Source organism: Mesobacillus thioparans (assembly GCF_965138835.1).
Lineage (GTDB): Bacteria > Bacillota > Bacilli > Bacillales > Cytobacillaceae > Mesobacillus > Mesobacillus thioparans.
In genome coordinates this window covers 1-43,789 of record NZ_CBCSFH010000023.1, presented here as the reverse complement: position 1 = coordinate 43,789, position 43,789 = coordinate 1, and the positions used below count along the sequence as shown (strand labels likewise).

The 43,789-nt window shown below is 39.0% G+C and carries 67 protein-coding genes; 55 read left to right on the top strand and 12 right to left on the bottom strand.

What is annotated here, in order from left to right:
• Window positions 1–151 precede the first annotated feature (151 nt).
• On the top strand, window positions 152–346 hold the full coding sequence (locus ACNAZ4_RS23100) for a hypothetical protein (protein WP_415818527.1): 195 nt from the start codon (window positions 152–154) through the stop codon (window positions 344–346).
• A 48-nt stretch (window positions 347–394) separates the two neighbouring features.
• Here ACNAZ4_RS23100 and ACNAZ4_RS23095 read toward each other — a convergent pair whose 3' ends face one another.
• Window positions 395–754: a helix-turn-helix domain-containing protein gene (locus ACNAZ4_RS23095; RefSeq protein WP_415818525.1), complete on the bottom strand. Its 360-nt coding sequence runs from the start codon at window positions 752–754 to the stop codon at window positions 395–397.
• A gap of 187 nt (window positions 755–941) precedes the next feature.
• Here ACNAZ4_RS23095 and ACNAZ4_RS23090 point away from each other — a divergent pair, with 187 nt between their 5' ends.
• The 50 genes from ACNAZ4_RS23090 (at window position 942) to ACNAZ4_RS22845 (ending at window position 33,159) form a co-directional block, all read left to right on the top strand.
• On the top strand, window positions 942–1,142 hold the full coding sequence (locus ACNAZ4_RS23090; protein ID WP_415818523.1) for a helix-turn-helix transcriptional regulator: 201 nt from the start codon (window positions 942–944) through the stop codon (window positions 1,140–1,142).
• A 55-nt stretch (window positions 1,143–1,197) separates the two neighbouring features.
• A complete protein-coding gene (locus ACNAZ4_RS23085) occupies window positions 1,198–1,497 on the top strand; it encodes a hypothetical protein (RefSeq protein WP_415818521.1) in 300 nt (99 codons plus the stop codon).
• A 5-nt stretch (window positions 1,498–1,502) separates the two neighbouring features.
• Window positions 1,503–1,745: a helix-turn-helix domain-containing protein gene (locus ACNAZ4_RS23080; protein WP_415818519.1), complete on the top strand. Its 243-nt coding sequence runs from the start codon at window positions 1,503–1,505 to the stop codon at window positions 1,743–1,745.
• A complete protein-coding gene (locus tag ACNAZ4_RS23075; RefSeq protein ID WP_415818516.1) occupies window positions 1,745–2,014 on the top strand; it encodes a hypothetical protein in 270 nt (89 codons plus the stop codon). Before ACNAZ4_RS23080 ends, ACNAZ4_RS23075 begins: the two co-directional genes overlap by 1 nt.
• A 16-nt stretch (window positions 2,015–2,030) precedes the next feature.
• A complete protein-coding gene (locus ACNAZ4_RS23070) occupies window positions 2,031–2,141 on the top strand; it encodes a DUF6906 family protein (protein WP_415818531.1) in 111 nt (36 codons plus the stop codon).
• 113 nt (window positions 2,142–2,254) lie between these two features.
• Window positions 2,255–2,776, top strand: a complete 522-nt coding sequence (locus tag ACNAZ4_RS23065) for a dUTP diphosphatase (protein ID WP_415818514.1) — start codon at window positions 2,255–2,257, stop codon at window positions 2,774–2,776.
• 167 nt (window positions 2,777–2,943) lie between these two features.
• Complete coding sequence (locus tag ACNAZ4_RS23060; protein WP_415818512.1) at window positions 2,944–3,561, top strand: hypothetical protein; 618 nt, start codon at window positions 2,944–2,946, stop codon at window positions 3,559–3,561.
• A 17-nt stretch (window positions 3,562–3,578) separates the two neighbouring features.
• On the top strand, window positions 3,579–3,752 hold the full coding sequence (locus tag ACNAZ4_RS23055; protein WP_415818510.1) for a DUF3954 domain-containing protein: 174 nt from the start codon (window positions 3,579–3,581) through the stop codon (window positions 3,750–3,752).
• 10 nt (window positions 3,753–3,762) lie between these two features.
• Complete coding sequence (locus ACNAZ4_RS23050; protein WP_415818508.1) at window positions 3,763–3,945, top strand: hypothetical protein; 183 nt, start codon at window positions 3,763–3,765, stop codon at window positions 3,943–3,945.
• Window positions 3,946–3,957: 12 nt separating this feature from the next.
• Window positions 3,958–4,170, top strand: a complete 213-nt coding sequence (locus tag ACNAZ4_RS23045) for a hypothetical protein (protein ID WP_415818506.1) — start codon at window positions 3,958–3,960, stop codon at window positions 4,168–4,170.
• 24 nt (window positions 4,171–4,194) lie between these two features.
• On the top strand, window positions 4,195–4,563 hold the full coding sequence (locus ACNAZ4_RS23040) for a replication terminator protein (protein ID WP_415818504.1): 369 nt from the start codon (window positions 4,195–4,197) through the stop codon (window positions 4,561–4,563).
• A gap of 36 nt (window positions 4,564–4,599) precedes the next feature.
• Window positions 4,600–5,313, top strand: coding sequence for a hypothetical protein (locus ACNAZ4_RS23035; protein WP_415818502.1), 714 nt, complete (start codon window positions 4,600–4,602; stop codon window positions 5,311–5,313).
• Window positions 5,314–5,364: 51 nt separating this feature from the next.
• Entirely contained in the window at window positions 5,365–6,627 is a 1,263-nt protein-coding gene (locus tag ACNAZ4_RS23030) for a DNA cytosine methyltransferase (RefSeq protein ID WP_415818500.1), read from the top strand.
• Between the two features lie 249 nt (window positions 6,628–6,876).
• A complete protein-coding gene (locus ACNAZ4_RS23025) occupies window positions 6,877–7,005 on the top strand; it encodes a hypothetical protein (RefSeq protein WP_415818498.1) in 129 nt (42 codons plus the stop codon).
• On the top strand, window positions 7,005–7,514 hold the full coding sequence (locus ACNAZ4_RS23020; protein WP_415818496.1) for a DUF5651 domain-containing protein: 510 nt from the start codon (window positions 7,005–7,007) through the stop codon (window positions 7,512–7,514). Before ACNAZ4_RS23025 ends, ACNAZ4_RS23020 begins: the two co-directional genes overlap by 1 nt.
• A gap of 44 nt (window positions 7,515–7,558) precedes the next feature.
• Complete coding sequence (locus ACNAZ4_RS23015) at window positions 7,559–8,014, top strand: SAM-dependent methyltransferase (RefSeq protein WP_415818494.1); 456 nt, start codon at window positions 7,559–7,561, stop codon at window positions 8,012–8,014.
• A gap of 36 nt (window positions 8,015–8,050) precedes the next feature.
• Complete coding sequence (locus tag ACNAZ4_RS23010; protein WP_415818492.1) at window positions 8,051–8,704, top strand: hypothetical protein; 654 nt, start codon at window positions 8,051–8,053, stop codon at window positions 8,702–8,704.
• 24 nt (window positions 8,705–8,728) lie between these two features.
• Window positions 8,729–8,959, top strand: a complete 231-nt coding sequence (locus ACNAZ4_RS23005) for a hypothetical protein (protein WP_415818490.1) — start codon at window positions 8,729–8,731, stop codon at window positions 8,957–8,959.
• Window positions 8,960–9,092: 133 nt separating this feature from the next.
• Complete coding sequence (locus tag ACNAZ4_RS23000; protein ID WP_415818488.1) at window positions 9,093–9,281, top strand: hypothetical protein; 189 nt, start codon at window positions 9,093–9,095, stop codon at window positions 9,279–9,281.
• A gap of 261 nt (window positions 9,282–9,542) precedes the next feature.
• Complete coding sequence (locus tag ACNAZ4_RS22995) at window positions 9,543–10,121, top strand: sigma factor-like helix-turn-helix DNA-binding protein (RefSeq protein WP_415818487.1); 579 nt, start codon at window positions 9,543–9,545, stop codon at window positions 10,119–10,121.
• Between the two features lies 1 nt (window position 10,122).
• Complete coding sequence (locus ACNAZ4_RS22990; RefSeq protein ID WP_415818485.1) at window positions 10,123–10,677, top strand: site-specific integrase; 555 nt, start codon at window positions 10,123–10,125, stop codon at window positions 10,675–10,677.
• 641 nt (window positions 10,678–11,318) lie between these two features.
• Window positions 11,319–11,912, top strand: a complete 594-nt coding sequence (locus ACNAZ4_RS22985; protein ID WP_415818484.1) for a hypothetical protein — start codon at window positions 11,319–11,321, stop codon at window positions 11,910–11,912.
• Window positions 11,887–13,713, top strand: a complete 1,827-nt coding sequence (locus ACNAZ4_RS22980; protein ID WP_415818483.1) for a phage terminase large subunit family protein — start codon at window positions 11,887–11,889, stop codon at window positions 13,711–13,713. Before ACNAZ4_RS22985 ends, ACNAZ4_RS22980 begins: the two co-directional genes overlap by 26 nt.
• 43 nt (window positions 13,714–13,756) lie before the next feature.
• The gene (locus ACNAZ4_RS22975; RefSeq protein WP_415818482.1) at window positions 13,757–13,969 is read left to right on the top strand and encodes a DUF6148 family protein; all 213 of its coding nucleotides are present in this window, start codon (window positions 13,757–13,759) and stop codon (window positions 13,967–13,969) included.
• Window positions 13,970–13,986: 17 nt separating this feature from the next.
• Window positions 13,987–15,555, top strand: a complete 1,569-nt coding sequence (locus tag ACNAZ4_RS22970; protein ID WP_415818480.1) for a phage portal protein — start codon at window positions 13,987–13,989, stop codon at window positions 15,553–15,555.
• 2 nt (window positions 15,556–15,557) lie between these two features.
• On the top strand, window positions 15,558–16,616 hold the full coding sequence (locus tag ACNAZ4_RS22965) for a head maturation protease, ClpP-related (protein WP_415818478.1): 1,059 nt from the start codon (window positions 15,558–15,560) through the stop codon (window positions 16,614–16,616).
• Window positions 16,616–16,993, top strand: coding sequence for a head decoration protein (locus ACNAZ4_RS22960; protein WP_415818476.1), 378 nt, complete (start codon window positions 16,616–16,618; stop codon window positions 16,991–16,993). The genes ACNAZ4_RS22965 and ACNAZ4_RS22960 overlap by 1 nt, the downstream gene beginning before the upstream one ends.
• 19 nt (window positions 16,994–17,012) lie before the next feature.
• A complete protein-coding gene (locus ACNAZ4_RS22955) occupies window positions 17,013–18,038 on the top strand; it encodes a major capsid protein (RefSeq protein WP_415818474.1) in 1,026 nt (341 codons plus the stop codon).
• Window positions 18,039–18,056: 18 nt separating this feature from the next.
• A complete protein-coding gene (locus ACNAZ4_RS22950) occupies window positions 18,057–18,428 on the top strand; it encodes a hypothetical protein (protein ID WP_415818472.1) in 372 nt (123 codons plus the stop codon).
• Window positions 18,429–18,430: 2 nt separating this feature from the next.
• On the top strand, window positions 18,431–18,751 hold the full coding sequence (locus ACNAZ4_RS22945) for a hypothetical protein (RefSeq protein ID WP_415818470.1): 321 nt from the start codon (window positions 18,431–18,433) through the stop codon (window positions 18,749–18,751).
• Window positions 18,748–19,320 (top strand): phage tail protein, encoded by a 573-nt coding sequence (locus ACNAZ4_RS22940; protein WP_415818468.1) that lies wholly within the window; start codon window positions 18,748–18,750, stop codon window positions 19,318–19,320. The genes ACNAZ4_RS22945 and ACNAZ4_RS22940 overlap by 4 nt, the downstream gene beginning before the upstream one ends.
• The gene (locus ACNAZ4_RS22935; RefSeq protein WP_415818466.1) at window positions 19,317–19,784 is read left to right on the top strand and encodes a hypothetical protein; all 468 of its coding nucleotides are present in this window, start codon (window positions 19,317–19,319) and stop codon (window positions 19,782–19,784) included. The genes ACNAZ4_RS22940 and ACNAZ4_RS22935 overlap by 4 nt, the downstream gene beginning before the upstream one ends.
• Window positions 19,781–20,050, top strand: coding sequence for a hypothetical protein (locus ACNAZ4_RS22930; protein WP_415818464.1), 270 nt, complete (start codon window positions 19,781–19,783; stop codon window positions 20,048–20,050). Before ACNAZ4_RS22935 ends, ACNAZ4_RS22930 begins: the two co-directional genes overlap by 4 nt.
• Window positions 20,050–21,510, top strand: coding sequence for a phage tail sheath family protein (locus ACNAZ4_RS22925; protein WP_415818462.1), 1,461 nt, complete (start codon window positions 20,050–20,052; stop codon window positions 21,508–21,510). Before ACNAZ4_RS22930 ends, ACNAZ4_RS22925 begins: the two co-directional genes overlap by 1 nt.
• Window positions 21,510–22,025 (top strand): phage major tail tube protein, encoded by a 516-nt coding sequence (locus ACNAZ4_RS22920; protein ID WP_415818460.1) that lies wholly within the window; start codon window positions 21,510–21,512, stop codon window positions 22,023–22,025. The genes ACNAZ4_RS22925 and ACNAZ4_RS22920 overlap by 1 nt, the downstream gene beginning before the upstream one ends.
• A 15-nt stretch (window positions 22,026–22,040) precedes the next feature.
• Window positions 22,041–22,346 (top strand): phage tail assembly protein, encoded by a 306-nt coding sequence (locus ACNAZ4_RS22915; protein WP_415818458.1) that lies wholly within the window; start codon window positions 22,041–22,043, stop codon window positions 22,344–22,346.
• A gap of 138 nt (window positions 22,347–22,484) precedes the next feature.
• Entirely contained in the window at window positions 22,485–24,518 is a 2,034-nt protein-coding gene (locus ACNAZ4_RS22910) for a phage tail family protein (protein ID WP_415818456.1), read from the top strand.
• An 86-nt stretch (window positions 24,519–24,604) separates the two neighbouring features.
• A complete protein-coding gene (locus ACNAZ4_RS22905) occupies window positions 24,605–24,808 on the top strand; it encodes a tail protein X (protein WP_415818454.1) in 204 nt (67 codons plus the stop codon).
• Entirely contained in the window at window positions 24,781–25,797 is a 1,017-nt protein-coding gene (locus ACNAZ4_RS22900) for a phage late control D family protein (RefSeq protein ID WP_415818452.1), read from the top strand. Before ACNAZ4_RS22905 ends, ACNAZ4_RS22900 begins: the two co-directional genes overlap by 28 nt.
• Window positions 25,797–26,024 (top strand): hypothetical protein, encoded by a 228-nt coding sequence (locus ACNAZ4_RS22895; protein WP_415818450.1) that lies wholly within the window; start codon window positions 25,797–25,799, stop codon window positions 26,022–26,024. Before ACNAZ4_RS22900 ends, ACNAZ4_RS22895 begins: the two co-directional genes overlap by 1 nt.
• Window positions 26,025–26,042: 18 nt before the next feature.
• Entirely contained in the window at window positions 26,043–26,717 is a 675-nt protein-coding gene (locus ACNAZ4_RS22890) for a phage tail protein (RefSeq protein WP_415818448.1), read from the top strand.
• A 5-nt stretch (window positions 26,718–26,722) separates the two neighbouring features.
• On the top strand, window positions 26,723–27,037 hold the full coding sequence (locus tag ACNAZ4_RS22885; protein WP_415818446.1) for a GPW/gp25 family protein: 315 nt from the start codon (window positions 26,723–26,725) through the stop codon (window positions 27,035–27,037).
• Between the two features lies 1 nt (window position 27,038).
• On the top strand, window positions 27,039–28,136 hold the full coding sequence (locus ACNAZ4_RS22880) for a baseplate assembly protein (protein WP_415818444.1): 1,098 nt from the start codon (window positions 27,039–27,041) through the stop codon (window positions 28,134–28,136).
• Window positions 28,136–28,708, top strand: a complete 573-nt coding sequence (locus tag ACNAZ4_RS22875; protein ID WP_415818442.1) for a phage tail protein I — start codon at window positions 28,136–28,138, stop codon at window positions 28,706–28,708. Before ACNAZ4_RS22880 ends, ACNAZ4_RS22875 begins: the two co-directional genes overlap by 1 nt.
• Complete coding sequence (locus ACNAZ4_RS22870) at window positions 28,705–30,348, top strand: phage tail-collar fiber domain-containing protein (RefSeq protein WP_415818440.1); 1,644 nt, start codon at window positions 28,705–28,707, stop codon at window positions 30,346–30,348. The genes ACNAZ4_RS22875 and ACNAZ4_RS22870 overlap by 4 nt, the downstream gene beginning before the upstream one ends.
• Window positions 30,349–30,364: 16 nt before the next feature.
• The gene (locus tag ACNAZ4_RS22865; RefSeq protein WP_415818438.1) at window positions 30,365–30,691 is read left to right on the top strand and encodes a hypothetical protein; all 327 of its coding nucleotides are present in this window, start codon (window positions 30,365–30,367) and stop codon (window positions 30,689–30,691) included.
• A 22-nt stretch (window positions 30,692–30,713) separates the two neighbouring features.
• Window positions 30,714–30,977, top strand: coding sequence for a hypothetical protein (locus ACNAZ4_RS22860; protein ID WP_415818436.1), 264 nt, complete (start codon window positions 30,714–30,716; stop codon window positions 30,975–30,977).
• A gap of 173 nt (window positions 30,978–31,150) precedes the next feature.
• The gene (locus tag ACNAZ4_RS22855; RefSeq protein WP_415818434.1) at window positions 31,151–31,603 is read left to right on the top strand and encodes a phage holin family protein; all 453 of its coding nucleotides are present in this window, start codon (window positions 31,151–31,153) and stop codon (window positions 31,601–31,603) included.
• Window positions 31,596–32,588, top strand: coding sequence for a LysM peptidoglycan-binding domain-containing protein (locus tag ACNAZ4_RS22850; RefSeq protein ID WP_415818432.1), 993 nt, complete (start codon window positions 31,596–31,598; stop codon window positions 32,586–32,588). Before ACNAZ4_RS22855 ends, ACNAZ4_RS22850 begins: the two co-directional genes overlap by 8 nt.
• A 106-nt stretch (window positions 32,589–32,694) precedes the next feature.
• Complete coding sequence (locus tag ACNAZ4_RS22845) at window positions 32,695–33,159, top strand: hypothetical protein (protein ID WP_415818430.1); 465 nt, start codon at window positions 32,695–32,697, stop codon at window positions 33,157–33,159.
• Window positions 33,160–33,180: 21 nt separating this feature from the next.
• On the opposite strand, the gene ACNAZ4_RS22840 is transcribed toward ACNAZ4_RS22845, so the two are convergent.
• Complete coding sequence (locus tag ACNAZ4_RS22840) at window positions 33,181–33,345, bottom strand: hypothetical protein (protein WP_415818428.1); 165 nt, start codon at window positions 33,343–33,345, stop codon at window positions 33,181–33,183.
• A gap of 383 nt (window positions 33,346–33,728) precedes the next feature.
• On the opposite strand from ACNAZ4_RS22840, the gene ACNAZ4_RS22835 reads away from it, so the two are divergent.
• Window positions 33,729–33,989, top strand: a complete 261-nt coding sequence (locus ACNAZ4_RS22835) for a LexA family protein (RefSeq protein WP_415818426.1) — start codon at window positions 33,729–33,731, stop codon at window positions 33,987–33,989.
• Window positions 33,990–33,998: 9 nt separating this feature from the next.
• Here the strand turns inward: ACNAZ4_RS22835 and ACNAZ4_RS22830 are convergent, their stop codons facing one another.
• From ACNAZ4_RS22830 to ACNAZ4_RS22820, 3 genes are read right to left on the bottom strand one after another with little or no spacing between them, the layout of a single operon-like run.
• The gene (locus ACNAZ4_RS22830) at window positions 33,999–34,667 is read right to left on the bottom strand and encodes a replication-relaxation family protein (protein ID WP_415818424.1); all 669 of its coding nucleotides are present in this window, start codon (window positions 34,665–34,667) and stop codon (window positions 33,999–34,001) included.
• Window positions 34,664–35,812 (bottom strand): FtsK/SpoIIIE domain-containing protein, encoded by a 1,149-nt coding sequence (locus tag ACNAZ4_RS22825; RefSeq protein ID WP_415818422.1) that lies wholly within the window; start codon window positions 35,810–35,812, stop codon window positions 34,664–34,666. The genes ACNAZ4_RS22830 and ACNAZ4_RS22825 overlap by 4 nt, the downstream gene beginning before the upstream one ends.
• Entirely contained in the window at window positions 35,809–36,000 is a 192-nt protein-coding gene (locus ACNAZ4_RS22820) for a hypothetical protein (protein ID WP_415818420.1), read from the bottom strand. The genes ACNAZ4_RS22825 and ACNAZ4_RS22820 overlap by 4 nt, the downstream gene beginning before the upstream one ends.
• A gap of 378 nt (window positions 36,001–36,378) precedes the next feature.
• Here ACNAZ4_RS22820 and ACNAZ4_RS22815 point away from each other — a divergent pair, with 378 nt between their 5' ends.
• Window positions 36,379–36,600 carry a helix-turn-helix transcriptional regulator gene (locus ACNAZ4_RS22815; protein ID WP_415818529.1) on the top strand — a complete coding sequence of 74 codons (222 nt, stop codon included), beginning with the start codon at window positions 36,379–36,381 and terminating at the stop codon, window positions 36,598–36,600.
• 203 nt (window positions 36,601–36,803) lie between these two features.
• On the opposite strand, the gene ACNAZ4_RS22810 is transcribed toward ACNAZ4_RS22815, so the two are convergent.
• The 7 genes from ACNAZ4_RS22810 to ACNAZ4_RS22780 all read right to left on the bottom strand — a co-directional run bounded on the left by ACNAZ4_RS22810 (window position 36,804) and on the right by ACNAZ4_RS22780 (window position 42,043).
• Window positions 36,804–36,977 carry a hypothetical protein gene (locus ACNAZ4_RS22810; RefSeq protein WP_415818418.1) on the bottom strand — a complete coding sequence of 58 codons (174 nt, stop codon included), beginning with the start codon at window positions 36,975–36,977 and terminating at the stop codon, window positions 36,804–36,806.
• A 45-nt stretch (window positions 36,978–37,022) separates the two neighbouring features.
• Window positions 37,023–37,388 carry a hypothetical protein gene (locus ACNAZ4_RS22805; protein ID WP_415818416.1) on the bottom strand — a complete coding sequence of 122 codons (366 nt, stop codon included), beginning with the start codon at window positions 37,386–37,388 and terminating at the stop codon, window positions 37,023–37,025.
• 87 nt (window positions 37,389–37,475) lie between these two features.
• Window positions 37,476–37,757: a ribbon-helix-helix protein, CopG family gene (locus ACNAZ4_RS22800; protein ID WP_415818414.1), complete on the bottom strand. Its 282-nt coding sequence runs from the start codon at window positions 37,755–37,757 to the stop codon at window positions 37,476–37,478.
• Window positions 37,757–38,566, bottom strand: coding sequence for a ParA family protein (locus tag ACNAZ4_RS22795; RefSeq protein WP_415818412.1), 810 nt, complete (start codon window positions 38,564–38,566; stop codon window positions 37,757–37,759). Before ACNAZ4_RS22795 ends, ACNAZ4_RS22800 begins: the two co-directional genes overlap by 1 nt.
• A gap of 129 nt (window positions 38,567–38,695) precedes the next feature.
• Window positions 38,696–39,634, bottom strand: a complete 939-nt coding sequence (locus ACNAZ4_RS22790; protein WP_415818410.1) for a tyrosine-type recombinase/integrase — start codon at window positions 39,632–39,634, stop codon at window positions 38,696–38,698.
• Window positions 39,635–40,340: 706 nt separating this feature from the next.
• On the bottom strand, window positions 40,341–41,561 hold the full coding sequence (locus ACNAZ4_RS22785; protein ID WP_415818408.1) for a hypothetical protein: 1,221 nt from the start codon (window positions 41,559–41,561) through the stop codon (window positions 40,341–40,343).
• A gap of 242 nt (window positions 41,562–41,803) precedes the next feature.
• Window positions 41,804–42,043: a helix-turn-helix domain-containing protein gene (locus ACNAZ4_RS22780; RefSeq protein ID WP_415818406.1), complete on the bottom strand. Its 240-nt coding sequence runs from the start codon at window positions 42,041–42,043 to the stop codon at window positions 41,804–41,806.
• A 152-nt stretch (window positions 42,044–42,195) separates the two neighbouring features.
• Here ACNAZ4_RS22780 and ACNAZ4_RS22775 point away from each other — a divergent pair, with 152 nt between their 5' ends.
• Together ACNAZ4_RS22775 and ACNAZ4_RS22770 are read left to right on the top strand one after the other, a co-directional pair.
• The gene (locus ACNAZ4_RS22775) at window positions 42,196–43,311 is read left to right on the top strand and encodes an AimR family lysis-lysogeny pheromone receptor (RefSeq protein WP_415818404.1); all 1,116 of its coding nucleotides are present in this window, start codon (window positions 42,196–42,198) and stop codon (window positions 43,309–43,311) included.
• A gap of 171 nt (window positions 43,312–43,482) precedes the next feature.
• Window positions 43,483–43,692, top strand: coding sequence for a hypothetical protein (locus ACNAZ4_RS22770; RefSeq protein WP_415818402.1), 210 nt, complete (start codon window positions 43,483–43,485; stop codon window positions 43,690–43,692).
• The last annotated feature ends 97 nt before the right edge of the window (window positions 43,693–43,789 follow it).

Genomic DNA, 43,789 nt, shown 5'->3' with positions numbered 1-43,789 from the left:
ATCCAGGCGGAGTCGGTCATTAAGTTTATAAATAAAAGACATCATTCCAAAGTAAGAGGGATGATGTCTTTATTCATTTATAGGAGAATTTAGTGTTTGAGAAAAAAAGAAAAACACTAAATTTTTTAAAAAGTTCATAGGGGGAAATTGAATGAAGGGCCAAACATCCAACCAAAAAGAAAAGCTAACTGCCATGATTGTTGAGTTAGCTGAAAGAAAAAACATTGAATTAGATCAATTTATAAATAATAATGGATTGGATATTAAGTTGCTTTTGGAATCAATGGTTGCAGCTGGACAAGTATCAGAGCAATTACTCTTAGAAATTAACGCCAACATGAACTGAAACAAAAGAAAAAGAACGAGTCTTATTAGAAAAGGACTGGTTCTTTTTTTAATTATTTAAGTATCCCTGGATCAGTCGAGCAATGGTTTCGGCCTGCTCCTCAGTAATATCCTTATTTCCCCACTTTAATGATTTATTTGCTAAAAGTTCATCAAGTTTGTTGTCAGAAGGAGCTTCATCGTCTGTTTTTCCAGTTATGTAGTCAACAGTTGTGTCAAAAAGAGCAGCAAGCGCAACTAACTTCTCTCCATTTGGAGCTCTTCTTCCTAATTCCCATCCAGTGTAAGTTGATCTGGCGATATCTAATTTAGTTGTGATGTACTCAACAGGCATCGGTTTGCCTGATAATGTTTTCTTTTTTCTTAGGTATTTAAGTCTTTCACCTATTGTCTTTTTATAATCCTCCATGGGTAGTACACTCCTTCAATCGTCCTAGTCTTATTATCTTTAAATTCAATACGTTATGCAAGTAAAGAATGTTTCGTAGCGCAACAATTTTTTAGCCATTATTGTAAAATATATGTTGAAATGTACGCGAAATGACAGTAAAATGAAAATATAGGAAATGTTTCATTAAGCAACAAGGAGGAAAATCATGAGCTCCTCGAAAAAAAGAACCTTTTTAGTAGAGAAAAGAAAAAAGAGGAGGTTGTCACAAGGATCCATTGCAAGCTATTTAGGAATTAGTCGTACTTACTACACGAATATTGAAAATGGTGATCGTAACCCAAGCCTGGAAGTTGCATTAAAGATTGCAGATTTTTTCGGGATAGATGTAAAGCAGCTAAGGGGTTAGTTTATTTTTTTATCCAAAATGTACGCGTAACGCGTACGAAAAGGGAGGGAGATTCATGTTAGGAATTAACCTGTCGCTCAGTCAAGAGGATTTCAAGTTAATTAATGGATCCATCGAGGATTATATGAACAGCTTGTCTCCAGGTAAGAAAATGATTTTCGACTTAGTGAAGAAACGGCTAAAACAAGAAAACCCAATTTTTGATGGGATGTACATGAGGTGCATGGAGGAAGCATTAACTCACAAAATGAGCCAGGGCGAATCAAATGGAATTAGCCGACTGGTTCAATTTATACAGAGGAAACGCCTTGAGTTTCAATATTCTAATGTCCCGTCATTAAGCAGAGAGGAGTGAATAGCGTGGATCTGGATTATTACCGAGCTAAGATATCTCAGGCAGAGGAAGAGGAAAGAGCAAAATTCGCTGACGAGTTCAAAGGCATTAGGTTAGCTAATAACCTCTCGGTTGAAGAGGCAGCTGCAAGAATGGGTGTCAGCGTGGACCTCATCGAAAGAATAGAAGCTGGGTGTGTTTCACCGAATATCGGCACCATGAGTAAAAGAATGGGCTGGCTATCAGCTAGGAAAATGAGGATTGGCTAATGAGTTCAGAAAAGGCCTGGCCTAAATGGCTGAAGATTGCTTATTACAAGCTAGGTTCTGAATCCATCCAGTCATACCTCGGATCAGTTACAGACGCCCGTATGCTTTATGAAGTATTTAACCGATTGGAACTGAAAATGGAACAAATCATTGCTTTAGAAGTGAATGAAACGATACAAAGTGATACCAACATCCAGCAAATGTTCCAGTGGATAGATAAATACAAAAAGGAGATGGAAGAGCGTGAAAAGCGGCAAACGTCCAACTAAAAATCAAAAACTCCTCATGAAACAGGCAAACTTGGATCCAGACAGCTGGTTGGTTGTCAAAAACCTTCTAAATCAATTGCACATAGTGAACCGTACAACCGGAAAGATTGAAATTCTCACTTATTGAATGAGAGGAAGCAACAATGATTGATTTTAAAAAGGCAACTTTAAACCAGTTAATGCAAATACTGCGCTTTGAACAATGCGAACTTTCTTATAAATGTTTCGCAGAATCGGAGATTGAAAGGAGAGCAAAAGAGAGTGAAACCCCAATTAACTATCATGTTTGAACACCAAAAAGCATTAGACGATCGCATTATTAAAAAACATCAACTAGAGGGCAGGGACCTCATCGAAAATAAATTGGTCGCTTTGCTTGTAGAGATTGGCGAGCTTGCCAATACAACCAGATGCTTTAAACACTGGAGCCTTAAGCCTGCAGCTCCTAAAGAAGAAATCCTTGAAGAATTCGTGGATGGGATTCATTTCTTTATAAGCCTAGCAATTGACTTCGGAATTACTCCAGGACACTTTGTTGTTCAAGAAGAGTATATCGAATCTGATTTAACAGCATCGTTCTATAAGCTTTATGAATACATCACCAATATTGGATTAATCGATTTGGAATCTGAACTGATCGCTGCCTTTTCACTCTTCATTGGAATAGGAGAAAAACACCTGGGCTTCACTTGGGAAGAGATTGTAAAAGCTTATTTCGAAAAGAATGAAGTAAACCATCATAGACAAGACAATGGTTATTAAATCTAAGGGGTGTAATGATGGTTGCGACAAGAATGAGTTCTTATAAGACCGGTACTCCCAGATTCGGCAGGAAAAGTTATGCTCCTCATGATTATTCCTGTAAAACTAGCAAACTCAGTGATGAGGAATTGGCCAAATACAGGAATGGAGAGCATGGAGGGAAAAAGATGGATGATGTTTTGACAAAAGAACGATACATCCAGTTAAAGCATGACGGAAAGACAGATGATGAAGTTAGGGAATTGTACAAGTTAAAACAAACTGCATTGGCAGCCTTCAAAAGAAATAATGACTTAGTTGGAAAGTTCAACACTCATTCAATAAGAACAGAATCTAAAGAGAAAACCACAACCCAAAAAGTTGAGGAAGAAACACCAAACATCCGCCAAGAACAGGTATTGGAGCAGTCAACGGACGCAACAAAAACCGAGCAACAAGAAACAAGGACAGAGCCTACGGACGAAATGAAGGCACTGCAAAAAGAAATCGAAAATCTAAAAAGAGAATTGCTGGAAGTATACAAGATGCAATTTGATACAGAAGATGAAATGCAAATGGATCTGCTAGTTTTAAGAGCCACGCATAAAGAAGAACTTGAGAAATGCAAAGCGCAGCAAAGGGCTTTTGAAGAGGCCAGCGTGAAGGAATTCAAGGAGCACACTAAATATTTTAGGCGTTTCATGCTTTTCTCCAAGCTTTTAAAACATGAATTGAACAAACAAAAATTCAACGGGCAAGAACTGGATCCTTACCAGGAAGTATTACTAGAGATATTGCCTCATTAGAATCAGGAGTTGGAAAAATGGGTGAAGCAAAGCAAGTAAACATTAGCTTGGATGAAAACAAGATTTACATAGTCAAAGATAACAAGCTAGTAATTATAAACCCACCTGGTTCAGGTTACGGGAAATTCACAGCTGATTGGGTAAACGGCAAAGTTGAGATGTACGAGGAATCGTGCAAACGGAAAATGTAGATGGTCGATTATGGAATTAGAAACCGAAAAACTAGTGGATCACTTAAAGTCATCCATTGCGTTTGATGAAAAGAAAGAAAAGTGGGTGTGGATGAAACTGGTTCATCCACATGAATTGAAAGAATTACTTGATGAAGTGGATCGCCTTAAAGTTGTCGAAGAAGCTTACGGAGCCTATTTAAAAGCTAAGTAAAGGGTGATTGGAATGGGTGCATTACTAAACTCATATAAAGCTGCTAAAACACTACCTGAATTAAAAAGGCAGAATTTGATTGAGAAGCTTGAGGAAAGAGGAATTCGCGCTTCCAAGGAAGGTAAGGACATCCACGAAATGACAGACAAAGAACTGGCCTTTGAATTGGTTATCTCCAACTTCAAGGAAAGGGATATAGATCATTCAGAGAACGCTATGTTTTAAAACAAAATAAAGGAGCAAGTTGATATGGCTAAAATTATCGATTTAAACTCATTTGCTGATGGTGCTCTATCTGAGCGCCTTAATCAGGAAGTGCAAAAGGTACTTGAGAACATCGCTGATCCAAACACTGATCCTAGCAAAACCAGAAAGCTTACACTAACAGTCACGTTCAAAGCTGATGAAAAACGTGATGTTATTATGACCAACGCTCTTGCAAAATTAACCCTGGCACCAGCAAAGCCGATTGAATCTAAGTTGATGATGGACCTCGATAATAGAGGGAAAGTCACTGGAGCAGAGTTAAAGTCAGGAATAAAGGGACAAACCTTCATTGATCCAGAAGGTGAGATTGCTGACGACAAAGGCAATAAGATCATCAGCTTCAAAAACTAAGTTATAACACTATTAAACTATTCGGAGGTAATAGAAATGATTAAAGAAGCGTTTCAGTACATTGTTAACCTTGGAACTCCTGATATTCATGAAGTAAATGGGCAACAATATGCGACTCAACCAATGCACTTACTAAAAGAGGCAACTCCTTCTCCAATTCAACTAAGAAGCCTTTCTGGATTGATCGAATACTTAAAGTCTGATTTTGATAAAGATTTATTCCCGCAAAGAATGATTCATGTAGTAAGCCCTACAGAGGTAGTAGCATTCAGCAGTTTCAACAATGACTACAAACGAAATGAATATATCGAAGTGAACGCCATGATACCAGCATTCCAATTTGATCGTTGGTATGATGCTGAGGATTTCAACATTAAGCTGCAGTCTACATTTGTAAAGAATGATGACCGAGATATTATGCTAAAAGTGGTTGGAAACATCAAAGAAGAAAATGTAAAAACGGTAGGAGATGACGGTGTTTCGCAAGCAGTATCAGCAAAAGTGGGAGTGGCCACAGTAGCGACTGTCCAAGTACCAAATCCGGTTTTATTGAAACCTTATCGCACCTTCGTTGAAGTGGATCAGCCAGAAAGTGATTTCATTTTTAGGATGCAAAATGGTCCTCGATGCGCCTTGTTTGAAGCAGATGGAGGAGCATGGAAATTGCAGGCTATGCAAAATGTGAAGAAGCACCTTGAAACTGCCCTTCAAACGGAAATTGAATCAGGCCAAGTATTTGTAATTGCATAAAGAAGATAAAAGAGAGGTTGAGACCTCTCTTTCTTTTTAAGGGAGGACGCTATGAAACAACTTGATTTATTTAGAGAAATCATTGTCGATAACTTCGCTGGTGGAGGAGGAGCTTCTACTGGAATTGAAATGGCTACAGGTATTTCGGTAGACATTGCAATTAATCATGATCCTGCAGCAATAGCTATGCATAAGGCAAATCATCCAGATACCGAACACTATTGTGAGTCCGTCTGGGAAGTAGATCCGAGGGAAGCAGTAAAAGGAAGACCGGTTGGATTAGCCTGGTTTTCTCCAGACTGTAAACACTTCAGTAAAGCTAAAGGTGGGAAGCCCGTAAACAAAGAAATTAGAGGTCTTGCCTGGGTGGCTGTCAAGTGGGCAGCTACAGTTAAACCAAGAGTGATTATGCTGGAGAACGTGGAAGAATTTAAGACTTGGGGACCTATCGGTAAGGATGGCCAGCCATTGAAAGAGAAACAAGGTCTTACCTTTAACAGCTTTGTAAATGCTTTGAAAAAGCTTGGTTACGAAGTTGATTTTCGCGAATTGAGAGCTTGTGATTACGGAGCTCCTACCATAAGAAAACGGTTTTTCATGATTGCCAGAAGAGATGGGAGACCAATTGTTTGGCCAGAACCTACGCATGGTGATCCACAAAGTTTAGCAGTTAAAGTTGGCAAGTTGAAGCCTTGGAGAACAGCTTCGGAAATTATCGATTGGAACATTGAAGCACCTTCTATTTTTCAAAGAAAGAAGCCATTAGCAGCAAATACAATGAGAAGGATCACGTTAGGAATCCGAAAATTTGTTTTAAACGAACAAAATCCTTTTAAAACGCCAGATGGCTCCTTATCATTCCTGACCCAATACTACACTGAAACAAATCCAGGAGAAGTCAGAGGCCAAACATTAAGAGAACCTATTTACACTATACCAACTGCAAACCGGTTTGGATTAGTGAAAGCTTTCCTAGTCGCTTATTATGGCGCCAGTGTCGGCCAAGATCTATCTGAACCATTACACACTATCACAACCAGGGACAGATTCGGACTGGTGACGGTGAATGGCCAAGATTACAAGATAGCAGATATCGGAATGAGAATGCTGCAACCTCATGAGTTATATGCAGGTCAGGGATTTCCTGATAATTACATCATTGATCGAGACCATACTGGAAAGCCATACCCGAAAACTGAACAGGTGGCCAGGTGTGGAAATGCTGTTCCTCCTCCTTTTGCAGATGCGCTAGTTAGAGCAAATCTTCCAGAGTTCTGCGTAACGGCAAATCGTTATAAACGTATGGCTAATTAGACTCAACGATTTAATATTTTCAAAATTAGATAGTTAGTAAGTGTGGTGAACACCTTGATTGATAGAAAACAGATAAAGAAGTGGCTTTGTGAGGATTGCACATTTGTATTCCAGACCTTCGGAAAGAAAGAAAAAGGCAGGCCGAAAAGTTATTACTGTCCAAACTGCGGGGACAATGTTGCTGTTTCTGAGTATACCGCTGATCGAGTTAATAAAAAGTGAGTTTATCAATTATGGACTGATGAAGAAATGAAGATAATTGAACAGGTCATGAACGGTGAGCTTCTTAAATACCAGGCAGCCATTAAGTTAGGACGGTCGATAAAATCGGTGCGCAGGAAAATTGAAAGGTTGAATGAGGAAAGAGGGCTGAATTAATGAGAGATTATCTTAATTCAAATGAAAAAAATCAATTCATGGTACTTCAATCGATTGTGCAGATGATGGATGGCTTGAGAAACAGTGGAGTTGATGGTCCTAAGATTAGCAGCATGTTGGAGGACTGGACAAAAAGAGACAACATGACTAAAACTGAACACAAAAATTTGAAGACATCAGAAACATATTTAAGGAAGTTCTTAGCCTCGGTTTATGAACGCTTAAATCCAAAAGAGCAGGAAGCAATAAAGAAAAAGCTTATGAAATTCGATTTCAAGTTGATCGATGATTATACACTGAAGCAAATTAACCGGGATATTGCTGACAAAATCAACAATGCTGTTGTGCCCAGGCAGCAATTCTATGACTGGTCATCGGAGATCATGGAAGTGAAGTGTAAAGGGTGTAAGAAGGATTGGCAAACATGCCAGCTGCATCAAGTGTTTGATAATAACCTGGTTCCGGAAAGTGGGTTTGACTGCAAGAACTGTAAGTATGCTTATGAGTGATCATTTGACACATACTGCGACACAAAAGAAAAGGAGGAATAAACTTGGCCAAGGTTTTAGATGCTTGCTGCGGAAGCAGAATGTTCTGGTTCGATAAGCAACATGAAGATGCTATTTACATGGATAACAGAGAGTTAAGTGATACTTTATGTGACGGTAGAAAGTTAGAGGTCAGGCCGGACTTAATTGCAGACTTTAGGAACATGCCTTTTGAGGATGAATCGTTTTATCTAGTAGTGTTTGATCCTCCGCATTTACTAAAAGCAGGTGATGAGTCTTGGCTGTCCAAGAAATACGGAAAACTTGGTCAAGATTGGCAAGAGGATATTTCAAAGGGTTTCAATGAGTGTATGAGGGTTTTAAAACCGAACGGCACACTTATTTTTAAGTGGAATGAGGACCAAGTAAAGCTAAAAGACGTTTTGAAATGTTTTGACCAAAAACCATTGTTCGGTAATAAGCGAAGCAAAACGCATTGGCTTGTATTCATGAAAGACTGATGAACAGTTCGAGAATTTAGAGAAGGAGTGAAATAGGTGGATATTACAGTTAATGAACAGGCACAGCAATTTTATTTAGCACTTGAAAAATGGGCTCCTGTAGTCGGACATGAAATAAAAGTTGGCGAATATCGGTTTTGTGCTATTCCAATAGCAAATCGAATAAACATTTCGGAAGTAACTACAGGTGCAAGATTATTCAATGTCCCGGTGGATTTAACAATACATCTGATTACAGAAACGAAAGAGGATACAATCAAGTTTTTATATGCAGTTGGTGAATCAATTAAACGGGTTATTGATAAGCAAGTAAATTTTGACGAAATGCTTTCGAAAATGAAAAAAACATCAATTGCTCGATTAGGAGATATGCCACCTATCGAAGATGTTGATATCGAATCGATTTTCGAAAAACAGAAAGAAAAAGAATTGAAAGATGTCCACGTGTTCCAACTTTGTGAATGCGACGCTGTAGCAGCGTATACCCAAGAAGAGGCACGATCCTGGTATAAGGAATTAACAGGATTATCAGATGAAGATTTATATAAATACGAAGATGTGGAGATTGTTTCTCCTGATTACAAAGTCCGAAAGGGAGAAGAAGAATCAGAGTTAATTACTGTTGGAGAAATAGTCAGAACTTATTGGGAAGGGAAGCCGTTCATTGCAATTAGCACTGGGGGCTATTGATCATTGTGAAAGGAGTGAAACGCAATGACTAATCTTGAAAAAATGAATGAACTGGTAGGCAGTGAAGCTAACAAAGAACAAATAATTAAGTGGGCTTATATGAACAGGATTTTATTCGATTGCGTACATCTTGAAACAGAATTCGAGGAAATGGAAAAGTCGGTAAAGGTTTTTATGGACACAAACTCGTACTCAGAAAGCGATACTGAGTTTGATTTATGGGATAAATTTTTGGATGCGGAGTTTGCTAGATAGTTCGCAGTTCGACTAATGCAGATTAATAAATTTAAAGTCTAACCAGAAAACTGGAGGACTCAATCATCGGGTGAATTATTCACCTGGAAGATTGGGGCCTTTTTATTTTTTGTGAATTCGGAAGGTGAAGCGAATGGATACACAACAGGATGCAGCTGAACAGAAAATCGTTACTCAAGAAAGAAAAATGAGATATGTCATTAAATGGGTTGTAAGTCCACATCGGAAAGATAAAAGAACGGGAGCATTAGATCCTGCTCCAATAGATGCTTACACCAGGTATGCATTTGATGAAGTGAAGAGAATGTTTAAACAAGAATGAATATCGATGTATAAAATATACGGAAAAACAGGAACTTCCGATAGGTGGGATTATGTAAACTTGATACATAAATGCTGATATATCAAGGTTAAATAAACCTAGAATCATATATTTATATACAACTTTTTATACATTGTTGATTTCATAAGGTTTTCACAATTGGAAGGACAAATTATTTCCCGGATTCTATGTATAAAATTTCTCGGTAATTTCTTTGCAAATGAATAAAAACAGACAGAAAAGAAAGGGGGCTGGCAGGTTGTGTATGATCTTATAGGTGAATATGAACAATCATTGAGCAATACCCTAGAAATGAAAAAAAGAGTGGAAGAAAAGATATTCGAATTAAAGAGCATCGTTGCCAATGAATCTATTCCTTTTGAGGAAAGAGCAGCTGCCAGTGATCAGCTTCTTCTTGAAGAGCAAGATAAGTCAATAATTTCAGGAATGGAGAGTGATTTGGTTTTTGCGATAAATTGGATGCTCACTTCTAGAAGACCAGGGAGTGTCAGAGGAATTGATCGTAGAGCAGCATATGAAAGAGAAAAATCATTTGATCCTAAATTAATCGAGAATCTTTTTGGAGCAAGTGAGGAATCTTGTTGGCTGGAAACGGAAGATGTTAGTAACAACGAGGAAAAAGCCAAAGTGCTTGAAAAAGCCTTATTAGTACTTACTGAACGCGAAAAGGAAATTTACTACCTCGCTAAAGGTTATTTATTAACTCACAGAAGCATTGCGATAAAACTTAATTTAACACGGCCGACTGTAACACAAACTATTAAGAGAGCAGAGAGAAAGATTAAAAAGTATATTGCTAAGTTAGAAGGAGCGGAATGAAATGAATACCGTTCAACCTATAAGAGATATGGAAAAACTGGAACGTATAATCGAGTTTTTTAAAAAGCAAAGCGAGAGAAATTACGTCATGTTTATGATAGGCATTTATACAGGATTGAGGATATCAGATATCTTGGATTTAAGAGTCAAAGATGTTAAAGGACATCATATAAGCATTAGAGAAATAAAGACCGGCAAAGAAAAAAGGTTTATTATTATCCCTCCCTTACGACGAATTTTGAATGGGTATATTTCAGGAAGAGAAGATAATGAGTATTTAATAAAAAGCAGGAATGGAGAGAATAAACCAATCCATCGTAGCACTGCATATCGGATCCTTAACGAAGCAGCAAGACAAGTGAATTTAAAAGAAATTGGTACCCATACGTTGAGAAAGACGTTTGGGTACCATTTTTATCAATCAACAAAGGACGTAGCGTTACTGCAAAGCTTATTTAACCACGATAGTCCCAAGGTGACTCTTCGATATATCGGGGTAAACCAGGATACCTTGGACAAGGCCATGATGAGATTTAGATATAACTTTAAAAATTAATTAAATCACCCCCAACGAAACATAATTAAACGTATGTTTCGTTATTTTTTTATAGTGGCTAAAACCCTTGTTGTATAAGGGATTAAGGAAAATACTAGAGGAGACAAAATAATAGATAAGTTTCATTCAAAGAGGAAGATACTACCTTTTGCCCCCTATTAGTGAGAGTGTACGCAAAACGCGTACTTATCTCGGCATAGGATCCCCCCTCCTGATCCTTTTGATTGCGGGTTCCGGTTAATTCGGAACCCCAATTTTTTTAAATCCTTTCATTGTAAACAGAGTGCAAGTAAGCCCTTATGTGGTCAGGGACGCTTGATATATAAGGCTTTGCTCTTTGTTTAGAGTGAACGGCAGTAGAAAGAGGAGGATAGATGAATGTTAAGAGTCATTGTATTAGGACTGTGCCTTTGTTTGGGTTCAGCAAGCTCGCAAGCAATATTAGAACCCCCTTTAAGGACTAAAGACTGGCGTTTTATTGCGTAAAATATTAGGCCAAAAAGAAATGGGTCCCTCTGGAGTTTTAAAAATGGTGCGGGTGCGTTCGAGCCCAGAAACTGTCCAGTTACAAATTGAAAAAGGTCATTTCCGTTTCGGCCTTTTAGGTTGTTCAATATAAAGAACGAGGGGTGGTGGAATCCTTGTCAGAACTGAATTATGAAGGAAACATAATCATCGTTTCGACTAAGCAACTTTCGGAAATCATGGGTGTGTCCACAAGACGAATTAATCAACTGGAAGCGGAAGGAGCATTTCTTAAAGTAGCCAGAGGAAAGTTCGATTTGGCAGCATCTTTTAGAAGGTATATCGAGTATCTAACTGAAGAAAAGAAAGATGACGAATTAAATAAAACGGTTGAGGAAGCTTTATGGACCAGGGCAAGACGACAGAAAGCAGAAATAGAACTTCAGATAATGAAAGGGGAGCTCCACCGTTCGGAAGATGTTCGTAGGGTTATGAATAACGTCTTGGGTTCATTTCGAACAAGGATATTAGCCATTCCTTCTAAGTTAGCTTCTCGACTGCAGGCACAAACCGACTTGGCCATAATAAAAGAAATCTTAAAAGATGCAATGCATGAAGCCCTAACGGAACTGTCAGATTATGATCCTCATGTTTTTTATGCAGAAAGTAAAGATAAACTTTCTTTGCAGGAAGGCGAGGATGGCGACTTAGAATCAGAGTTAGCGGAGAAGGAGCCGCCAGCAAATGGTCGCAAGAAAACCAAAAAATGATACTGAGAGTCTCTTTAAAGAGATTATTAAGGAGATTGTTGCCCCTCCACCTGATTTGACAGTATCAGAATGGGCTGATTTATATAGAAAACTATCAAGTGAATCTTCTGCTGAACCAGGGCAATGGAGTACCGACCGCGCTCCATACCAAAGAGAAATACTGGATTCCATTACAGATCCTGAGACAGAAAAGATAGTCATAATGGCAAGTGCTCAGGTTGGTAAGACGGAAATACTGCTAAATGGAATTGGTTATCACATTGATTATGATCCAGCACCAATGTTGTTGATGCAACCAACCGAGCAGCTGGCTAAAAACTTCTCCAAAGAACGACTTGGTCCGATGATTAGAGATTCATCTGTTCTTCGAGGGAAGGTAGCAGACGTTAAAACCCGGGATAGCGGGAACACAGTACTTCAAAAATCATTTACTGGTGGATATATTGCCTTAGTCGGTGCCAATGCGCCGTCCGGTCTAGCATCAAGACCTATACGAATATTGTTAGCGGATGAGGTTGATCGTTTCCCTGCCAGTGCCGGTACGGAAGGAGACCCCTTATCCCTTGCTGAAAAACGAACAACAACCTTCTGGAATAGAAAAAAGATTTTCGTTTCCACTCCTACCATAAAGGGAGCAAGTCGAATAGAGACTGAGTTTGAATTAAGTACCCAGGAACATTGGCATCTGCCTTGTCCGTCATGTAACACGCTACAGCCACTTAGATGGGGGCAAATATCGTTTGAAAGTATCGCGATGGCTTGCAAAAGTTGCGGATCTCTCCATAGCGAATTCGAATGGAAGGCACAAAAAGGAAAGTGGATTGCTGAGAATCCGGAAGCTGAAGCTCGTGGATTTCATTTGAATGAACTTTTAAGCCCTTGGAAACGTTGGGGTGAAATCATAAGGGAGTTCAAGGAAGCTAAGAAAAAAGGAAACGAAGCCTTAAAAGTATGGGTTAATACTTCACTAGGTGAAACATGGCAGGAAAAAGGCGATGGATTGAAAAAAGATGAACTCTCAAGGAGAAGGGAAACTTACAACACTGAAGTACCATCCGATGTAGTCGTTCTTACAGCTGGAGTAGATGTCCAAGACAATCGTTTAGAATATGAGATTGTTGGATGGGGTGTTGGAAAGGAATCCTGGGGAATTCAATATGGTGTCATTATGGGTGATCCAGGACAAGATTTTGTATGGAATGAGCTCGATAACGTACTTTTTAAGACCTTTCAACGAGAAGATGGCCAAGAATTAGAAATCATGACAACATGCATCGATTCAGGCGGGCATCATACTAAGAAAGTGTATGAATACTGTAAAAATCGTGAAATCAATCGCGTCTGGGCTATTAAAGGTAAAGGCGGAAGCGGCATTCCTTACATCGTTCGGCCGAAAAATAGGAATGAATCCGGAACCTACCTTTTTACTATTGGCGTTGATGTTGGTAAGGATATGATAGTTTCACGATTAAAGTCTTCGCAAGAGCAAGATGGATATTGCCATTTTCCTATGGAAAGAGAAAAAGGATATGATGATCAATACTTCAAAGGACTCACTGCTGAACATCGTGTGATGGAAAAGAAAAATGGCCAAAACGTCATCCGGTGGAAGCTAAAAGCATCAGGAGCTCGAAATGAACCATTCGATTTAAGGAATTATGCATCAGCTGCGTTAGAAATATACAATCCAAATCTGGATATGTTGAAGACAACCTTATCTCAAGTGAACCCAAAAAGCCATCCTGCTGTAAAAAAGGCTGTAAAAAAGAGAAGAAAAATTATATCCAAAGGAATTAGATAAGACCAAAATAGGTCTTTTTTTATTAAATGAGGTGAAGTTCTTAATGAGTACACGAATTGAACGTCTGAAAGAGAGATTAGAACTTTATTACGAAGCGGAAATGGCCATTTTAACTAGCCAGGAATATAGCATGAATGGAAGAACGTTAAAAAGAGCCGATCTTGGCGAGGTACGCAAAGCTATCAGTGAGTTGGAAAGACAAATAAAGGCTCAAGGTGGCAGGCGGAATGTATTCAGAGCAATTCCTATAGATTAGGGCAGGTGACGTTCAGTATGAACACAATGGATAGATTAATAGGTTATTTTAATCCAAATGCAGCTTTGAAGCGCTCCATTGCCAGGACTAAAATAGATATTTTGAATTCTGGATATGGAAATCATGGTGCAAGCACCAGTAAGAAAAGCTTAAAGGGTTGGAGAAGCAAGGGTGGTTCCGTAAAAGAGGACATTGAAGACAATGTTCCGTTGCTTAGGGAACGGTCAAGGGACTTATATGCCGGAACACCATTAGCAACAGGTGCAATAAAGACCTTGAGAACCAACGTAGTCGGTAGTGGATTAAAATTGAATGCTCAAATCGATTATGAACTCTTAGGTATGACAGAGGAAGAAGCTGACGCATGGGAGACAAAAGCCGAGAGAGAATTCTCTCTTTGGGCTGATTCGATACATTGTGATGCTCAAAGAATGAATAATTTCTATGAACTTCAACAATTGGTATTTATATCGCAACTGATGAGCGGTGACGTATTCGCGCTTTTACCTTATATACCTAGAGTGAACATGCCTTATGACATCAGAGTCCAACTGATCGAGGCTGATCGTGTTTGTAATCCTGGGAAGGTATATCAGGAAAAAGACAAGATAGTCAATGGTGTTGAGATTAACCAGTCAGGAGAAGTTGTTGCGTACCACATAGCCAACATTCATCCATTGGCCAATAATTATTTCGATAAGAAAAAATGGGTCAGAGTCCAAAAATTCGGACCGAAAACAGGGAGACCCAACATACTACACCTAATGGAGATGGAAAGACCTGAACAACGAAGAGGAGTTCCAATTCTCGCTCCAGTTATTGAGTCATTAAAGCAGCTGGGAAGATACACAGAAGCTGAGTTAATGGCTGCTGTTGTGTCCGGAATGTTTACGGTATTTATTAAATCTAACGTTTCAGATGAAGGTAACCCTCTTGGTTCAGCTTCAGAGGATGTTGAAGTGGTAGATGATGGAGGAGAGCAATCTTATGAACTGGGAAACGGTGCGATTGTAGGTTTAGGTCCTGACGAATCAATTGAGACAGCAAATCCCGGAAGACCCAATACTGCATTTGATGGATTTGTCACTTCAATTTGCAGACAGATAGGGTCTGCGTTAGAAATACCATATGAATTACTGCTCAAGCACTTTACAGCATCCTATTCTGCAAGTCGTGCTGCCTTACTGGAAGCATGGAAAATGTTCAAAATGCGTCGAGTATGGTTAGCTAATGATTTTTGTCAACCAATTTATGAGGAATGGTTGGCAGAAGCTGTTGCCAAAGGAAGAATAAAAGCTCCGGGTTTTTTTCATGATCCTCTTGTAAGAAAAGCTTATTCTGGTGCTGAATGGATTGGTCCTTCTCAAGGGCAGATTGATCCCCTTAAGGAGGTGAATGCAGCTGCAAAGCGAGTTGCTGAAGGGTTTAGTACTCGTACCAGGGAAACGGTTGAGCTTGGCAACGGAGATTTCTTCCGAAATAATCGACTTCGAATTATAGAAGAAAGATTAAGAAGAGAAGGAGGACTAACCTCAGTTGCACAAGGGAGCACAGTAGAAGAAAAAGAAGAGAGAGAGGAGGAATAAAGTTGAAGATAAACATAAAAGGTCCAATCATATCAAATAACGATCAGTGGATTTACGATTGGTTTGGCATCGAGGCGGTAAGTCCAAAAAAAATTACAGATCAAATTGAAAAAGCAAACCGTGAAGACCTAGAAGTTGAAATAAATAGCGGTGGTGGATCAGTATTTGACGCCTCTGAAATTTATGCTGCACTAAAAGATTATCCTGGTAAGGTTACTGGAAAAATCGTTGGGATCGCGGCAAGTGCTGCTTCAGTAATCGCAATGGCTGCAGATAAATTATTGATGGCTCCTACCGGACAAATAATGATTCACAATGCTTCTGTCAGAACCCAAGGAGATCACAGGGTTATGGATCACACTGCGGATTTTCTCAGGAATACTAATCAGACTATCGCTAATGCTTATAGACTGAAGAGCGGAAAAGAATATGATGAATTATTAGCTATGATGGATAAGGAAACCTGGTTAACTCCACAACAGGCCCTCGATCATAAGTTGATTGATGAAATTATGTTTGAAGGACAAGTTTCAGATTTCGTTGCTAGTGCAGATCCACAGACTGGAATGTTGCCGAAGGAAGTAATAGAAAAAGTTAGGAATGAAATGAAGAGTTACACATCGGCAACTAATCAAGTTTCAAATCCTATAGTGACACCAAAAGATGAGGAGGAAAAAGAAATTATGAATCTCGAACAACTACAAAATGATCATCCAGATCTGTACAAACAGATTCTGAACAATGGTATTGACCAGGGCGTAACTTCAGAAAGAAATCGTATGAAAGCTATTGATGATTTATCTCTACCAGGTTATGAGGAAATTATCAATGCAGCCAAATACGACTCTGGCATCTCAGCTGAAGCGGTTGCCGTTGAAATCGTCAAAGCCAATAAGCAACAAGGACTAAATTACTTAAGTGGTGCCAAAGATGATGCTCAGACACTTGCGGCTATTGAAGGAACCTCAAATCAAAACCTAGAAACCGAAGAAGAAAAGGCTAAAAGAGAAGCAGAAGAAATTGCTAATTCTATCAATAAAAGAAGGGGGCAAGCACGATAATGGAAAATCAATATAAAATTCTTGGTGAATTTACGCCCGATAATTTAATCGCTGGTCAGGAAGTACCTGTTTTAGTGAATGGAGTGACCCTTGCAAGTGGACAAGGAGTAGTCAAGAGAGGAGCGGTAGTCGGTATCGTAACAGCCTCTGGTTTAGCCCAACTTGTCGATAAAACAAAAGCTGATGGTACCCAGAATCCTTTTGGTATTCTGACTGATGATGTAGATACAGAAAATGGGACAGTCACTACAACAGCATATGTTTCAGGTCTATTTAATCCACTGGCTTTGACTTTTGGCGGAACCGATTCTGTTTCCGATCACAAAGCCAAGCTTCGAGAGCTGGGCATTTATCTTAAAGAAAATAAAAAATATTAATCTCTGAGGAGGAAATAGAATGACAAATCTAAATATCTATTCAACAAGAACTATGTTAGCAGCAGTTTCACTAATGATGCCGGTACACTCCTTTTTCAAGGATACTTTCTTCCCTGTAACAGATACAGTTGTAACAGAGTCCATTGATGTGGATTTCAAAAAGGGGAAAAGGAAAATGGCCCCATTCGTTGCACCACGTGTTGGGGGCGTTGTGATGGACCGACAAGGATTTGTTACAAAGACACTAAAACCAGGGAAAATTGCTCCTGAGAGAGTCATTACTGTCGATGATATCACGACACGTAGTCTAGGAGAGTCATTATACAGCAACAGAACACCTGAACAAAGGGCAAAAGAAATGCTTGCTACAGATTTAAGTGAATTGGATGAATACATCGCCCGCCGTGAGGAATGGATGTGTCGTGAAGTCTTAATTAACGGTAAGGTCGTAATGAAGGGCGAAGGGTATGAAAGTGTGTTAGATTATCAGTTTACTAATAAAGAGGTCTTAGCTGGTACTGCTAAATGGTCTGATCCTGCCTCTGACCCACTTGCGGATCTTAAACGTTGGAGACTAAGCATTGTTCAAAAAACTGGCATGACACCTGATATTTTGGTTTTTGCGTCAGATGTGGTGGAAACGTTCACTCAACATCCAAAAGTGAAGGAAGCCCTCGATGTGTTGAGAGTAAACCTTGGCGTGATTGAACCTTCAGTAAAATCTCCAGCAGTAACATTTGTCGGGAAACTGCCAGCGCTTGGAGTGGAAATTTATAGCTATGATGAATGGTTTTTAGATGACGAAGACCAAGAGCAAGCCATGATTCCAGAGGGTCACTTGGTTTTGGGCGTTAGTGGAAAAAACAAACGTTTATACGCTGCAGTTACACAAACTGAAAAAGGTCAGTTCGTCACGATTGAAGGGGAAAGGGTACCAAAGTTTTGGGTGGATGAGCAAAACGAGGTGCAAAAACTTCGTCTTGCTTCACGTCCTGTGCCTGTACCAGAAGATGTAGATAGTTGGTTTGTCGGAGTAGTTAAATAGGGAGGGTAAAGAAGAAATATGGCTATTGAAATTAATGTGCGTGTTACTCATCGTTCGCATTCAGGTGAACTTACTCAATATAACCCTGGAGATATCATCAACATAGATCCAGTGGATGAAAAAAGATTGGTTAGCCTTAGTTTGGCAAAAAACACCGTAGTCGTTTCTAACTCCATACAGGGTGAAAATGATCTCTCGGAAGAAGAATATCAATTGTTGTATAACAAGCTTGATAAAGCAGCAAAGAAAGAAGTATTGATTAAGGCAGCCCTAAACGTTGGCGTGGAGCTTTCTGAAGAGGCTCAACAATACAAAAAATCGGTAATCGATGAAATCATCGAGCAATTTATGGATGAAGCGGTTATAGCTGAATTAGAAAAAGGTGAGTAATCATGGCGAAATTGCGTGATTATTTTTTTTCGGATTTAGATAATGTTTTTTTCAATGCCGGCGAATTTGCAACTGAGGCAAAGATTGATGGACAAACTGTATCTATCATCCAAGATGATGAATTGTTAAAAAGGTACAACCTCAAAAATCAAGGTGAGGGGCTTGCTGAAGGCGAGCTCCTTTTTTACGTTAAAAAGGCGGATTTAACTAAAGAGCCATTTATCGAACAAAAAATGAACTTTAATGGCTCTTTATATAGAATTAGTGACCTTCAAGAAAATGAAGGAATGTTTACGATCACACTTGTAGGTTACAGATCATGAAAATAACCGTTGATGTAAACGAAAGATTAATACAGGATGTACAGCAAAAATTAGGGAGCTTCCAAAAAAAGGCTCCCAATGCTATTGCTAATGCATTGAACCGGGCTGCCTCTACAGTGAATACAAACATCGGCAAGGAAGTGCGGAAACAGTACGTCATTAAAGCTGGTGATGTAAAAGCTACGATCGTTAAGACCAGGGCAACCAGAGCTCTTTTGGGTGCAACTGTACGATCCACAGGGCAACTAATCCCTTTAGACCGTTTCAAAGTATCACCAAAAACAGTTCAGCCAAAACGAAAGAAACCTATAAAAGTATCGGTCAAAAAAGGAAGCTTAAAAGAAGTGATGGGCGCCTTTGTTGCTGATATTAGCGGAACAAAAATTTTTAAGCGGTCCGGGGAAAATCGGCTACCAATTAGGCGTTTATTTGGTCCTTCTGTACCCCAAATGCTTTCGAACGAAGAAATACGAATGACAATAGACAAGGAAGGGTCTCAAACATTTTATAAACGGTTAGATCATGAAATCAATCGGATCCTTGAGAAGGGAGGAGTGAGTAATTCATGATTCCGGTAGAATTACAACGCCTTCTTCATGAGAGGGTTAAAAATCTATTTTCTGATCACTTGTTTAAAAACAGCAAAAACGAGGATGTCCATATAAATATATTCAAGCAACACTTGCCTCCTAAGAAAACAAAGGATGATGAGCCATATCCCTATATCATTATCAAGCTTATAGAAGGCGAGCAACTTGAAGAAGAAAATCCATTTCAATCTCAGATCATGTTTGTAATTGGTTTGTATGCCGAGGAGGATCCTTATCAAGGATATCTGGATGTCACGATGATTATCCAAAAAATCTTTAATGATTTAAAGACAAATCCGGTAGTGGGCAGCAACTTTGAACTTCAATATCCTGTGAAGTGGGCTTTGCACGACGAGGACGTATATCCTTATTACTTTGGAGGGATTGAGACTACTTGGTCCACTCCATCTATTATCCGTAGAGATGTGGAGGCGATGATATGAGCGGAAAAAAACAGCAGAAAACAGGACAGCCACAAACTCTTGTGTATGTAGGTCCGACCATAAAAAATGGTTTGCTGCAACAAAACAGTGTGTACCGGGGAACTCTGCCTGAACACATTAAAAAATTAGTAAAAGAAGAAGGCAGCTTAGCTGAACTTTTCATAGATGTAAAGGAGCTAGGTGAATTTAATAGGAAAGTTAATAACCAAGGATCCCGAGAAAATCAGCTTTTTAAAAAAGCATTAGGAAAGGGAGGTAACAATTAGTGGAAAATTATATGCATGGAATTTCCCTTAAGGAAAATCCGACATCCGTACCTCAACCAACTGAATCATTATCATCTGTAACAGTGGTCATCGGAACTGCACCGATTAATTTAGCCGAAAATATTGAGGAAGCTATAAACAATCCTATCCTGGTTCGTTCTTTTGATGAGGCAAGAAGAAAATTAGGCTATTCAGATGATTGGGAGAAATATACTCTTTGTGAGGCTATGGACGCTTACTTCAGGAAATTCAAGGTGGGACCTCTCGTTTTTATTAATGTTCTAGGCCTTGATCATAAAGAAAGTGGGCTTAGTCACACGGTTGGCATCGTAAACAGACAGGCGAAAATCGATGAGGAAGGAATTATTCTTGATTCATTGCAGGTTAAGAGCGTCGATGGAGTGTCCACATATGTGGAAGGAATCGATTACGTGGTTGATTTTGACTTGGACGGAAAGCCAATTGTCACTGTTCTAAGTGCAGGAAATATAAAGGATGCAGAAGTTCTAGTCGAATACGAAAAACTTAATCCAGGATCTGTATCTACCTTAGATATAATTGGTGGGTATAACTCCGTTACCAATAGGTTTGAAGGTGCTGAGTTGGTCAGAATTGTTTATCAAAAATTAGGCTTAGTTCCAAGTATTATACTAGCACCTAAGTTTTCTAGGAGCTCAGAGGTTGGTTCTGTATTAGTTGCAAAATCAACTAAGATAAACGGAAGTTTTAATGCCACAAACCTTCTTGATGTTGCAGGTAATACGAAAGAAGAGGCTATTGAAAACAAGGGTTTAAATAATTACGACGACAAAAGTTCGATTGTTTGTTGGCCAAAAACACAGATTTTGGATAAGACTTATCACTATAGCACTATCCTAGCAGCTGCAATGGTCAAACGCGATACTGAAAACGATGATGTGCCATACAAATCCCCTTCCAACCAAAGAATCTCCATTAACGCCATGATAAACGATGACGGACAGGAAGTGTTCCTTGATCAATTAGAAGGAAATGTCCTTAATAGCAAGGGAATCGTCACAGCAATTAATATGAATGGATGGAGAACTTGGGGAAATAACACGGCTGCCTACAGATCCGATGTTCCAGGAGTAATGGATCCGAAAGAAAGATTTATCGCGGTCCGGAGAATGTTCGATTGGTGGGGTAACTCATTTATCGTTAACTATTTTGATAAAGTGGATGAGCCTGGGAACTACAGATTAATTGAAAGTTTGGTAGATGGAGAAAACATTCGAGCTAACGGACTTCAAGCAAGGAATCAGATTGCTGGAGCAACTATCGAGTTCCGTCAAGAGGATAATCCAGTGGAACAAATTCTAAATGGAAAGATTCAGTTCATCCAAAAAATTGGATTCTTCACACCAGCAGAGCATATTGAAAATATCCTAGAATTTGATCCGACGATCTTAACGAGTTCTCTCTTTGGAGGTGAAGAATAATGAACCCGATTCCTGAAAAAGTTGTTAATTATAATGTTTACGACGATACAGAAAAGCTGGTAGGAATCGCTTCAGAGGTTACACTACCTTCACTCGAAAATTTGTCTGAAACAGTATCAGGTGCCGGAATCTTAGGTGAATATGAGAGCCCTACACCAGGACACTTCGGTAGTATGACAATCGAAATTCCATTCAGAACTATACTGGATAAGTCGTTCCAATTGATGAAAAATCGAGGGCGGTCCATTGTATTGAGGGCAGCGCAACAAAGCTATGATGTATCTAGTGGACAGGCATCCACAAGACCATTGAAAATCACTGTAAGAGGTATTCCTAAAGGCCTGGAGCTCGGAAAACTAGCTGTTGGTGGGATGACGGAATCGAAAAATACAATGGAAGTTTTGTACTTGAAGGTAGAGGAAAACGGGAAAGTGCTGTTAGAGCTGGACAAGCTGAATTTTATTTTCAAGGTTCAAGGAGAAGATCTCTTGGCCGATATTAGGAGACAAATTTAGAGGGGGACAAACGAGATGCCAGAATCTACTAATCAATATCTAGTGACGTTCAATAAACCATATCAATTCGAAGGAAAAGAATATACCGAGATTGATCTTACGGGGATTGATAACCTGACTACTGAAGATTTAACACAAGCCGATAAGGTATTTATCTCTTCAGGCAACATCGCTACGACTAACGAGCTTTCAGTAGGTTACGCATGCATTATCGCAAGCAAGGTCAGCCAAAAGCCGATAGAGTTTTTCAGTAAAATGCCAGCCAAGGAAGGTATTAAGATTAAGAATTTAGTAGCGGGTTTTTTCTACGAAGTGGGCTAAAACCAGGGGACGGACGCGAGTTTTTCAAACATTGCGTCCGTCTTTCTGTAAATACCCACACAAGCGTAGAATTCTACACAAATCGAGGCATATTTGAACTTTGTGATATTGCCCAAGATGTTGCGGCGGTGATGAAAGATGGCAAATAGTAAACAATACGAAATTGCATTCAGGTTGGGTGCAAAGGTTCATTCTTCGATGGGTAATTCATTCAACCAGGCAAATAAAAACTTGAATAATGTCAATAAAAAGTTAAAGGATACACAAAACCAATCTAAAGTCGCTTCCAATGCAATGAATAAAGTAAGCGGCGCACTAAAAACAGCAGCAGCGGCGGCTGCTGCCTTTGTAGGTATAGCAGCAATTAAAAGCTTCACAAACGAATCAGTTCAGTTAGCCAAGGCGCAAATTGAGGTTGAAACCAAACTAGGCGCTGTATTACAAAACGTTAAAAGTATTCAAAAACAAGGACCCGAAGCATACAAAAAAGTAAAGGCTGAACTATTGGGTGTGGCATCCGAACTCCAAGGGGTTGGGGTGATCGGTGACGAAGTAACAATAGCTGGTATGCAACAATTAGCTACATTCCAGATGAGTGGAAAAGCTATCAAAACCCTTTCTGGCGGAATGTTGGATCTACTAGCTCAACAAAAGGGATTGAATGCTTCTCAGCAAGATGCGGTTGGCCTCGGTAACATGATTGGAAAGGTTATGGGCGGTCAAGTGGGCGCCTTGTCACGGGTCGGGATAAGTTTTACAAAGGCGCAGGAAAAAGCGTTGAAAACTGGAAATGAAATAGAAAGAGCAACTGTGTTAGCCCAGGTTCTTAAAGATAATGTAGGCGGGGTTAACGCTGCTTTGGCAAAGACAGATCAAGGAAAGATTCAACAGGCTGCAAATGCATACGGAGATATGAAAGAGGAAATCGGAAAGAAAATATTACCTTTACAAGCGAAGTTTGCGAACTGGTTTTTTACTAAAATTCCAAAAATACAAAACACCCTCCTGACTACGGTGGATAAAGTTACAGGTGGATTTGCCTATCTCAGCAGAATCATTAACTATGCTAAGCCTCACGTGATTTCACTAGCAAATAGCATTAGAACGAATGTTGGCCCAGTAATTGATGCCATCCAAGAGAAAGCTTCATGGCTTGGAAGCATGGGATTAATAGCCTTCAATAATATAAAACAGGCTGTTGAAAGCAATCTTCCTGGGCTACAAACTGCCAGAGACACTATTAGTTCCATAGGGACCAAATTAAAAGATGGTGTAAAAGCTGGATTTGAGTTAGCGCAACCATATATAGAATGGGCAGCCACCACGGGACTGCCAGCTTTTGCAGGAGGTCTCACGGATGTTTTAGTAGGAGTGACTGATACTTATAATTTCATCTCTGCAAATTGGCCACTCATTGAGCCAATCATTGCTGGGGTAGCTGCGGGGTTTTTAGTTTATAAATCTTACGTACTTGCTACAACTTTAATTACAAAAGGAGCGGCTGCAGCTACATGGATCGCGACCGCTGCTACAACGGCATGGGGTGCTGCCATTTCTTTTGTTACTTCGCCAATTGGAATTGTAGTTTTAGCTATTGGGTTGTTAATCGCAGCAGGAGTAGCATTATATAAAAACTGGGACACAGTAAAAGAAGGCATCATTTTTATTTGGAATGCCATATTAGCTGGTGTTCGAGGACCTGCGAATTTAATCATAGGAATAGCTAATGGAATTATTAGTGCTTATGAAAAAATGATTAACGCAGTTGCAGGTGCTGTCAACAATATGCCTAGCGTGACTATTCCTGATTGGGTGCCAGGTGTTGGAGGGAAATCGTTTGGAATACCTAAGATTCCTCAGGTAAGTCTGCCTCGCGTCCCCATGCTGGCTAGTGGTGGTGTAACAACTGGACCTACACTGGCAATGATTGGAGAAGGAGCTGAGCAAGAGGCTGTAATGCCATTATCTAAATTAAACAACCTTCTCACTGCAACAAAAGAAAAGGGTGAAAAGGTTCTTGAAAAAGCAGCAAGTATTGTCTTCGGTCCAACGATTATTATCCAGGGAGATGCTGACGAGCAAACAGTTCATAACGCGATGGGTTTATCATACAAAGAGTTTAAACGTTTTATGGACAAATACAATGATGACAAAACACGGCATGCTTTCTAACGGGAGTGATCCTTATCAAAACTTATATTACTGTATCTGGAGACACGTACGACAAAATTGCATTCGAAATGTTAGGGAGCGAGTATTTGCTCCCTATTTTATTGGATAAAAACCAACAGTACCGACACCACGCCATTTTACCAGCAGGTATCAAGCTTATAATACCTGACATTGATGTAGAAGAAACTGATGAGATTCCAGGTTGGTTGAGTGATGATATGAATGATGAAAATGGGGCTGATGAAGGAGAGGCGGCTGGAACATGGAATCCGGAAGAAGAACAATTTTAGATGTCCTCTATAATAACCAAAAGATTTCTAATGATATCGCTCCATTCATAAGTAAAATCAGCCACACTGACAATTTCATTGGAGAAGCAGACAGCATTTCTATAACTCTCAGTGATAGAGAAAACAGGTGGATAGGTCCATGGATGCCTAAGATTGGAGCCTCATTAAATGCGGCTTTAATCAGTTCTGGGTGGGATACTGAAAAGTCTATTAGAAGAAAGTTAGGATACTTTGAAATAGATAAAATTGAAGTTGGCGGACCACCTGCATCTTTGACCATTGGAGGGATTTCTGTCCCTGAGTCCTCTTCTTTAAGGGGAGAAGCTAAGTTTCGGTCATGGGAAAAAACAACCCTCAAAAAGGTAGCTACAGATATTGCTCAAAGAAATAAGGTTCAAATTTATTTTGACTCAAGTGATAATCCGACCTATGACCGGGTTGAACAAGAATACGAAACAGAATTATCTTTTTTAAAACGGTTGTGTACGGATGCTGGATTGGCTCTTAAAGTAACCAACAATAGTATTGCGATTATGGATGAACGAAAGTTTGAGATGGCAACAGAAGTTGCAACGATAAAACGAAGCAGTAGGAATTTAAAGGATTACCAGTTTGAGAATAATTTAACTGGCACATTCCGTTCATGTAAAGTTCAATATACGATTCCAAAAAAGAAAAAAACAATACATTACACCTTCACTCCTTCAAAAGGTCCAAAAACCGATAGGGTATTAATCGTGAATGAAGAGGTTAAAAACGAAGCTGAGGCAATGAAGTTGGCGAAGAATCGACTGAGAGCGGAGAATAAAAAAGCAATTTCAGGATCAATCACGATTGCTGGAATTTCTCCTTATTATGCTGGTCAAACGCTAATTTTAGACGAATTTGGATTCTTTAACGGTAAATATATAATAACATCTGTCACAATCGATTCAGGTTCAGGATCCTCCACAACTCTTGATCTAAGAAAATGCTTGGAGGGATATTAATGAACAGAAAAGATTTGATAATATTAGGCCGAGTTTCAACGGTATATCCAGATCGCTTAACTGCTCGAGTAATGAGAGAAGATAACGACTTGTTAACAGGCGAACTCTCGATTCTAGTAAATGGTTCAGATGAGTGGATTCCAAATATAGGTGACTATGTGGTGTGTTTGTTTTTACCGAACGGAACAAGCGGGTTCATCTTAGGTACTTTCCAAGGTGAGGAATAAGGCGGTGAGTAACAACCAATGGCCAATATAGGGAGTTTTGCTGGTGTTGCATTCGAAGTATCCTCCAAAAAAGCAATCCCATTGAAGGATTATTCTAGGAGCTCTGCCTCTAGGTGGGAAACGCACGAAGTGACAAAACATAAACCAATCCCAGAATTTATCGGACAGGGCCAGGAGCAAATTTCCTTCTCAATAAGACTAAGTGTTTATCACGGCGTAAATCCCGAAAAAGAATTAGCAAAGTTACGCAGCTTTAGAGACAACGGAAAAGTAGCAAGTTTCATCTTAGGTACCAAACCTATTTCTAAGAACTATTGGTATATTGATTCCATCAATGAATCAACATCGGTGTTTGGACCTAATGGACAAACCCTAACAGTTGATGTTGAGATAACCTTGTTTGAATACCCTAAAACTTTTGTTAAAAAGAAAAAAAACAAACCAAAAAGCAAAAAGAAAATATCCAATGCAACCAAAAAGAAAGTAACAGGAACAATAAAGATTAAATCATGGGTGTATAGCATTTATGTAAGGGCATCACCATCCCTAAAGGGTAAGCCCCTTACAGTTGCCCGGAAAAATCAGGTGTTAAAGGTATTCGGGACGAAAAAGACGGACATTACTTGGTACGATTTAGGCGGAGGGCGTTGGATATCCGCGAATTCCAAGTATTCGACTTTTACCAAAGGGTGACAATAATGATATATGAAGTATCTATAATACAGTCGATTGACTATGGGGCAACGGGCGTTGATGCAATTCTGCAGAACGTCCGTTTTATTATGTCAACAATCAAAAATTCATGCGTGATGGATCGTGAGTTTGGACTATCTCAGGATGTCATAGATGCCCCTATTCCATTAGCACAATCCTTGTTGGCATCGGAATATATTTTTGCTATCGAGTCCAGAGAACCGAGAGTGACCGTAGAGCAAGTGGAATTTGAAGAAAATCCGATTGAAGGAATTTTAATACCAAGGGTAAAGGTGGTGGTTATAAGTGACGAGGTTTAATTTGCCGGAAATTGAATTCATAAATGTGGATGCAGAAGAAATAGAAACAAACATTGTTACAAGGTTTGAGGAACTTTCCGGTACAACATTAAGCGAAGCTGATCCAAGAAGGAAGTTCATACAAGCAATAGTATATCAAATGGTTTTATTGCTGAATAACATCGATTACACAGCAAAACAAAGGCTACTTGCTTATGCAAGTGATGATTTTCTCGATCACATCGGTGCTAAAAAGAATGTTACGAGACTTGCTCCTAAGCATGCTGTTACAACCATACGATTTGAAGTTAATCCAATTCAGAATTCTTTAATTCCGAAGGGAACGGAATTATCCGTGAACGGAGTCTATTTCGAAACATTGGAAGATATCCAAATATCTCCGGGAAACTCAATAATCGAAGTAGCAGCTCAATGTTCAGAACCTGGGGTGATCGGAAACGGATTTCTTCCAGGACAAATCAAGGACTTGGTAAACCGTGATTTAATACCGTTTGTTACGAAAGCAGAAAACATTGTGAAATCCTATGGCGGGGCCGATTGGGAAGATGATGAATCTTATGCAGAGAGAATTAGACAATCAAATGAACGATATTCCACTGCAGGACCGTCAGGAGCTTATGAATATTTCGCTAAGTCGGCAAATCAGCTAATTTCAGATGTTAGAGTGGATTCACCAAGCGACGGAGTTATTGAAATAAGACCTCTTTTGGAAGGAGGCGAACTTCCCACAGAAAGTATTATTGATCAAGTTCGGTTAGCGTGTAGCAGTCGAACGGTTCGTCCTCTTACTGATAATGTTATCGTTTTACCTCCTGAGACAGTTTCCTATGATTTAGATGTTGTTTATCACGTGGAACGAATAAATGAAGTGCTTTTAAATAGCATACATGCAAAGGTTTCAGAGGCAATAAACGACTACATCAATTGGCAAAAATCAAAGTTAGGAAGAGGCATAGATGCCGGTGAATTAATTTCACGGATTAAAGCTGCTGGAGCATCAAGAGTGGATGTGTTTTCACCTGTCGCTTATATATCCATTGAACCTTATCAAGTAGCGAAAGAAGGAGCCGTCAATGTCACCTTCGGAGGGGTGATTTAATGTCAAAACCCAAAATAATTGAAGTTCCGATTGACTTGGTACAACTACTTCCGAGTTCGTTAACAAGTGACAAACAAACAGTACATTTAGCGCAAGCAATTACCGAAGAATTTCAGAGAATTGGAAAACAAGTGCATCTTTTCGATCCCGAAAAAATTGCAAAGGGTACATTTTTAGATTTAATAGCATGGGAAGAACATGTGGATTTCTACGATTCCTCATTGCCAGAAGAAACCAAGCGAGAATTAGTAAATAAGTCTACTTGGTTCCATGAATCTAAAGGGACTCCAGGGGCAATTGAAGATTTGATCACTACTGTGTTCGAAGAAGGAAAGGTGGTTGAATGGTTCGAATACAACGGATCACCTTACACTTTTAAAGTAATAACCAATAATCCATCAGTAACACAAGAAAAGGCAGCTGAATTCATTCGTGCTTTAGATTCAGTGAAGAATAAAAGGTCACGACTTGAAAAAGTTGAAATTACTCAGACCGAAAAAATGAATCTATACTACGGGGGATTCGTTCATATGGGAGAAAAAATGCAAACCAAAGCGGGTGATACGATATGAGTCAATTTGGTTCTTTGATATTGACCAATAACGGAAAAAATCTACAATCAAAAGCCCAATCAGGGACGGTGTTGCGATTTACGAAAATTGGCGTCGGTGATGGTCGTTTGAATGGAAGCGCAATTCCGAGCCTCAACAATCTTATTAACTTGAAAAAATCTCTTCAAATACAAAAACTAAAATCATATCCTGACGGTAAAGCTGTTGTTGGGTCCGTCCTGTTGAATCAAGATATCGCGTCAGGTTTTTATTTCAGAGAATTAGGGGTTTTTGCTCAGGATCCTGATCTAGGTGAGATTTTGTATTGTTATGCCAATGCTGGAGATTTGGGTGAGTACATTCCAGCGGGTGGAGGTCCTGATGTAATCGAGAAGGTAATAGACATATTCACCCTTGTAGGAAATGCTACTAATGTAACTGCCATTATAGATACAAGTGTAGTTTATGAAACCCAAGAAGGTGCTGCAGAAAAAGCAGAAATTGCTAAAAATGCAGCAATTGACTGGGCTAAAAGCTTCGGGATGGGGGACGTAGCGAAAGATGTTACAGGAACAGACTTAAACTTGTTGAACCAGACAGGATTCTATAGAGCAGATCGAAATAACGAAGCTACGCTTAATGGGCCTTCACGCGTATCTGGCGATCATGCCTGGGTATACGTTCTTCATTTTAAAAGCGGGGAATCAAATAAGAAGCAGATTGCTTATGACTTCGCGAACATCGCAAGATGGGAAAGGGTTTTTGTAAACGGCGCATGGACTACCTGGAAACAGCTAGCCACAGAAGATAGGATTAAAAGCTTTGGGTTAGTAGACGTAATAAGGCTTAGTAACGGCGAAGATTTAAATACAACCTTAAATACGGGGTTTTATTACGGTTTTAGCGGAAACCCTAACGCTCCTATAAACGGCAGTTATTTTTTAAACGTGTTTAGATATAGCAGTCTTTACACGTTACAGATAGCAGTATCTGCTGATAGCAATAAAAAAACGTTTACAAGGACGCAAATAAACGGTATATGGAACGGCTGGAAAGAGACTAGTAATATCGGTGACGACGTACTAGATAGAGCCACATATAAGATAACAACACCACCCGCGAGTTTTCCTGTAGGCACTACCGTTTTTAGTGTAATATCGGGCGACGGCTTTCCTGGTAGCAGCCAAGGAACTGTTATCACCCACGCGATAAATACGGATAGATCTGTACAATATTTCATAGAAAAAAGCGGAAATAAACGAATGTTTTTTCGAAACGGTGACAGCGCGTTAGGCGCCAGCAATTATTGGTCCGCATGGTCAGAAATCGTAACCGATGGCACGCCTACATTCACGAACCTAACACTACAGAACGGGGCTACTTCTGCTTCAAATAGACCTGCTAGGTATACGAGGGTAGGGAAATTAGTAACTTTAGAAGGTGAGATTAGTCCAGGCATAGCAGCTGGTACCGCTATAGGCGTACTTCCAGCAGGCTTCCGCCCGCCGACAACACGACTTTTTAAAACCGCATTAAATACCGCGACAACTAACGACGGTGCCACAATCTACGTAACTGAAGGCGGATCTATTGTAGTTTACGCGCTAGCGAATACTTCGAACGGTATATCATTAATGGGTATAAGCTTCTATGTAGATTAGATATGGAGGGAAGAAAATGATCGCGCATAAATACGACACAGTAACGGGCGCCTGGATACCAGGGGAAGAAATTATAGTAGGGGAAAACGAAAAACTGCCACCATTTTACACGACGAAGCCTGTACCCGTACCGAATTGGAAGCCTAAATTTATTAACGGGGGCTGGGTAGAAACAGCAGAAGAAGAAGAAAAGAACCCTATACCGCAACCACCAAAGCCCACATTGGAAGAACAACTGGAAGAAGAAAAAGCTAAAACAAGAAGGCTGGAAGTACAGCTTAACCAGACGAACGCCGATTTGCAGGGTTTTATGGACTACTTCTTTGCAACCCAACTGCAGTAATAGTAACGAAGAAAGGAGAATTATGATGGTTGTAATTTACAGTTTCAGAACAGGAACCTTTGCAAGGAACATTTATCTTTATGGTAATGAAAGGTTTACAGCACGCGAGGGGTTTAATGGCATTCCAGAAGAATACCATCAACCCGTAAAGGACTATGCTGCCAAACAATTTACCTTAATGGAAATTGAAAAGGCGAGGATAAATAATTGGATTACCCAGAATGAGTATGAGGATACGGTGTTACTTAGGACAGAAAGTAGCCCCGTTAGTTCTGAAAAAATATAAAAATACATTTTAAGAGTCCGATAAGGGCTCTTTTTAATTTGGGAAGGAAGATGATGATGAAACCTTATTGGGAATTAATAAATTTAACAAATTTATTAAATTTAAGAACTGGATTGGCATCGATTGTCAGTGGAATTTTAGGCACCATGATGACTCACATTTACGGAGGGAATATGAATCCATTGTTTATTGGAATTTTGTTTTTGGCTATCGTATTCGATTGGGCCGGAGCTATTTCAGCTTCAAAGAAGGATGGAACTTACGCTTCCCAATATGGAATCCAGGGAGTATTAAGAACTGGCGTTATGTTGCTTCTTCCTGCATGGGGAACGATGTTGGATAAAGCAATGGGAACATCATTTTTCTTCTTCCTTCTGACTGGCGGATTGCTATTCCATACGCTCATTTCCATGAGTGCAAATTTTAAAAGAGCAGGCTGGGACAAATGGATTCCTACCTGGGCACTTGATTGGATCGCTTCTGAAATCGAGGCGAAAATCAGAAGATCTGAGAGCAGGCTTCCGGTGCCATCGGAGAAAATAGTAGTAGCACCTTATGAAACAGTAATCCCATTAAATGAACAGGCAGCGTCAATTGAAGAAGGAGGAAGGGTATCTCATGAGTAAAACATTGATTGTTGACATCTCTCACCATCAGCCGACAAGTAGGATTAATTGGGCTCAAGCTGCTAAAGAAGTTGCCTTTATGGTCATTCGTGTGCAGTATGGTTCCTATTTAATTGATCGTGAATACCGAAGTCATGTTGCCAATTGCAAAAAACATGGAATTCCTTTTGGACATTATGCCTATGCGCTTTTCAAGAATGTTGAGGATGCTAAAAAGGAAGCAAAAGATTTCCTCAAAAGGATGGATCCAGAAGCAAAGTTTCTTGTTGTTGATGTAGAGGAAAGAACAACGGCTACTGTTAAAGAGATGGCTCTGGCTGCTCAAGCCTTTATTGATGTCCTGAAGGATGCTGGAGTGGAAAAAGTAGGTTTATATACTGGGCATCATTTCTATAAACCATATGGTATGGAAAATGTAAAAGCAGACTTCCTATGGATCCCGCGTTATGGAGCAAACGATGGAACTCCTAATCAAAAGCCTGATTACCCATGTTGCCTATGGCAATACACGGATAAAGGAAGGGTTAGTTGGTACAGTGGGAATGTAGACTTGAACCAAATAAACGGAGATAAGACCTTAGAATGGTTCACTGGGGAGGGGAAGCAAATTGTAAAAGATGTTACGCCTAAAAAAGTAAAAGGCGCCCAATCTATCGCCTCGGTAAAAGTCCATGTTGTGAAACCAGGAGACACGTTATCAAAAATCGCCGTAAAATATAAGACAACAGTGGAAGCCTTGGTTAAGCTAAATAATATTCACAATAAAGACCTAATTTTTACTGGACAAAAAATCAAATACCAAGGCACAGCAAACGTCTCGACTAAAAAAGCTTCCTCAACGAAGAAATTTCATAAAGTTCAAAAAGGCGATACAGTATCTGAATTAGCCCTTAAACACGGATCCAGCATCCAAGATATAAAGGCATGGAATAAACTCGACTCAAAGTACACAATCATCACTGGATCCACCATTCGAGTGAAGTAAACATTGAAGCCCTTCTCACTTAGAGGAGGGCTTTTTTTATTTCCTTATACAAAATAATGGTAAAACCATTATAATTTAACTAAAGGAAGGAGATGAGTGAGTAATCATGGGTTTTAAAAATTTCATGGCTAAACTGTCAGATCAAATGAAAAGTGACATTAAACAGGCTTCACGAAAAAAAGTGGACGTTGAGATTTTATTTGGGGGGCATATTGTACTTGATAAAAAAATACCAAATAAAATAAAGAAAGCCACATTGATTGAGGGGGACAACCCAGGTGAAATCATTGTTAAATCTTTATATGGCCAAAAACCATTTGTATTTGATGGCATAGACTGGGCAGAGTCATCCACCCGAAATGGCGGGAAAGCAGCTGTTGGGGCAATTGCGGGTACACTCGTTGCCGGACCTTTAGGAACCATAGCGGGCGCTGCACTAGGCGGTAAGAAAAAAGACACTTCAAAAGCATTGATATTTTTATATGAACTAGATAAAGAGCAGTCAAAGCCTCACGAATTACATATTGTTTGCAATGAAGACAAATACCGTGAAATAGCAAACTTATTATAACCTCTCATGTCGAGAGGTTTTTTATTTAAGCTCAAGTTGAATTCTTTCCAAAGCATCCTGGCTCAAGTATCCTCTTTTTACCGCTTCTGAAAAAATGTCCATTAAATCTATACTTTCATCTAAAGGATCGATAGAAATATTTGTTACTTGCAAGTATTTAACAAGCAGCACTTTCAATTGATTCATTTTAAACCACTCCTTAACACGCATCCATTTTCCTATATATTAAATCAAAATTCGTTCGATTTATAGCTTTTTTACAAACGTATGTTCGATTTTAGGGTTTAAAACAAACGTATGTTTGGTTATAATAAAAGAAAAACAAACGAAAAGGAGGCTTTTTAAGGTGCACAGAACGCTACTTTTGTCCTTAGAAGAACAAAAAAATATTGATATGATTTATCTCGATGATAATGGTAATTTAACTCAGCGAATCGTAAAAGTATTGGAAATCCAGGAGCATTATATAAAAGCCTTCTGTTTTTTGAGGAAAGGAAAAAGGACATTTAAACTGGACAACATATTATCCGTTTCCAAGATTCGCAGAAGCAGAAAGGTAGGGGCTTAGATTGTACTATTATGGAGAACGAAAACCATTAAAAGAGCGTATGGAGGAAAAGGAAAAAGAGATTTTGGGGGTTATAGCTAAACTCTTAAAAAAAGGGAATCATCCACCATCTGTCAGAGAAATAACAAGAGCAGCAGGAATGAATTCCACCAGCACAACATTTGAATATTTGAAAAGGCTTCAAAAAAAGGGGCTAATTGATTGGGAGCCTAAAAAAATCAGGACTTTGAAGATCATAAAAAAAGAAAGCTCTGCGGAATAATGCAGAGCTTTACGCTTCCACCAGCTTCACCGAGTTAATATTGATTTCAATCTTATTATTCACATGATTTACTGGTTTCGAAGGAGGGAGGAGATAATTGATATTTGGAACCTGAAAAAATTTCACCAATGAGCTGTTAATTTGATACCTGGTATCCGTTATCATGATGACGGGTGGAAAAATTTTTTGGTCCTCTGGTTGCCAGGGCTCTTGCTTCCAGGAATCTCTTAAATAATAAGATTCATATCTTGCTACCTTTTCAGCCATCAGCTTATGAGAGTATACGCTTTGCTGAATTTCTACAAAGAACGGACCTTGCTTCCAGATCATGAAAGCATCCGGCTCCATATATTCTCCCTTTTTTCCGTATTTAGGCTCAACCAAGAACATTTCCGGCTCCTCGAATTTCAAAAGGCTCTTATAAAAATCAGCAATCTTTAAAAAGTGCGGTATCTTTGCTGAATCCTTCTTTATTGGAGTAGGAGAAGGGAAATAAACAAAAGGAAGCCGATCTGTATTTACCTCGATATACCCATCCCTTCGGAGCCTTTTCAAAACCGTATTAGCGCATGTAACAGGCTGCTTTAAGCCTTTAAAATGCAAGTCGATAATATCATTCCTCGCAAGGCATCGGAACCGATGCAAATCCTCTATGATGGCTTTATCTCGTTGTTTCATCTTTTTAACACCCCGAATATATCATTCTCGCTTTCTAATTCGCTCTCATATGCATTTAAAGGCTGTTTCTTGCGGTCAGAAGGCGGAGCGCACTTATACCCTTCTAAAATCTTTTTAGCTTTATCGGTACTTAAATATGGAGACTGTACTTCTTTTAAATCGATAAACGCAGGGAGTTTCAGTAACATTCTGCCAGCTTCCTTGAGTTTTTCGCTGCCTGGTGTGCCTATGATTCGTGAATTTATTAAATCAGCACAACGGAATCCCATGCGAACAGTAAGGTTATTCTTCAACTTCCCATCTAGCACTTTTCTATCTGGTCTTTGCATGGAGAGGATCAGGAACACGCCCAAAGCTCTCCCGATTGCACTTATTTCCTCGACTAGCGTCATAATATCTTTTTCATCCTGCAGCAAAGCAACTTCATCAATGCAGAGCACAATATAAGGCAGTTTTTCCGGCAGTTCGTCAATATGGGAAACTTCAGCCCGGTCCAGTAAATCCCCTCTATGTTGCATCTCCTTTTTGAGTTGCTGAAGCATAGGCAACATTTCGCGGGCTGAGACGAACAGTCCTTGAACGTGCTCCACATTTCTAAAAAGATAAAATTCTGATCGCTTTAAGTCGCATAAATACAATTGAAGGCGGTCAGGAGATAGCGTTTGAATCAAGGTACTCAGAACACTTCTGAGCTGCGTTGATTTTCCTGATCCGGTTTCTCCAGCAATCAGTAAATGCGGATTCGTTACCATGCAATAAGCAATTAACTTTCCAGCCAGGTCCACACCTGCCACAATGGGCAAATCTAGACCTCCGAAGTGTTCGGAATAGGCTGCATAATCATAATTCAGTTCAGCAGGCAGAGAGACTTTATATACATGGAATTCAAACTTCTTATAATCACCTTTTAATTCAATGTTCTTCCCGAACACCTGGTGAAAGGCAAAGAAATTTTTCTTTAAGATGTGCGGATCTAAACCATTGGGGAGAGTGAAAATGTATTCAGTGGAGTATTTTCTATTTTGTACGGAATGAATTTTAGGGAATATCTTGCGCTCATCATCTCCAACCGTCAAATACAAACCGGAATACTTGAATGCCTTAATCATTTGTTTTCGGGACATTAATTCGCGCCATAGATTCATTTTAGAATCCACCACACTAACTCATTATGTTCCAGGAAGTAAACTCCTGCTGCCATGCCCACAATCGGCAACGCTAATTTAATGGCAGTACCTAGCCAGTGGATCCCGAATTCATCCAGCGTTTTATCTATCGCAATGAGTAATAAGGTAGCTCCTCCGGCCATCAATAAACCTGGTGTAAATAACATGATGTTCGCTCCTTTAGCGTCCGTTTGAACGCTGAGATTTTCCAGAAAACAAAATTGTCTAATAATCTGAAAACAAGACGGTTCCCCTCGCGCTCCCCTCCCTCTCTCCCGGCTTCGCCTCATTCTTAACAAATCTTTGGTTTTGCTTTATTCCTGTTATCTTTCTTGTACTATCAAAGTAAAGTTAATGCGGTAGATACTTAGTAAAAACCTTTGTAGCTTTCTTGCAGCTGCTTTGTTACTGGCCATGGTTAATACTATGTGACACTGTTTGTCCAAGTTTCACACTTTTTATAAAAAATCATAAATCTGTGATTAAGAGTCAGAAAATTGGTCCATGCTGATAGCAAATAAGCTAGAGGTAAGGAGTTGAAGAAAATGTTTGGCCTGGGGAAGAAAAGGTCTAAGTTTGGGAAGTTTCTGGATAGCAACAGCATCATCCAGGAGGAGTTAAGTAAAGCAAGCGGAGTGAACCGGAACACGATCAGCAGGGTAGCGGCATCTGATGCACAACCATCAATGAGGAATGCAGCAAGGATCATAAAAGCTTTAAAGAAATACGGATACAATGTGGATTATGACGATTTCTGGACCATGTAAAAGGGTGGCCATTTATTAATGACCACCTTTTTACATTACATCATCGTACTGCGACATAACTATTTTCTGCATTGCTCACAATGATGGTATGGGTAGTCTTTAGGTATTTCAGTAATTCCACACTTAGAGCAAGTGTCTTTTTCTAGCCATTCCCACATTTCTTGTTCCTCTTTTGATGGTTTCACTTTATACACTCCTTTTGACTATGCACTAAAAACTTCTTCCCACCCTTTTGTTGATAACCGTTCATTGGCTAACCGCTTGTCAAACTCCTTTTCAGCAAAATGTTTCCAATGCCGACTTCCGTATGCGACGTGTTCGCAAATTTCATTATCGTTCATTCGTTTTACTTTCTTTTTTATTAGACGTTTCTTCACTTTTTTCACCCTTCCTTAATGAACTACATGGGTCAAAAACACATTTTAAGCCTTCCATGTGTATGTTTCAGCTTGCTCACTAATACCTGTGAGATAAGTTGTTATTGAATAATCGTGTATTTCTGAAGTTTTGTTACCGTCACCTTTAAAAACGTTAGCAGGAGCATACTTTTTATTTCCTTTTCTGTAATAAATCATTTTGAATCCAGATTTTGTTTGAATTGACAGACTTAAAAACTTCTCCCAATTCCAATTATTAAGTATAATTTCATGTTTGTTGATACCGAGGAAATCGGGCGATGATGCAATCATAACCTCACAAAACGAAATGTATTTCTTGTTACCTTTGAAAACTCTTTTTACCTCTTTGATCGCTTCCTCTTTACTCATTACCCTTGTTTCGTAAGTCATTTTAATCCCTCCGTTTCTCCACTATTTCTCTTAATATATTTATTATATTTAATAAATTTAATAAGATTAATAAAATTATTATTTTTATTAAAAATCTACATTGTTTTTCTCTAAGTATTCAATAACAAGATTCTCAACAATTTTTGATTTGTTCTTTCCTTCATCAGCACAATGTTTCTTAAATGCATCAATAATATTCTCCTGGAAGGAAAACGAATCAGGAATCCTTTTGTATTTCTTCTTTGGAGCAACATCTTCCTCATTCGTAAACTTCTCCAGTGGATTTCGTCTACCTTGTTTTTTTGTTGCAGGAACATCTATTTGTTCCTCTAAAGCATCTAATTCATCTAAGTTGATATCCATATCCATTAAGCAGTTACCTCGCTTTCCATTCTTTTAAATGCATTGTTGGCCACGATCCTAAAATCCTCCATGATGTTCTTAGTGTACTTGTTTTCTAATTCACTCAACAGCAAGCCTTCATTTTTGGATGTAGAGACGGTGGTGGAATATCTTATGTCTCCAAGGAATTTATCAGCTCCTACACCCTTCTGGATCATCTCATCTTTCATGGTCCTCATTTGCGCTGAAGCTTTCCCTTTTGTGAATTCAACCTTGTTGAATGCAATGCCATAATCAACACTGTATCCAGCTGATTTATAGTCATCGATAATTTCAACACAGCGAATTGCAGCGAGTTTTGAATCCAGATCCACTTCGGAAGGTATTAAGCAGAAATCGGAAGCAGCAATTGAGTAATTTACAATGTCGCTGTTTTCATTCGGATGAGTGTCGATAATCACATAATCAAACATTGCAAGCAGCGGCTTCACCTTCACTTTGATTACTTCTAATTGCCTTAGTTTCGGAACCTTTTTCGAAACCCAATCTTCGAAATCATCTATGCGCTCATCTGATGGTATGTAGTAAATATTTGTGTCTTTGTACCTCTGAATGACTTCCGAAGGTTTCGCATCCCCTGTTAACCAGTCATAGGCTGTCTTGTTGAAAGAGTCTCTATCTTTCAGAAATCCAGTCGCTATGGATGAATTCTGACAGGTATCTATGATACATACCTTTTTATTTTGTTCATTTGCTACGATGCTAAGGAACCTGGTGAGAGTTGATTTGCCGACTCCACCTTTTGTAGACAGTACAGTAATAACCTTTCCAGACATTCGAAATCCCTCCATTAATAATTGTTTGTTGTATATAATTCTATCTTAATATCGGAATTCCTTCTATTAAATTTAATAAATTTATTAATTTTATTAAATTTAATAGAAATAATAAAACAGGGAATATACTCATTCCCTGCTATTTTTAAATTCTATATATCTTCTTAAGGAGAAAACATCATTCAATCCAAAGTGGGTTGCGAGCTCTTCGGAACTCTGATCGCCATTCAATGACTCCAGGATGCAAGTGTTTCGCAAGTGAAGCGCAGATAATCCATGCAGCCCTGCTTTCTCCATTTCTTTCAACAGCATACTTTGGATTGCTCTGACGGAAAGTCGTTTAGGTTCACCTAAAGAATAGTCGTACTGAAAGGACATGGATACGTTGTTAAAAGCGACAAAGACGGGCTGTTGGCTATTGTATTTCGGTCTGAACAATTTAGGTATTGAATGGATATATGATCTCAGAGGAATCAAATATGCGTTTTTAAGCCGTACAGGGCGACCTCTTAGAATTAAAGTGCCCTGGCTTAGGTTTAGGTCGGTCATATTCAAATGATGAATTTCAGAGGGGCTGAGACCGAAATAACGCATTAAAAAAACAATGGCCAGGTTCCTATCAATCAAAACATTTCTGGAGACAGCTTTACTTACCGCATCGATATCTTCAGCTTTGATGGATTTAAGAAGCTTTCGAAGCTGCAGGTCATTAATGAAATCTTTCTCAGTTAACTTTCTAAGTGGTTCAACTTCACTTACAAGATGAATGATACCCAGCGGATCTAAACCATAAAAGCGTCTAAGGCGATTAATAACAGTTCCGTGCCTTCGAATGGTTGCAGCTGTGTAGCCTTTAGCCTTTTGGCCATGAAGATAGGAAATAACATCAGCTGAAGACAGCGATTTAAAATCTTCAAGAGATGCAATCTTTTTGCGATTTTCTAACCAGGCAGCGAACGGTTTCAAATCAGATGAATATTGTTTTACGGTTGCTGATGATCTACCAGAGGCGGACAGTGTTTGAATGAAGTCGACCATATAAGCAGGAAGCTCCTTAGTTTCCGTCATATTACCCCTCCTAAAATTAATTTTACGCATCCAACAATATAATTAAATCAAACTAAACTCACGTCAGCAAGGAATTGTTGCATTTTGACATAAATCGGATCTGGTTTTTTGGTATTCCAGTGTTTTTGAAATTGAATGCGTAAAATTATTTAAGAATTGATATAGCATTGTATGCATTTTGCCTTCCGAAAAGGTTCTGAAGAGGTTTTGAAACAGATTTTAAATGTGATTTTTAAATTAAGTTCTAAATGGGGAATTTAATGAATTTATAAAACAATATAAGTAGAAAAAAACAATATAAGTAGAAATAACAATAAAAGATAGGAAAAACCAAAAAGAATAGAGGGAATAAAGTTTCCTTAATTGAACCCTACAGCCTCAAGCGCTCTGGAAGATTCAACGTAAACAATTAACGAATTATCCAGATATCCACAATTCAACAGTCGGAAAAATGTGGACATAGTAAACATCAGGCGAAATAAGGGAAGGATTAGTAAACATCTATCGTAAATGAGAGATTAAAGTAAACAACTATCGAAGGGAAGATTTCATTCCTGATCGTACAATTTTTAAAAATGAACATAAAAAAGAGCCTTATCCTTAAATTAAGGCAGGCTCCAAATGGCGAAACAGAAAAAAAGCAGCAAAAAAGCCCGTGCTGTTTAGGTTTTTTTCAGCATGGGTAGGGAAATATTCATTTTTAAAATTATGCTAGCTTTTCTTTATAGTCTTGGTACTTCTTCCAGATCCACGGTTCTTCCGCTCCAGTGGAGGAGTACGTTGTGGCCATATCCAGAACTAAGCCTGAACCTGACTGGTTGTCCAAGAATTGAATAACGTATTTCTGGAAACGGTCATTTAAGAATGCGCCAACAGACTTAAGTTCTCCTGGTTGAGTGCTTACGAATGTTTCTAATTGTTCTAATGCGAACTGCATTGATTCTCTGAACAATTTAACCTTCTCTTTTGGATTCCTAACAAATTGGGCGATTTCACCAACAATAGAACGGTATGCCTTGATGATCCCAACACGGTCTGATTGGAATAACGGAACATTTAGGTCCCTTAGTCGATATTCAGCATCTTTTAAAGCTTTCAGTGCTTCCGGCTCAGTTGTTGTTTTCTTCTCAATAACACAGCAAGGGTTAATATGTATTTCGTATTTATGGATCCACAGCTGAGTGACTGCCTTTCTTACCCTTGTTATTAGCTCTCTCGGCTTACGCTCCTTTAAACCAACAGGTGTGAAACTGAAAAGGGGAGAAAGGATATCTACCACTTTTCGAACCCTGGTCGCACTCGGCAACCCTAACTTGGTTTTTAATGTAGACATTTTTAATTCGTCTTTAACATCACGAAGAGACTCTTTGCCCTTCGGAAAATCACGATGGAAAGAGTTGAACAACTCTAAAAGAAGAATAAGGCCTTTTGCAGACGTTGCGCTCACCAGCTGGGCAATTACAGTTGTTTCAAACAAAGCTTCTGAAACGAAAAAGTAATTGAGACCGGAGCTACGTCCTCCAGATTCTTCTCGAGTACGATTATTTTCGGCATAGCCAGTAATTTCAATTTGAGTTTGGGAACCGATTACGCGCTCACGGATTAAACCTCTATCGAGAAGTTGATGATATCCGTTGCTGTTGGTTGATACAGGTAAATGAAGTTTGCTTGCTAGATCGGAGAGACGGAACCCAACGTCAAGCAACCCAGCTGCACTCTTAACCTCGGAAACTAGTCCGATGTAAACGGCAACTGCAGATGCGTTTAGTGGATGACGATTAAGTTCACATTGGTAGACTTCTTGCTTCAGTGATTCTAAAGCAGATTGGAAGAATTTGAATCCGTTGATTTGATATTTTTGTGGTTTCTTGCCTGTGTTAAACATAAAAAAGCTTCCTCCCTTAGAAGAAAGCCTGCTCAAACCCATGATTTGACCTCAAAGTAGTTGTAATTTTATACAACATACTGTAAAATCGAATTATGAGATATGGACTGCCTTAAAATCCCTGTTCTTGGCGGAACGTTTGTTTATCGGGTTTGAGGCAGGCTTTTTTTTATCTCGTTTTTTATTGTTTTCGGTCTCTTTATCTATTTAAAAGTATAAGTAGAGTGTACGCAAATTGCAACAAATATATTTTTAAGGGCTGCTGGATCATCCGGCAGCCTTTTTTATTTTCTATATATGAACACATCAGTTGTATCAAAATCGGCTCTTTTACCTTGCTCTTTTGCGAATCGGTTCAATGTATCGATTATATGTACTAAAGTTTCTGTATTAATCCTGGAAGAGTCATTCTTAACCATGTTGTAGATCGTAGTAGGCCTCACTTTAGCCTCTACTGCCAGCTGGTTTGGGGTGATATCCAATTTAGATAAAGTTTTGTTTAAAGTAAAAACGATTTTCCCCATTTAAGTACCCGACCTTTATCGACACGATTTTCTTTAAATATACCATATTTATCTATTAAAAAGTAGAAGGAATTATTCTGATAACTTATAGTTGATTTTTATCACTCTAGCAGTTAAACTCCTAAGTATAAAATAATTGGGGGGTGAGTCCGATGAAAAAGGTGATGGAATCAATAAAAGAAGATGCTAGAAAGCGGAAGATTACTAACAAAGAAATTGCGAAATTTTTAGGGATTTCAAGCGGACAAGTCACCCACTACTTCAACCTCACCAATAAAATCCCATTCTCGAAATTCACTGAGTTATGCCGGTATATTTATGAGGAAGAAACGAAAATCGAACCTCATTTAATCTCGTATGTTGAAAAGATATCAAAGAAAGAATACATAAGAGAGGCAGTAGAATGGTTTTCGAATAACGGGAAACGGATGCTGCTAGAAAAAGTTTTAGAATTAAAGGGAGAGGAAGATCCATTGCTTAGGATTTACTCGCTTCTCCTTTTAAGAAACAAAAGAGAAATAAAGGCACAGGATTTCTACATCCGATTGGATGCATTAAGGGACAAATCGTTGGATTATCCAGAATGGAAAGCGTTAATCAGGATAGCAACTCTATATGCATTCTGGGACTTGAAGAGTTTCAGCATGATTCCATTTATAGCTGAAGAGGCTTTGAAACAAGCAGAAATGATCACGAACCAGTATCTCCAAAAATCTTATCAAACTCGCGTATTAGAAGTTAAAGCAATTGTAGAAATGAAAAGAAACAACCTTGAAGAATCTGAAAAATTCGCCATGGAAGTCATTCGAAATGAAAATGATAATCCTCTATCTGCAAATTCAATGTACAGTTTGCTTAGTGAAATGTATGTATTTCGAAATTATGAGAGAAGCGTTGAGTACATAAGTAAAGCACTGGCTCAGTTTTCGGCATTAGAACTCACTGGATACTCCAATCGACAAGGGATGTTGGAAGCTACGCATGACTTCATAAAAATATATCACGGTAAAACTGATTTCCTGTTCTTAACTGATCCATCGGAAGAAGCTCACTTTTTAGCAAGGAAGGGGACGGATAAGGACAAAAAAAGAGCATTAGAGATACTAAGTAAAATCGAGAATGAAAACCATCGTCTAAGTTCACACCAGTTATATTACAAAGCACTATGCACTGGAAAGAAAGAGGACATGGATAATGCTTTAAATCAATTTATTATTAATGGAGATTTATTTTATTCGTACCTCGCAAGAGAAACAACCGATGTTTGACTAAAAAGATACAGTTTGTTCAAAATTTCCCAATATGCATTTTGTCATAACATGGTATAATTTGTTTGAGATTGTAAAATTATTCTTTGATTTACCAGTTGTCATATTGCGTACATTTAAACCGATGTTATAATAAATATGTACGCTAAACGAATAACTGGAGGTAATACCATGAAAGTTTTATCAAAATTTAGCTTGATGGTCGCAATTGTTGCATTATTAACATTTGGTTCCCTTGGGCTAGCTGCCGTTGAAGAAACAGTTACAGAAGAAAAAATCGCGATGGATCCAGGCGGAGTCGGTCATGCTATCACGCCGGAAACCGAAGTAGCTTATGGGACAGTTAGTATCTTGGCTGATCCAGGCGGAGTCGGTCATTAAGTTTATAAATAAAAGACATCATTCCAAAGTAAGAGGGATGATGTCTTTATTCATTTATAGGAGAATTTAGTGTTTGAGAAAAAAAGAAAAACACTAA

Bases quoted from the DNA above. Each gene is read 5' to 3' on its own strand.
- ACNAZ4_RS23100 (WP_415818527.1), top strand. From the start codon at position 152: ATGAAGGGCCAAACATCCAACCAAAAAGAAAAGCTAACTGCCATGATT.
- ACNAZ4_RS23095 (WP_415818525.1), bottom strand. From the start codon at position 754: ATGGAGGATTATAAAAAGACAATAGGTGAAAGACTTAAATACCTAAGA.
- ACNAZ4_RS23090 (WP_415818523.1), top strand. From the start codon at position 942: ATGAGCTCCTCGAAAAAAAGAACCTTTTTAGTAGAGAAAAGAAAAAAG.
- ACNAZ4_RS23085 (WP_415818521.1), top strand. From the start codon at position 1,198: ATGTTAGGAATTAACCTGTCGCTCAGTCAAGAGGATTTCAAGTTAATT.
- ACNAZ4_RS23075 (WP_415818516.1), top strand. From the start codon at position 1,745: ATGAGTTCAGAAAAGGCCTGGCCTAAATGGCTGAAGATTGCTTATTAC.
- ACNAZ4_RS23070 (WP_415818531.1), top strand. From the start codon at position 2,031: ATGAAACAGGCAAACTTGGATCCAGACAGCTGGTTGGTTGTCAAAAAC.
- ACNAZ4_RS23060 (WP_415818512.1), top strand. From the start codon at position 2,944: ATGGATGATGTTTTGACAAAAGAACGATACATCCAGTTAAAGCATGAC.
- ACNAZ4_RS23055 (WP_415818510.1), top strand. From the start codon at position 3,579: ATGGGTGAAGCAAAGCAAGTAAACATTAGCTTGGATGAAAACAAGATT.
- ACNAZ4_RS23050 (WP_415818508.1), top strand. From the start codon at position 3,763: ATGGAATTAGAAACCGAAAAACTAGTGGATCACTTAAAGTCATCCATT.
- ACNAZ4_RS23045 (WP_415818506.1), top strand. From the start codon at position 3,958: ATGGGTGCATTACTAAACTCATATAAAGCTGCTAAAACACTACCTGAA.
- ACNAZ4_RS23040 (WP_415818504.1), top strand. From the start codon at position 4,195: ATGGCTAAAATTATCGATTTAAACTCATTTGCTGATGGTGCTCTATCT.
- ACNAZ4_RS23035 (WP_415818502.1), top strand. From the start codon at position 4,600: ATGATTAAAGAAGCGTTTCAGTACATTGTTAACCTTGGAACTCCTGAT.
- ACNAZ4_RS23030 (WP_415818500.1), top strand. From the start codon at position 5,365: ATGAAACAACTTGATTTATTTAGAGAAATCATTGTCGATAACTTCGCT.
- ACNAZ4_RS23025 (WP_415818498.1), top strand. From the start codon at position 6,877: ATGAAGATAATTGAACAGGTCATGAACGGTGAGCTTCTTAAATACCAG.
- ACNAZ4_RS23020 (WP_415818496.1), top strand. From the start codon at position 7,005: ATGAGAGATTATCTTAATTCAAATGAAAAAAATCAATTCATGGTACTT.
- ACNAZ4_RS23005 (WP_415818490.1), top strand. From the start codon at position 8,729: ATGACTAATCTTGAAAAAATGAATGAACTGGTAGGCAGTGAAGCTAAC.
- ACNAZ4_RS23000 (WP_415818488.1), top strand. From the start codon at position 9,093: ATGGATACACAACAGGATGCAGCTGAACAGAAAATCGTTACTCAAGAA.
- ACNAZ4_RS22990 (WP_415818485.1), top strand. From the start codon at position 10,123: ATGAATACCGTTCAACCTATAAGAGATATGGAAAAACTGGAACGTATA.
- ACNAZ4_RS22980 (WP_415818483.1), top strand. From the start codon at position 11,887: ATGGTCGCAAGAAAACCAAAAAATGATACTGAGAGTCTCTTTAAAGAG.
- ACNAZ4_RS22975 (WP_415818482.1), top strand. From the start codon at position 13,757: ATGAGTACACGAATTGAACGTCTGAAAGAGAGATTAGAACTTTATTAC.
- ACNAZ4_RS22970 (WP_415818480.1), top strand. From the start codon at position 13,987: ATGAACACAATGGATAGATTAATAGGTTATTTTAATCCAAATGCAGCT.
- ACNAZ4_RS22960 (WP_415818476.1), top strand. From the start codon at position 16,616: ATGGAAAATCAATATAAAATTCTTGGTGAATTTACGCCCGATAATTTA.
- ACNAZ4_RS22955 (WP_415818474.1), top strand. From the start codon at position 17,013: ATGACAAATCTAAATATCTATTCAACAAGAACTATGTTAGCAGCAGTT.
- ACNAZ4_RS22950 (WP_415818472.1), top strand. From the start codon at position 18,057: ATGGCTATTGAAATTAATGTGCGTGTTACTCATCGTTCGCATTCAGGT.
- ACNAZ4_RS22945 (WP_415818470.1), top strand. From the start codon at position 18,431: ATGGCGAAATTGCGTGATTATTTTTTTTCGGATTTAGATAATGTTTTT.
- ACNAZ4_RS22940 (WP_415818468.1), top strand. From the start codon at position 18,748: ATGAAAATAACCGTTGATGTAAACGAAAGATTAATACAGGATGTACAG.
- ACNAZ4_RS22935 (WP_415818466.1), top strand. From the start codon at position 19,317: ATGATTCCGGTAGAATTACAACGCCTTCTTCATGAGAGGGTTAAAAAT.
- ACNAZ4_RS22930 (WP_415818464.1), top strand. From the start codon at position 19,781: ATGAGCGGAAAAAAACAGCAGAAAACAGGACAGCCACAAACTCTTGTG.
- ACNAZ4_RS22920 (WP_415818460.1), top strand. From the start codon at position 21,510: ATGAACCCGATTCCTGAAAAAGTTGTTAATTATAATGTTTACGACGAT.
- ACNAZ4_RS22915 (WP_415818458.1), top strand. From the start codon at position 22,041: ATGCCAGAATCTACTAATCAATATCTAGTGACGTTCAATAAACCATAT.
- ACNAZ4_RS22910 (WP_415818456.1), top strand. From the start codon at position 22,485: ATGGCAAATAGTAAACAATACGAAATTGCATTCAGGTTGGGTGCAAAG.
- ACNAZ4_RS22900 (WP_415818452.1), top strand. From the start codon at position 24,781: ATGGAATCCGGAAGAAGAACAATTTTAGATGTCCTCTATAATAACCAA.
- ACNAZ4_RS22895 (WP_415818450.1), top strand. From the start codon at position 25,797: ATGAACAGAAAAGATTTGATAATATTAGGCCGAGTTTCAACGGTATAT.
- ACNAZ4_RS22890 (WP_415818448.1), top strand. From the start codon at position 26,043: ATGGCCAATATAGGGAGTTTTGCTGGTGTTGCATTCGAAGTATCCTCC.
- ACNAZ4_RS22885 (WP_415818446.1), top strand. From the start codon at position 26,723: ATGATATATGAAGTATCTATAATACAGTCGATTGACTATGGGGCAACG.
- ACNAZ4_RS22875 (WP_415818442.1), top strand. From the start codon at position 28,136: ATGTCAAAACCCAAAATAATTGAAGTTCCGATTGACTTGGTACAACTA.
- ACNAZ4_RS22870 (WP_415818440.1), top strand. From the start codon at position 28,705: ATGAGTCAATTTGGTTCTTTGATATTGACCAATAACGGAAAAAATCTA.
- ACNAZ4_RS22865 (WP_415818438.1), top strand. From the start codon at position 30,365: ATGATCGCGCATAAATACGACACAGTAACGGGCGCCTGGATACCAGGG.
- ACNAZ4_RS22860 (WP_415818436.1), top strand. From the start codon at position 30,714: ATGATGGTTGTAATTTACAGTTTCAGAACAGGAACCTTTGCAAGGAAC.
- ACNAZ4_RS22855 (WP_415818434.1), top strand. From the start codon at position 31,151: ATGAATCCATTGTTTATTGGAATTTTGTTTTTGGCTATCGTATTCGAT.
- ACNAZ4_RS22850 (WP_415818432.1), top strand. From the start codon at position 31,596: ATGAGTAAAACATTGATTGTTGACATCTCTCACCATCAGCCGACAAGT.
- ACNAZ4_RS22845 (WP_415818430.1), top strand. From the start codon at position 32,695: ATGGGTTTTAAAAATTTCATGGCTAAACTGTCAGATCAAATGAAAAGT.
- ACNAZ4_RS22840 (WP_415818428.1), bottom strand. From the start codon at position 33,345: ATGAATCAATTGAAAGTGCTGCTTGTTAAATACTTGCAAGTAACAAAT.
- ACNAZ4_RS22830 (WP_415818424.1), bottom strand. From the start codon at position 34,667: ATGAAACAACGAGATAAAGCCATCATAGAGGATTTGCATCGGTTCCGA.
- ACNAZ4_RS22825 (WP_415818422.1), bottom strand. From the start codon at position 35,812: ATGAATCTATGGCGCGAATTAATGTCCCGAAAACAAATGATTAAGGCA.
- ACNAZ4_RS22820 (WP_415818420.1), bottom strand. From the start codon at position 36,000: ATGTTATTTACACCAGGTTTATTGATGGCCGGAGGAGCTACCTTATTA.
- ACNAZ4_RS22815 (WP_415818529.1), top strand. From the start codon at position 36,379: ATGTTTGGCCTGGGGAAGAAAAGGTCTAAGTTTGGGAAGTTTCTGGAT.
- ACNAZ4_RS22805 (WP_415818416.1), bottom strand. From the start codon at position 37,388: ATGACTTACGAAACAAGGGTAATGAGTAAAGAGGAAGCGATCAAAGAG.
- ACNAZ4_RS22800 (WP_415818414.1), bottom strand. From the start codon at position 37,757: ATGGATATGGATATCAACTTAGATGAATTAGATGCTTTAGAGGAACAA.
- ACNAZ4_RS22795 (WP_415818412.1), bottom strand. From the start codon at position 38,566: ATGTCTGGAAAGGTTATTACTGTACTGTCTACAAAAGGTGGAGTCGGC.
- ACNAZ4_RS22790 (WP_415818410.1), bottom strand. From the start codon at position 39,634: ATGACGGAAACTAAGGAGCTTCCTGCTTATATGGTCGACTTCATTCAA.
- ACNAZ4_RS22785 (WP_415818408.1), bottom strand. From the start codon at position 41,561: ATGGGTTTGAGCAGGCTTTCTTCTAAGGGAGGAAGCTTTTTTATGTTT.
- ACNAZ4_RS22780 (WP_415818406.1), bottom strand. From the start codon at position 42,043: ATGGGGAAAATCGTTTTTACTTTAAACAAAACTTTATCTAAATTGGAT.
- ACNAZ4_RS22775 (WP_415818404.1), top strand. From the start codon at position 42,196: ATGAAAAAGGTGATGGAATCAATAAAAGAAGATGCTAGAAAGCGGAAG.
- ACNAZ4_RS22770 (WP_415818402.1), top strand. From the start codon at position 43,483: ATGAAAGTTTTATCAAAATTTAGCTTGATGGTCGCAATTGTTGCATTA.